Source organism: Nocardia lasii, assembly GCF_042658545.1.
GTDB classification, from domain to species: domain Bacteria; phylum Actinomycetota; class Actinomycetes; order Mycobacteriales; family Mycobacteriaceae; genus Nocardia; species Nocardia lasii.
Genome location: NZ_JBHSQN010000003.1, coordinates 1 through 56,949 on the forward strand (window position 1 = coordinate 1; position 56,949 = coordinate 56,949).

The following is a 56,949-nucleotide window of genomic DNA, read 5'->3' on the forward strand; positions in this document are numbered from 1 at the left end:
CCCGAAACCCGCTTGGGCACAGGCCAATACCCCCAATGCGCCTGCCCCACCCCACCCGACTGCCCCACTCCCACCGCCTGCGCCGAACCCGGCTGCTGTGCCGCACCCGGCTGACCCACACCGCCCGCTTGGGCACCACCCGGCTGCCCCCCACCGCCCGACTGCGCCGCACCAGGCTGCCCCACACCGCCAGGCTGTGCCGCACCCGGCTGCCCCACACCCCCTGGCTGTCCGGCGTCGACCGGCACCCCGATTCCGGTGGGCACCACATCACTCGACTGCGGTGCCCGGCCCGACTGCACGGCAGCGCTCGGCTGCACGCCGCCAGCGCTCTGCCCCGAAGCGGGGGCGGCGGGCTCATCGCCGCTCGCGCCGGGTGCCGGTGCACCAGTGGTGCCCCGCTGGACGCCGTCCCCCTGCGACGAGGCACCCTGCGGCAGAGCGGATTCCGAACCAACCGGATTCGCCCCTCCCGCGATGGCAGTCACCTTCGTGAGCGCCGCCGCGTTGGCCGCCTCCATTTCCTCCCTACCCGGCATCGACACGACATCCGTTGCGGCAGTAGCCGACACCTCGTCATCGGCACCGTCACCCCCGGCCACACCCACACTCACGGGTTGTCCCGCCCCGACCTCGACCGACGACTCGTCCGAAGATGATGCAGCAGAACCCGTCCCGGCATCATCACTCCGAGCACCGACCACCACGTCACCCGGCGAGACCGTTCCCGACCCACCGGGAGCTGCCGGAGCACCTCCCGACCCCGGAGAAACTGCAGCGGGCGCCACAGGATTCGCGGACGACCCGCCGACAACAGGCGCACCCGCGCCACCGGACGGCACCGAATTCGAGGGCGATCCGCCAACAGCGAGCGCGCCGCCGCCGAGGCCGCCGCCACCCCCGGCCCCAGGCCCAACCGCATCAGCCGGTGGCACCAGATTCGCGGGCGATCCGCCGTCAACCGGCACACCTACCGCACCAGGTGGACCCGCAGCGGTCGGCGGCACACCCCCATCTATTTGCCCCACAGCAACGCCCTGCCCCGCAGCAGCGGGCGGACCCGCCGGGGCACCACCCGGCGAAACGGCACCGGACGGCGTCGAACCCGACGGAACCGCGCCGTGCGACATCCCGGCGGCCGGCGGCACACCCGCACCGCGACCGACCGAATCGGCCTGCCCCGCAACAACACCCTGCCCCGCGGCAGCGGGTGGACCCGCCGGAGTCCGCCCTGGCGCGCCTTGCGGAACAGCACCCGGCGGACCCGCGCCGAACGGCATCCCGGCTGGCGGCGCCGCACCCGGCGAAACCGTCGCAGCAGGACCGGCGGCGGGCGGGACGGGCCCAGCCTGCGGCACAGACCCGACAGGTCGGACCGCGTTCGGCGAAGCAGCCGCAGCGGGACCGGCGGCGGGCGGCACAGGCGCAGCAGGCGGCACAGCCCCGCCGGGCTGGCGCGGTGGTTGCTGCCAATTATGTTGTGGCGCAGCCTGCATCGGAGGGGCGGGATAGCCGGGGGCCGGGGCTCCGGCGTGGGGAGCGGGTGGGTAGTAACCCGGGTTCGCGGGTGGGCGGGGTAGGACGGGGGGTGTTGTGGCGGTGAGGGCCTGGCGGGCCGCTTCGGCGAAGGCGGTGCACGAGTCGAAGCGGGCCGCGGGGTGTTTGGCCATGGCGGCGGCCAGGACGGCGTCCATGGCGGGGGGTAGGCCGGTGCGGCGTAGGGCCAGGGGTGGGGGTGGGGCGTAGAGGGTGCCGCGGATGATCTCGTTGGGGTCGACCGAGTCGAAGGGGGCGATGCCGGTGAACAACCAGTACAGCGAGCAGGCCAGCGAGTACTGGTCGGAGCGGTGGTCGAGTTCGGAGCCGGTCATCTGCTCGGGCGAGGCGTAAGCCAGGGTGGCGGTGAACATTCCCTGCTGGGTGAGGTGGGTGGAGTCGGCGCGCAGCCGGGCGATGCCGAAGTCGGTGAGGAACACCCGTTCGCCCTGTCCGCTGCTCGAGCGGGCCAGCAAGATGTTGGCGGGCTTCACATCTCGGTGCAGCACACCGCGCCCGTGCGCGTAATCCAGTGCGTCGGCGACCCCTTCGATGATCTGCACCGCACGCTCGGGCGGCAACGCCATCGGGTCGACGGTGGCCGCGTCGATGCCGTCGACGTACTGCATGCTGATCCACAGCTGCTCGCCCTCGGTCCCCCGGTCGTACACGGTGACGATGCCGGGGTGGTCGAGCCCGGCGGCGAGGTCGGCCTCGCGTTCGAACCGGGCGCGGATGCGCGAGTCGGCGAACAGGTCCGGGTTGAGCAGTTTGAGCGCGGTCAGCCGGTCCAGTCGCGGATGGCGTGCCAGGTAGACCGTGCCCATGCCGCCCTGGCCCAGCATCGCCTCGATGGTGAACCCGGCGAACACCTCACCGATGTCGTGCACTACGACCCCCTTTCGACCGTGTGACCACGCTCATTCGAATTCTCGTCGATAATCGGTGAAACTTGCCAGGAGAGAAGTTTGCACCGCCGAAGCACACACGCAATGGGTGGTGGGGAGGATTCGGTGGTGAAGTCGAAGGAAGGTGCCTGTCGCAGGCTGTTGCACCGCGTAGTGATGACAACTCTGGTGGCGGCTACCGCGCTGTCTCCCGCGTGCACCACCACCACGCCGGGGGTGAGTACGCCGACCGTGGAGGTCGACAGCGGCGAACCCTGGCATCCGGGCATCGCCATCGTGATGCCGGATTCGTTGGCCGTGGAGTTCACCCAGTTGCAGGGTAAGTTGCCCGGTCAGGTCGGGATGGCGTTGATGCCGGTCGGCGGCGGCCGGATGACGGTCTTCGGCGACTGGACCACCGGCTCGGCCTGGTCCACGATCAAGATCCCGCTGGCCGTGGCCGCGCTGCGCCACGATTCGGGCCAGTCGATCTTCGAGATGGTGCGCGCGGCGATCACCGTGTCGGACAACGACGCCGCCGAGGGGCTGTGGGAGTCCCTGGGCGACGCGCCCGAGGCCGCCGACGCGGTGCAGCAGATCCTGCTCGAGGCCGGTGACGCGGGCACCGGGAAGGGCGCCACGCGCACCGAACTCGACGACACGGCCTTCGGTGGCACGGAGTGGTCGCTGGCCAACCAGGTGCGTTTCGCCTCGCGGCTGCCGTGCCTGCCGCAGGCCGAGGTGGTCACCACGCTGATGGGCGAGATCACCGAGGAGCAGGGCTGGGGTCTCGGTCTGCTCGACGACAGCGAGTTCAAGGGCGGTTGGGGCCCCGACGACGACACCGGCATCTACACGGTGCGCCAGTTCGGCCTGATCCCGCTGGGCAGCGGCCAGCTCGCGGTAGCCATTGCCGCGCAGGCGGATTCGGGCCTGTTCGAGGACACCACCGCCCTGCTCGACAACCTGGCGCTGCTGCTGCAACGACATCTGGGGCACCTGCGCGGCGGTGTGTGTCCGGGCTGAGCGCGCCGACTCAGCCGGGAACGACCAGGCCGGATTCATACGCCAACACCACCGCCTGGGCGCGATCGCGCAGCCCGAGCTTCGAGAACACCTTGGACACATGGGTTTTCACCGTCTGCTCGGCCACGAACAACGCCGCGGCGATCTCGGTGTTGGACAACCCCTTGGCCACCAGTTCGAGCACCTCGCGTTCGCGCGGGGTCAGGGTGCCCAGCGCGGGCGTGGTGGTCGTGCGCACGCCGGCGCGCCTGCGGGTGACATCGGCGATGAGCCGTCGGGTGATGGTCGGGGCGAGCAGCGCCTCACCGTCGGCGACCACCCGCACCGCGCGCACCAGTTCCTCGGCGGGGGCGTCCTTGAGCAGGAACCCGCTCGCGCCGATGCTCAACGCCTCGTAGACGTAGTCGTCGATGTCGAAGGTGGTGAGCATGAGCACCCGCACCGGCGGATCGAAGTTCGCGGACAGGATCGCGCGGGCGGCGTCGAGCCCGTTCATCTGCGGCATCCGCACATCCATCAGCACCACGTCGGGTCGTAGCCGCTTGGCTTCGGCCACCGCCACTTTCCCGTCCGGTGCGTCGCCGACGACGCTGATATCGGTCTGGGCGCCCAGCAGGGCACCGAAACCCTGGCGCACCATCGCCTGGTCGTCGGCGATCAACACGGTTATAGCCACCCAGCCACCCTAATGGGAGCGACGCCGCGAGTACCGGCCGTACGGATTCACTAGGCGGTCGGCAGCCGCGCCGAGACCTCGAAACCGCCGGAAACGGTGGGCCCGGCGTGGAGTTCGCCGCCGACCGCGGTGACCCGCGTGCGCATCCCCTCGATCCCGTGCCCGCCGCCCGCGCCCGGCTGCGAGACCGTGGCGGTGGCCGCGTTGTGCACCGACACCGACACCGCGCCCGGGTCGACCGCCACCGCGACGTGCACCGCCGCGCCCGGAGCGTGACGCGAACAGTTCGCCATCGACTCCTGCACGACCCGGTAGATCACCAACCCGGTCGTCTCGGGCACCGTCTCCAGATCGCCGGTCATGCTCCAGTCCACCGGAACTCCCGCGCGCAGGGCCGCGGCGCACAGCGCGGCCACGTCCGCGGCGCGCGGCTGCGGGGCGTGTTCGGGGAGTTGACCGTCGCTGCGCAGGACCCCGAGCAGCCCGCGGATCTCGTTGAGCGCCGTGCGCGCGGTGTGGCCGATGGATTCGAATTCGGCCCGCGCGGCCGGGTCGAGCCCGTCGATCCGGTACGGCGCGGTCTGGGCCTGCACGACCACCATCGACATGTGGTGGGCCACCACATCGTGCAGGTCACGGGCGATGCGCGCCTTCTCCTCGAGGATCGCCCGGCGCGCGCGCTCGAGTTCGGTGACCTCCTCCTGGCGTTCGAGCTTGCGCCGCGAGGCCAGCAGGATCCGCACCAGGTACCCGAACAGCGCCAGCGCGCCGAACCCCATCGCCCACCCCCACAGCGGCCCGGAGGCCGAGCCGGGCATGGTGGTGGCGAACAGCATCGAGGTCCCCGCCCACGCGACGACCACGATCGGCACCGCGCACCGCAGCGCCACCGCGAACAGCAGCACGAACAGCACGATGATGTGCACGACCTGGAACGGCAGGTCGTTGTCCGGGGTGGGGTCCATGCCCAGGGAGAACAGCAGCGCGGCCCCGGCCGAGATCGCCCAGCCCAGCGCCGGGTTGACCCGCACGAACAGGATCGGGAACGCCGCCAGCGCCGACAGCAGCGGCGCGGCCACCGGGGACACCTCGTGGGTGACGAACAGGGTGGGCCAGGCGATGCTGTACAAAATGAGCGCCACCAGCACCGTCGCGAAGTCGAACCAGGTCTGCGCGGGTATTCGGCGCGCCGGTCGGCGCAGTGGTGCGGTCATACCTGTGAGCCTACGAATCGTCCGGTCAGTGGACCTCATACCGGCGAGCCAACTCCGACCCCCTACCCTGGTGTGATCCCGGCGCCGGTGCACCCCCCGCGCGCCCCGTGAAACCGGTCCGCAGCGGGATGCCCGCGGCGAGACCCGCTCCTTACCGTCGGAGGCCATGAACACCCCGCTTCGCCCGGTACCCGCCACCGTCGGTGCCCGTACCGCAGATTCCCTCGCCTCCGCGATCGCCCCCGGCCAGCACCGCCGCCGCAGCGGTGTCGCGCTGTGCACGGCGGGCTTGGCCATGGCCGCGGCCGTGGTGATGTCCGCGCCCGGCGCGATGGGCACCACCCCGGGCACCGAGAACGCCGTGGCCGCCGCCGCGGTGCGCGCGCTCACCGACGACGACCCCGACGCCTCCTCGCTGATTCCGCGCGACTTCGGCTACAAGTTCGGCTACGACCCGGCCGTGCAGAGCGGCATGCTGATGAATCCGAACGGCGGCTGTTCCTCGCCGGTGACCCTGCCCGCGGAGTTCGAGCCCGCGTGCAAGGCCCACGATCTGGGCTACGACGTGCTGCGCTATGCCGAGCGCGTCGACGAGCCGCTGGGCGCGTGGGCGCGCCGGTCGGTGGACGCGGCCCTGAACCGGCGCATCCACGCCGCCTGCGAGCAGCGCGGTGACGAGTTCTCCCGGGCCCGCTGCGGGGTGATGGCCGATATCGCGTTCACCGCCGTGGACGTGAACTCGCGCCGCCAGGAGTACTCGGCCCCGGTGGTGGAGAACCTGTTCGCCCAGACCGATCCGGCCGATCGCCCCAATCTGTGGCCGCTGGCGCGCACCGCGCTCGGCTTGTTCGCGGTGACGGCGGCCTCGGCGGTGATCATCGACGCGCTGCGCAAGCTGCGCCGTCGCCTCGTGTGACCACCTTGCCGAACGCTGGAACATGTTCTAGATTTCCGGCATGGCTCTAGTCATCGACGAAACGATCGAGATCGACGCACCCGCCGCGACGGTGTGGGAGGTGCTCACCGATTTCGACCGCTACGGCGAGTGGAACAGCTTCTGCTACGAGGCGTCGAGCACGCTCGAACCCGGATCGACCATCGACATGCGAGTCCTGTTGGGCGGCAACCGCCGTCCGCAGCGCGAGTGGATCCGCACCCACACCCCCGGCGTGGAGTTCAGCTACGCGATGAAGCCGCTGCCGCTGGGCGCGCTGCACAGTCTGCGCTCGCACACCGTGGTGCCGTTGGGCCCCGACCGCTGCCGCTACGAGTCCCGCTTCACCCTGGCCGGTCCGCTCAGCCCCGTGGTGGCCTTCGCGCTCGGTAAGCATCTGCGCGCGGGCTTCGCGGCGATGACGGCGGGCGTCGGCAGCCGCGCGACGGCGTAATCGGTGGCATAAACGTGCAGCCGAGGGCTCTCGGGCTCGAATTTCGGCCGTTTCGGCGATCGGCTGCACGTTTATGCCACCTCATCACCACCGTCACGGCGAAGACCCCGTCCCCGGACACATGGCGCGCCCGCGCCACCGAAAACGGGGCGTACCAGGCTCTTTCGAACCGGCACGCCCCGTCAGGAGTAACGCTCAGACGCCGGTCGGCGCGGGCAGCGGACCGCGGGCCGCCTCGTAGGCCGCGCCCACCCGGTACAGGCGGTCGTCGGCCAGTGCGGGCGCCATGATCTGCAAACCCACCGGCAGGTTGTCGTCGGCCGACAGCCCCGAGGGCACCGACATGCCGGGGTGGCCTGCCAGGTTGGTGGGCAGGGTGCACAGGTCCGACAGGTACATGGCCAGCGGGTCGTCGACCTTCTCGCCCAGCTTCCACGGCGTGAACGGGCTGGTGGGCGAGACGAGCACGTCGACCTGCTCGTAGGCGGCGTCGAAGTCGCGCGCGATCATCGTGCGGACCTTGAGGGCCTGGCCGTAGTAGGCGTCGTAGTAGCCCGCCGACAGCGCGTAGGTGCCGATCATGATGCGGCGCTTGACCTCCGGGCCGAAACCGGCCTCGCGGGTCAGCGACATCACCTGGTCGGCACTGTGGCTGCCGTCGTCGCCGACGCGCAGGCCGTAGCGCATGGCGTCGAAGCGCGCCAGGTTCGACGACACCTCCGAGGGCATCACCAGGTAGTACGAGGACAGCGCGTACTCGAAGCTCGGGCACGACACCTCGACCACCTCGGCGCCCAATTCCTTCAGCACCGCGACCGCGGCATCGAAGGAGGCCAGCACGCCGGATTGGTAGCTGTCGGAATGCAATTCGCGCACCACGCCGACCTTGACGCCGGTCAGGTCACCGTTGGCGCCCAGTCGAGCGGCCTCGACCACGGGCGCGACCGGCACGTCGCGGGAGGTGGAGTCGCGCGGGTCGTACCCGGCGATCACCTCGTGCAGCAGCGCGGTGTCGAGCACGGTGCGACCGCACGGGCCGCCCTGGTCCAGCGACGACGCGCACGCGATCAGGCCGTAGCGCGAGACGGTGCCGTAGGTGGGCTTCACGCCGACCGTGGCGGTGACCGCGGCGGGCTGCCGGATCGACCCGCCGGTGTCGGTGCCGATGGCCAGCGGCGCCTGGAACGAGGCCAGCGCCGCCGCCGAGCCGCCGCCGGAACCGCCGGGGATGCGGGTGGTGTCCCACGGGTTGCGGGTGGGGCCGTAGGCGGAGTTCTCGGTAGAGGAGCCCATCGCGAACTCGTCCATGTTGGTCTTGCCCAGGATCGGGATGCCCGCGGCGCGCAGCCGGGAGGTGACCGTCGCGTCGTAGGGCGAGCGCCAGCCCTCGAGGATCTTCGAGGCCGCGGTGGTCGGCATGTCGGTGGTGGTGAAAACGTCTTTGAGCGCCAACGGAACTCCCGCCAGCGCCGAGGCGGGGGTCTCGCCGGCGGCGAGGGCGGCGTCGACCACGGCGGCCGCGGCGAGAGCTTCGTCACCCGCCACGTGCAGGAAGGCGTTGAGCTCACCGTCGACCTTGCCGATGCGATCCAGGTGCGCCTGGGTGACCTCGGTGGAGGACACCTCGCCGCCGTGGATCTTGGCTGCCAGCTCCGCTGCCGACAGCGTGGTCAACTCGCTCATTCGCCCTCTCCCAGGATCTGCGGGACCAGGAAACGCTGTTCCTCCACGGCGGGCGCCTGGTCCAGCGCCTGCTCAGGGGTCAGGCCCGGGATCACCACATCGGGCCTGGTCACATTGGTCGTCGGGTTCGGTGACGCGGTGGCGGGGACGTCGGCGGCGACCTCGGTGATGGTCTGCACGTGGCTGAGGATCGAATCCAGCTGACCGGCGAACTGGTCGAGTTCGGCGTCGGTCAACGCCAGCCGGGACAGCCGGGCGAGGTGAGCGACCTCGTCGCGGGAGATTGCGGGCACCGCGGGACCCCTTTCGGCTTCGGTAGGGAGTAGTCGGTACAGCCTAATTGGCCGCGCTGAGTGGTTTCGACGCGCCCGTCCCGGGCGTGGAACGCACCCGCCTGGCACGAAAGGTCGCGCCCGGCACGCCGTTGGGGTCATACTTCGGGTCGAGAACCCGCGTTCGGGGGTGTAAGTATTGCTTCACCGGGTATTCGTCTCGAACAACCCCGGCCGGCAAGGAAAGGAAAAGCACGTGTCATACCTGCTCCGCGTGCAACTTCCGGATCGACCGGGAAGCCTCGGCTCCCTCGCACTCGCCCTCGGCGGGGTCGGCGCGGACATACTCTCGCTCGATGTCGTCGAACGTGGCGCCGGCTTCGCGATCGACGATCTCGTGGTCGAAGTCCCCACCGGCGCCCTGCCCGACACGCTGATCACCGCCGCGGAATCCGTGCGCGATGTGATCGTCGACTCCATCCGCCCGTACTCCGGCGTGCTCGACACCCACCGCGAGCTCGAGCTGATCGACCAGGTCGCCAGCGCTCGCGACGACCGACTCCAGGTGCTCGTCGACGGGTGCCCCCGGGTGCTGCGGTGCGGCTGGTCCACGATCATCGGTATGGGCCCGGCGGGCGCCTACCGCATCGTCGGCAGCCAGAGCGCCCCGCAGACCCAGGCCGGTTCGGCGCCGTGGATGCCGATCGACAAGCCCATGTGGCTCGACGGTGAAGCCGAGTGGGTGCCCGAGATCTGGCGCGACATGGACACCAAGCTCGCGGCCGCGCCGCTGGGCAGCACCGGCAGGGCCCTGCTGCTCGGACGACCGGGCGGACCCGATTTCCGGCCCTCGGAGGTCGCGCGGCTGGGCTATCTGGCCGGCATCGTCGCCACCGTGCTCAACTGAGCGCGCGGCGCATCACCAGCAGCGGCAGACCGTCCTCGGTGGCCCAATCCCGTTCCGGCACAGCGGCGAAGCCGAGTTTCTCGTAGAGGCGGTGCGCGTCGACCATGGTCTCCATCGTGGTCAGTGCGACCGCCGCGTAGCCGCCCGCGCGGGCCTCGTCGAGCACGGCGCGCACCAGGGCCGTGCCGACGCCGAGCCCGCGCGCCCGCTTGGCCACCGCGAGCATCCGGAACTCGAGTTCGCCCGCGCGGGCGATCTCGGCGTACGGGGTGCCCGGCGCCGCGACGGTGAGCGAGCCGACGATCTGCCCGTCGTGCACGGCGACGAGCACCTGCGCGGCGGCCGCCCGGTGCGCGGTGTCGGCGAGTTCGCGCGCGTAGTCGTCGTCGGCGGGGACGTACCCGTCACCCACGTACACCTCGACGGTCAGCGCGCCGACCTCGGCGTATTCGTCGGGGTGGGCGGGGCGGATCTGTAATTCGGTGGGCTCGTCGTCGTTGCCGTGCATCCAGGAATCCTCGCACCCGACCGACTGTGAGCTCGCCCGCACCCGCGCTCACCCCGGCTCACGAACCGAGGTAGGGCCGCCGACCCGGGTGGTCGGGGGACCAGTTGTCGGGGTTGCGTGGGGTGTAGGCGATGGTGAGCTGGTCGCCGATGGCGGGCCAGTGGGCGGCGTCCCAGGCGAAGCGGCGGTAGACGACCTTGCCGGTGACCGTGGGGCCGGTGAGGGTGCCGGTGATCGTCACGTAGTGCTCGCCGGTCATCTCCGGTAACGGGCTGACACCGGTCACGTAGAGGAGCCCCTGTTCGAGATCGCTCCCCGGTCCGCGGCCACGCCGGGCGAAGTAGGCACCGAGCGTCACCGCCAGAATCGTCACCATCGTGAGCGCCATCATCACTTCGAGCATGCGCCCATGCTAGGCGGCGACCGCTACCACGGAGACAGCTCGCTGACACCCTGCTCGCGCCGCACCTGCCAGACCGCGGTGCGCCTGCGCTGCGACCGCCCGTTGCCGCGATCGATCAGCGCGCGGTCGGCGGTGGTGTAGATCAGTTGCGCGCCACGGGCATTGGTCTCCGGGTTCTGGAACAGCTGCACCAGGCGGTCGGTCTCCTCCACCGGCAGGCCGGCGCCGAGGTCGTCGACCGCGAGCACCTGGCCGGTGTCGAGGGCGTCGAGCATGGCGGGCAGCACCCGCAACAGCGACCGGGTGGCGGTGGATTCGTCGGACAGTTCGAACGGCACATCGACACCCTCGTGCACCAGGCTCAGCCCGACCCCGCGCCGGTCGACCATGCGCCGGTAGAGCGCGTCGCGGGCCGCGCGCAGGGTGCTCAGTTCCCGTTCGGCCAGAATCGGATCGACCGCGCCGTGGTCGAGTTGTCCGGCGAGACCGCCGATTTCGGCGTCGAGGTCGCGCAGGTAGTCGGCGTACATCGGATCATGTTCGGCGACAAGCAGATCCTCGATCCCCAGGTCGGCGGTGCGCAGCAGCATGAGCAGCCGGGCCGCGTTGTCGGGTGAGCGCGAGATGTGGCTGCCGAGGTCGTGGGCGAGGGTGTCGGTGCCCACCTGCCCCTGCTGCACCACGAGATTGGCCGCGAACCACCGGTACGCGGGCACCAGGGCCTCGGCGTAGAGCTGTCCGGCGGCGCTGAGCAGCAACGCGTTCGGTCGCAGCAGCGGGATCAGCGCGGCCACCCCGTAGCGGGCTGCCTCGAACATGGGCCCGATCTTGACCTCGTCGCCGAGGCGCTCGAACACGATCCGTTTGCGCGACCGGGGATGGGTGTGCAGCCATTCGGCGGTCACGTCGGCGTTGTCGAGGCGGAAGCCGTAGGTGTAGGGCACGCCCTCGGCCACGAAACCGGCCACGAACTCGGTGGGCTCGTCGGCGAATCCGAGGTGCGGTCGCCGCACCGGACCGGCGTAGGGATCCCACCCGCTCACCGAGTTCAGCACCGCGTCACGCATCTGCCCGAGCGCGTCGATCAGGCTGGTCTTGCCCGCCGCGGCCACCCCGTGCACGGCGGTGACGGGCACGGCCAGCGGCCCGCCCGCCCCTTTCGTGAGCCGCAACTGCTGCGCCTGGGCCAGCGATCCGTGATTGGTCACCTGAAAACTGCGCAGCAAGGGCTGGTCCCGCCTCTCCGAGATTTAGGGCCAGACTAAGGGACCCGGATTCGTCTCGACGCGGCAGGCGGTCGAGCGGCGACCCGGGTCGAGTCCGACGAGGTCTCCCGCCGACCGGGCGCGTTCGAGCGCGACGCACTAAGGTGCAGGGCACCGCGGCTGGTCGGTCGCGGAAAACGTTCGGCGACAGGATTGGGTGCGCGTGATGGCGGTTCGGGTAATGGTTCGCGGAGTTGTCGTCGCGGCGGTGACGGCGGGAGCGCTGGTGCCCGCCGCACTGGTGAGTGCGCCCAGCGCGCTGGCCGATCCGTGCCCGAGCGGCACCGCGCGGGTCTTCCTCGGCAACTCGACCAACTCGTGTCAGGGTGGCGGCGCGGTGTCCTACACCGACGCCCCGGTCTCGAAGGTCTGCTCGATGTCGAGCACCGATGTGGTCGTCGAGATCCGCACCAACATCAAGAAGCGCCCCCTGCGCACCCAGGAACTGAGCAACGGCCAGTGCGCCACCTTCGACATGAAGACCCAGATCGGCAACACGGTCACCGTCACCCCGCGCTGAGGTCCTGCGCCGTGCGCCCGTCCCCGCGCGTGGCGCCCCGCACCAACTCACCCGGCCCAGTCGAGCCTATCGACACTTCCGACGACCGTTACCGCACGTCGCGGGCTCATTCCGCCTCGACGGCGACCCCAGGTGGGAACAATGGTCTGCCGCCGAACTGTCCACCGCGCGCAATAGCCGTCCGGTGAACACCTAGTCGACGGTGATCGACTCCGGGTCCTCGGCGAAGGCGCGGGCCGCGTCGGTGGTGAGCGACAGGGCGGTGCGGGCCCAGGGCAGCGGTGTGCCGGACAGGCCGCAGGCGGGGGTGGCGAGGATGTGGGTGCGCAGGGTGGTGCGGGGGAAGCCGAGGCGGTCGACGAGGCGGACGGCGGGTTCGGCGACGGTGTGCCAGGTGATGGGCGCGGCCGGGGGCTGGGTGGGGGTCAGGCCGAGGGCGAGTTTCTTTCCGGCGTCGAGGATTTCGCCGAGGGCGTCGAGGTCGGCGGTGGTGATCGTCGCGGCGTCGAAGGACAGGGCGGCGGCCGCCGTGCGACCCATGGTGACCAGCGGCGGGCGAGAAGCGCAGGAGTGCAACAGAACCGGCGAGGACTGGGCGGTGATGACCGTGTCGAGGATGTGCAGCGCGTCGGGTTCGGGCAGGGCGCGCACGGTGTTGAGGATGCTCGGACCCTGCAGCGATCCCTCGAGGACGGTGGTGAGGCGCGGTTCGTCGAGTTGGATGACCACCTCGGCGCCGAGGCGCTTGCGGATCTCGGCGGCATGCCGGGCCAGACCCTCGGCGAGGGATTCCGAAAGATCGCGCACCGCACCGGAATCGGTGAGGATGCGATGCCCACCGGGCAGTTCGACCTCGGCGGCGAGCGTGAGCGGACCCGCGGACTGGATCTTCACCACCCGACCGGAGCCCAGCAAACCGGCTGTCTCCCACGCTTCTTCGATGGCGTCGAGGTCGGCGTGCAGCAGATCACGAGCACGACGCGAGACGCCGGTGGGGCGAGCGGCGAGGCGATAACCGCGGGTCGTGGCGTCGAACCGCAGATCGATCAGCAGCGCCGACACCCGACCGATCATGTCGGCGCCGATGCCGCGTTCGGGCAGTTCCACCAGGTGCGGAAGCGCGGGCAGTTCGCCGATGATCGTCGCGGCGGCCTCGCGCGGGTCGGTGCCGGGCCACGAACCCAGCCCGGTGGCGACCCCGCCCGCGAGCAGGTCGACCGGCTCGGAGGTTTCCTGCGGGTTCTCGCTGTGCCAGAGTGTCACGCGCTCAACACCTTTCGTGTCATCAGGCGTCAACCATCACCGACCGGTGCGGGCATTACGCTGCACGGACCGCCGAACATGCGGGCCGAGCGTCATCTTGCCCCTCCCGCCGCGCGGCGCGCACACCGGCTCAGGCCGAGGCGTCGGTGGCGCGCGCCCCCACCTCGGCCCGGTCGGTGCCGTTGATGGTGCCGCTGCCGACCACGGTGTCGCCACCGTCGGCATCGGGCAGATACAGCACGATGGCCTGCCCCTTGGCGACGCCGGTGAGCGGCTCACGCAACCGCGCCACGAACCCCTCGCCGTCGGGCTCGACCACGGCGGGCGCGGTGCCGCCGTGCGCGCGCACCTGCACCACGCACTCGATCGGCGCGCTCGGTCGCACCCCGGAGGTCCAGATCGCGCGATCGGCGGTCACCACGTCGACCTGTAGATCCTCCACCGACCCGACCTTGACCGTGCCGGACTCGGGATCGATCCCGGTCACGTAGCGCGGCTTGCCGTCGGCGGCGGTGTGGCTCAGGCCGAGGCCCTTGCGCTGGCCCACGGTGAATCCGTGCACGCCCTCGTGCTCGCCGAGCACGGTGCCGTCGGAATCGACCAGCGCGCCCGGTCGGATGCCGATCTTGGCGCCGAGGAACGCGCGGGTGTCGCCGGAGGGGATGAAGCAGATGTCGTGGCTGTCGGGTTTGTTGGCCACGGCCAGCCCCCGCTCGGCCGCCTCCTCGCGGATGCGCGGCTTGGGGGTGTCACCGACCGGGAACATCGCGCGCGCGAGCTGCTCGGCGGTGAGCACCGCGAGCACGTAGGACTGGTCCTTGTCGGCGTCGACCGCCCGACGCAGCACGCCGTCGGCGAGGCGCGCGTAGTGGCCGGTGACCACGGCGTCGAAGCCCAGCGCGGCGGCGCGATCGGCCAGGGCGGAGAACTTGATCTTCTCGTTGCAGCGCAGACACGGGTTCGGCGTCTCCCCCGCGGCGTAGGCCGCGACGAAATCGTCGATCACGTCCTCCTTGAACCGATCGGCGAAATCCCAGACGTAGAACGGGATTCCGAGCACATCGGCGGCCCGACGCGCGTCGCCGGCGTCCTCCTTGGAGCAGCAACCACGCGACCCGGTGCGCAACGTGCCCGGGTTGGCCGACAGGGCCAGGTGCACCCCGACCACCTCGTGACCGGCGTCCACGGCCCGCGCCGCGGCCACCGCCGAATCGACACCACCACTCATCGCGGCGAGAACTCTCATCTGGCACCTCCTCTAGCGCCGGCCAGACCCGCGGCCCTGGCCCGATCGATGACCTGCGGCAGCACGGTCAACAGTGTTTCGATATCGGCCTCGGTCGAGCTGTGACCGAGGGTGAAGCGCAGCGAACTGCGCGCCTGCCACGGCTGCACGCCCATGGCGATCAGCACGTGACTGGGCGAGGCGACCCCGGCGTTGCAGGCCGACCCCGTGGAGCATTCGATGCCCGCGGCGTCGAGCAGCATCAGCAGCGAGTCGCCCTCGCAGCCGGGGAACGTGAAGTGGGCATTGCCCGGCAGCCGGTGCTCGGACCCGTTGAGCACCGAGTCGGGCGCCACGGCCCGCACACCGGCGATCAACGTGTCCCGCAATTGCGCCAGGTCGGCCGAGCGCGCCGACAGCGCACCGACCGCGTCGCGCAGCGCGGCCGCCAACCCGATCGCCGCGGCCACATCGGAGGTCCCCGAGCGCAGATCGCGTTCGTGCCCGCCGCCGTGCACCAGCGGCACACACGGCACCTGTCGACCCAGCAGCAGCACGCCGATCCCGTGCGGCCCGCCCACCTTGTGTCCGGCGACGCTGAGCGCCGACAGCCCACTCGCGGCGAAGTCGATCGGGATCTGGGTCACCGCCTGGATGGCGTCGCTGTGCATGGGGATGTCGAATTCCTGTGCGACAGCGGCCAATTCGGTGATCGGCTCGATGGTGCCGACCTCGTTGTTGGCCCACATCACGCTGACCAGCGCCACTTCGTCGCGGTGCGCGGCGAGCTCGGCGCGCAACACCTGCGGCGAGACCACCCCGTCGGCGTCGACCGGCAGCCAGCTCACCCGCGCGCCCTCGTGCTTCTCCAGCCACTCGACCGCGTCGAGCACCGCGTGATGTTCGACGGCGCTGGTGACGATCCTGGTGCGTCGCGGATCCGCCGCGCGCCGCCCCCAGAAGATCCCCTTGATGGCGAGATTGTCGCTCTCGGTCCCCCCGGAAGTGAAGATCACTTCCGACGGTCGCGCCCCCAGATCCGCCGCGATCGACTCGCGCGCCTCCTCCAGCGACCGCCGGGCCGCGCGCCCCGACCCGTGCAGCGACGACGCGTTCCCGACCGCCCCCAGCGCAGCCGTCATCGCCTCGACGGCGGCGGGCAACATCGGAGTGGTCGCCGCGTGATCGAGGTAGACCGTCTTGGGCGCACCACCCGAATTAGCCGACTTCATGACCATCAAAGGATAGCCGCCGCCGGTGAGTGATTATTCCCGCCCTGCGCGGCGTCGTCGGCGCGCGCCCGCCGTTGGTCCCGAGCACACCCCAGCCGACGGGAATTGGTGCGGTAACGGGTTGTGAAATTCGTCGCCCGCCGGGGATTCACGGGCGCTCACCTCGGCGTGAAATGATTCCGTTATCTGTTTCGGCAAGTGATAGCGGGAGTGACTGTGGAGTTGATCGGTGTAATCGGTGGCGGCACGATGGGTGCGGGCATCGCGGAGGTGTGCGCGAAGGCGGGCAGTTCGGTGCTCGTGCTCGAGACCAAGCAGGAGTTCGCCGAGGCCGCGCAGCAGCGCATCGCCACCTCGATCGGTCGCGGTGTGGCGCGCGGCAAGATCAGCCAGGAAGACGCCGACGCCGCCATCGCGCGGGTGCGGGTGACCCTCGACATCGACGAGTTCGCCGATCGCGACCTGGTGATCGAGGCCGCCCCGGAGATCGAGTCGCTCAAGTACGAGATCTTCGGCAAGCTGGACAAGATCGTCAAGCCCGAGGGCATCCTGGCCACCAACACCTCCTCGATCCCGGTGATCAAGGTCGCCGGTGCCACCGAGCGTCCCGAGCGGGTCGTCGGCGTGCACTTCTTCAACCCGGTGCCGGTGATGCCGCTGGTCGAGATCATCTCGACGCTGGTCACCGCCCCCGAGGCCGCCGCGGCGGTCACCGATTACGCCAAGAACACCCTGGGCAAGATGACCGTGCAGGCCGGTGACCGGTCCGGGTTCATCGTCAACGCGCTGCTCATCCCGTACCTGTGTTCGGCGGTGCGGATGCTCGAGTCGGGTTACGCCACCGCCGAGGACATCGACGCGGCTATGAAGGGCGGCTGCGGCTACCCGATGGGCCCGCTGACGCTGCTCGACACCGTCGGCCTCGACATCGGCCTGGCGGCGGCGGAGTCGCTCTACGGCGAGTTCGCCGAGCCGCACTACGCCCCGCCCGCGCTGCTGCGCCGGATGGTCGAAGCGGGTCGCCTCGGCCGCAAGTCGGGTCGCGGGTTCTACGACTACTCGAAGTAGTCCGCACGATCGAACAAGCCCCTCGGGAGCACGTGCTCCCGGGGGGCTTTTCTCATGCCGGGGTCAGTTTCTCCGAGTCGGGCCGGGGGAAGAAGCCGATGTCGATGTAGTGCTCGAAGTATCGGCGCAGCACCACCTCGTCGACGGCGGGGAACACCAGCGGGATTCCCCGGAACGGCGCCTCCACCGGTGCGGATTCGACCCCGGTGAGCACCGTCGCCGGGGTGGCCGCGCCGACCGCCGCGGCGTAGTTGCCGCTCAGGGCCGAGGCGCGCGCCAGGATCGGATCCGCGTCGTCGCGTTCGGCGGCGGTGGTCAGGGCGGTGCCGAATTCCAGCGGGTCGATGAAGTCGAAACGGTAACCGCGACGGCAGATCTCGGCGTGCACCGCGTGCAGCGACACTTCCACACCGGAGGCGCGGTAGATGTTGCCGATCGATTCCGGCCGCCGCGACTGGGCGATGATGCCCGCCGCCACGTGGTCCACCGGTGCCATCTCGACGCCGATCGCGCGCACGTCGACCGCGACGCCGAGCACCAGCATGGCGCGCAACATCGTCCACCAGGCGTCCTCGGCGGGCGCGACGCCGGTGCGCGAGTCGCCGGTGATCAGACCGGGCCGGTAGATCGCGATCGGGATCCCGCGCTCGATCCCGGCGTGCACCAGCTGCTCGGCGACCCATTTGGTCATGGCGTAGCCGAGCATGCCGCCGGGGATGCCGCTGTCCTGCGGGATGCCCGCCAGCACCGACAGCGTCGACACGTAGTGGATCGGGGTGAGCCGGGTGGTGGTGGCCAGGCGCAGCACCTCGGTGGTGCCGCCGACATTGGCGTCGCGCATCCGGGCGTAGGGCTCGAGATGGTTGATCAGCGCGCCGTTGTGGTAGATCGCGTCCATCTCCGCGGCCAGCGCGGCGTAGCGCGTGGGCTCGATGCCGAGGCGCGGCTGGGACAGATCGCCCGGGACGCCGACGATCCGGTGCAGGTGCGGGGTCAGGTCGATCTGGTGGCCGGCGGCGGTGCGCAGGACACGGTCCACCGCGCCCGCGTCGTCGGTGGCGCGGACCAGGCAGTGGATGACCGCGTCGGTCTGCTCGAGCAGTTCGCGCAGCAGGAAACCGCCAAGGAAACCGGTCGCGCCGGTGAGCAGGATGGTGGCCGGTTCGCCGGCGCCACGCGGCGCACACCCGCTGGTGTCGACGGTGGGGTCGAGGAACCGGTCGACGGCCGGGTCGGGACCCGAGGCCGAGGCGGCGGTCTCGTCGCGCAGGGCCAGTGCGAGGTCGCTGACCAGCGGGTAGCTGAACAGCAACCGCAGCGGCACCTCGATCTCGAGTTCGGCCACCAGCGCGGCGCGCACCCGGATCGCCGAGAGCGAGGTGCCGCCGAGCACGAAGAAGTCGTCCCCGCGACCGACCCGGTCGAGCCCGAGCACCCGGGCGAACGTGTCGGCGACCACCTGCTCGTCGGCGGTGGTGGGGGCTTCGTACGCGCGTGCCGCCGCGGCGGGCGCGGGCAGCGCCTTGCGGTCGAGCTTGCCGGTGGCGCCGAGCGGGAATTCGTCGAGGACCAGCAGGCGCTGCGGAATCATGTACGGCGGCAACAGGGTTCGGATGGTCGCGGCCACGTCCGCGGTGTCGACCGTGTGGTCGGCGGTCGGGGTGACATAGCCGACGAGCTGTTCGTGGTGCACGGTCACCGCCGCGCCGGCGACCGCCGGGTGCGCCCGCAGCGCGGCCTCGATCTCGCCGGGCTCGATGCGCAGCCCGTGCAGTTTGAGCTGCACATCGGTGCGACCCAGGTAGGTGAGTTCCCCGGTGGCGAGCCTGCGCACGAGGTCGCCGGTGCGGTACATGCGCTCGCCGACCGGCCCGTAGGGGTCGGCGACGAAGCGTTCGGTGGTCTTGTCGGGGCTGCCGAGGTAGCCGCGCGCCAACTGCGCACCGGCCAGGTACAGCTCACCGGGCGTCCCGACCGGCACCGGCCGCAACCGGTGATCCAGCACGTAGGCGCGAGAGTTCCAGTGCGGCAGGCCGATCGAGACGATGCCGTCGCCGACCTCGGTCACATCGGCGGCGGTGATCGACACCGTCGCCTCGGTGGGCCCGTACATGTTGTGCAGTCGGCCCGCCGTGGCGGTGGTGAACCGGGCGATGGTGGCATTGGGCAGGGCCTCGCCGCCGCACCACACCGCGCGGATCGAGCGCAGGGTGCCCGACGGGGCCGCCTCGAGCAACATCTGCAATACCGAGGGCACGATGGTGGTGCCGGTGACCCGGTGCCTGCCGATCACCTCGGCCAGGTAGGCCGGGTCGGTGAGACCCTCCGAGGCCGCGACGATCATGTGCGCCCCGGCGCGCAGCGGGGCGGCGAAGCCGATCATCGACGCGTCGAAGGTGAACGGAATCGATTGCAGGACAACATCGGTCGGCTCGATCGCGTACTCGCCGACCATGAACGCCGCCTGGTTCACGATCGCCGAATGCGGCACGCCGACACCCTTGGGTTTGCCGGTGGAGCCCGACGTGAAGATCACATACGCCAGATCCGCCCCGCGCAACGGCGCGCGCCGGTCGGCATCGAGGACGGGTCGATCCGAGAACACCGACAGCACACCGGATTCGGCGAGCACGTCGATCGCGATGACCGGCAACGCGACGCCCTCGACCGCGTCGCCCACCGTGGTCAACACACACACCGGTTGGGCCACGGCCAGGATGTCGGCGCGCCGCTCGGCCGGGGAGCCCGGGTCGATCGGCACGTACGCGCCACCGGCGGCGAACACCGCGTACATGGCCACGACGAGGTCGATCGACGGCCGGATCCCGACCGCCACGGTGGTGCCGGGACCGACACCGGCGGCGATCAACAGCCGCGCCAGTCGATTGACCCGGCTCGCCAATTCGCCGTAGGTCACCGATGATTCGGCGAAGGTGACAGCGGGGGCTTCGGGTCGGCGCGCGGCCTGCGCGTGGAATTCGTCGAGCAGGGTGGGGTCGGCGATGGCACGCGGTGCACCGGCGGGTTCGCGGCGCTCGGCCTCGACCAGTAGCGGTAGATCACCGACCGGACGCGACGGCGCCGCGACGGCCGCCGCGAGCAGCCCGGCCAACCGCAACCCGAGGCGCGCCATCGTGGCCTCGTCGAACAGGTCGGCGGCATAACGCCACGAGCACCGCAGCCCGGCGGGCCCGGCGGCATCGGAGGACGGGACGACCGTGAGTTGCAGGTCCACGGTCGCGGCCTGCTCACCCAGATCGACCGCCGACACCACCAGGTCGGGCAGATCCAGTCGCGACTGCGCCAGGTTCTGGAACGACAGCGCCACCTGGTACAGCGGGTGGTGCGCCTGGGTGCGCGGCGGATCCAGTTCCGCGACAAGGCGTTCGAAGGGCACGTCGGCGTTGGCGAAGGCGGCCAGGTCGTCGTGGCGGACCCGGTCCAGCAGGTCGGTGAAGGTCTCGCCCGCGTCGATGCGGGTGCGCAGCACGACGGTGTTGACGAACATGCCGACCAGGTCGTCGAGTTCGGGCTCACCACGTCCGGCCACCGGCGCGCCGATGGTCACGTCGTCGGTGCCGGCGATGCGGGCCAGCAGCACCGACAGCGCGGTCCGCACCACCATGAACAGCGACGCGTTGTGTTCGCGCGCAAGGGCTTCCAGTCCACGATGCAGGTCGGCGTCGAGGGCGAAGTCGTGGCTGGCGCCCCGGCTGGTCGCCACGGGCGGACGCGGCCGGTCGGTGGGCAGTTCCAACAGGGTCGGCGCGCCGGCGAGCGCGGTGCGCCAGTAGCCGAGCTGGTGAGCCAGCAGCGAGTCGGGATCGTCGGCGGCGCCGAGGGATTCCTGCTGCCACAGCGTGTAGTCGGCGTACTGCACCGGCAGCGGCGCCCAGTCCGGCACCCCGCCGTGCGACCGAGAAGCGTAGGCCGTCACCAGGTCTCGGGTGAGCGGGCCGAGCGAGAAACCGTCGGTGGCGATGTGGTGCACGACCACGACCAGCACGTGCTCGGCGGTGTCGAGCTGGAACAGCCCGGCGCGCACGGGAACTCGCGCGCACACGTCGAACCCGCCGACGGTCAGTCGCGCCAGTTCACCCGCGAGCGCGTCCTCGGTGGTCGCGGTGACGGTCAGATGCAGTCCGGCCTGCTCGACCGGCAGCACCCGCTGATACCCCTGGCCGTCGTGCTCCGGGTAGACCGTGCGCAGCACTTCGTGCCGTTCGAGCACGTCATCGAGGGCGGCGGTCAGCGCGGCGGTGTCGAGCGGTCCGGTCAGCCGCAGCGCGACCGGAATGTTGTAGGCGCTGGAATCGGGGTCGAGGCGCGCCATGAACCACATGCGCTGCTGGGCCAACGACAGCGGCACCCGCTCGCCACGCTCGCGCGGAACCAGCGGAATGCGCACGGCCGCATCGACAATCACCGCGTCGAGGGCGGCGGCCAGTTCCGCGACGGTGCTCGCCTCGAACACCGTCCGCGCGGGCACCCGCACCCCGGCCGCCGCGCCGAGTCGGCCGACGAGCTGGGTCGCGAGCAGCGAGTTGCCGCCCAGAACGAAGAAATCGTCGTCGCGCCCGACCTGGTCGGCGCCCAGTAGCTCGGCGAAGGCCGCCGCGATCGTCTCCTCGGTGGCGGTCTGCGGCGCCTCGAACGCCCGAGCCACCAGTTCGGGTTCGGGCAGCGCCTTGTGATCGAGCTTGCCGACCGGGGTCAGCGGCAGCCGTTCGATCGCCACGATCGCGGCGGGCACCGCGTGCTGGGGCAGCCGTGAACCGGCCAGCCGCAGCAGCGCGGCCTGGTCGATGTCGGCGCCCGACTCGGGCACCACATAGGCCACCAGGGCGTCAACTCCGCTGGGCAGCGTGCGCAACACGGTGGTCGCCGAGCGCACGCTCGGGTCGCTGGTCAGCACGGCGTCGATCTCGCCGAGTTCGATGCGGAATCCGCGCAGTTTCACCTGGGCGTCGGTGCGACCGAGGAAGATCAACCGGCCGGTGCCGTCGGTGCCGGGCTCCCATTTCACCAGGTCACCGGTGCGGTAGAGGCGGGCGCCGGTGCTCGGGTCAGCGACGAAGCGGGTCGCGGTGAGGCCGGGGTTGCCGTGGTAGCCGCGCGCCAGGCCGGACCCGGCCAGATACAGCTCGCCGGGCACCCGGTCGGGCACGCGATGCAGTCGGGAGTCCAGGATCAGCGCGCGCATGCCGGGGATCGGCGCGCCGATGCTGATCGGTTCGTCCGGTCGCAACGTGTCGCTGATCGAGGCCGCGATGGTGATCTCGGTCGGGCCGTAGAGGTTGAAGAACGTGCGCTGCGGGGTGGTCCAGCGCGCGACGAGTTCGGGCGGGCACGCTTCGCCGCCGACGAGAACCGTTTCCAGATCGGGCAGGCCGGTCGGGTCGAGCCCGGCGAGCGCGGTGGGGGTGATGAAGGCGTGGGTCACCCGTTCGGCGCGCAGCAGGTCGGTGAGTTCCTCGCCGCCGTAGATATCGGGCGCGGCGATCACCATGGTGGCGCCCGCGCCGATGGCCAGCAGCAGTTCGAGCACGCTGGCGTCGAAACTGGGCGAGGAGAAGTGCAGGGTGCGCGCGGCTCCGGTGATGCCGAAGCGCCGAATCATCTCCTCGCACAACGCGGCCAGCCCGGTATGGGTGACGGCGACGCCCTTGGGCACACCGGTCGAACCGGAGGTGTAGATGAGGTAGGCGACGTCCTCGCCGAACAGTCGGCGCGGGCGATCGGCGGCGGTCACCGGATCCGCCGGTGCGGCAGCGAGTTCCGTGGCCAGCTCGGCGGAATCGAGGGTGAGCCAGGGCAATCCGGTGTCGAGGCGTTCGGCGTCGACACGGTAGGCGATGCCGAGTTCGGCGCCGGAGTCGACGAGCATGTGGGTCAGGCGCTCGGCGGGGTAGCGCGGATCGACCGGCACGAACGCCGCCCCCGTCTTGATCACCGCCCACAGCGCGACCATGGCCTCGGCCGAGCGGGTCAGCGCGAGCACCACGCGCGCGCCGGGACCGATGCCGCGATCGATCAGGACCCTGGCCAGCCGCGAGGACCGCTGGTCGAGTTCGGCGTAGGTGAGTTCGGTGGCGCCGAAGCGCAGGGCCAGAGCTCGCGGGTCACGCTCGACGGCGCCCATCAGCAGGCGCGGCAGGACCGCCGACGGCGACACCGACGACGCGGATCCGCGTCGGACCGGGCGTGCCGGACGACGGCGAACGCCAGGAGCTTGCTCTGTCACCGTTATCGGTTCCCTTCACCACGGATCACCCACGCGATCGCACCGCCGCCGATCGCTCAACTTTTCGCCTACTCAGGGAGTATCGGAGAAATCTTGCGGAACGGTACCGCAAATATCCCACCGATTGCGGTCTACCTGAAATCGAGAGGTTTTACCTCGGACGATGGGGGTATAGGCAACCGGCCAGTATGTTGCGCAGCTCATATACGCACCACCTATGTAGCCCCGCTCACACAGGTTGACCGGGACGTTTTCAGATTCGCGACCCTGGGTGCACCCATCCCGAAAAAGACGAACCGGACACCGCACACGCGGCATCCGGTCCGTCCCGAACCTGTTCCCACCGTGGTTACCGGACGGTAGCTCCCGCCGGTCGACGCACCGGCGCCTGCTCCCCCACCGACGGATCCTGCACGCGGGTATTGCCCGCCTCGATCCACCCGATATCGGCCACCCCGTGCCGGGAACGGTCGGCGCCACGCACCGCAGTTTCACAGCGCCGCGCCAGATCCCGCCGATCCAGGCCGGGATGTTCGCGCGGTTCCAGCACGATCTCGGCGATCACGCCCCGACTGCGCAGCACCCGCTTCGCGGACTCGGCGAACGTGTCCGTGCCGACGAAACCCGGTACGGTGCACGGCATTCCGTCGCGATCGAGGTAACGAAGACGCACCGGCTGGACCGCCGTGGCGGTGTCGATCGCGGCCTGGAACAGGGCGGGCCGCAGCGAGCCGTAGGCCCGACCGCACCAGGTGGTGCCCTCGGGGAACACCACGATCCGATTACCGGCGCCCAACCGCTGCGCCACCTGCCCGACCACACCCGGCAGCTCACGCAACCGCGCCCGCTCGATCGGGATCACCCGGGTCATCCGGGCGAGCTTGCCCAGCAGCGGCCACTCGACCATGTCGGCGCGCGCCACGAAACTGACCGGCTGCACGGCCGCCAGCGCCACCACGTCCGCCCAGCCGATGTGACCGGCCACGATCATCACCGGGGTGCCGGTATCGGCGAAACCCTCCGCCGACCGCTGCTCGGGCACCCGGTTGTCGATGACCCGCAACCGCATTCCCAAGCAGCGCAACGCCGTTCGGGCATAGCGCCGCTGCACCTGCTCGCGGCGCGCCTTCGGGGTGAGCACGGTGACCACCGGGAAGCTGAGCACCAGCCCGGCGATCCCGGCCAGCCGGGCCACCATGACGGTGGGCCCGACCTCGTCGGTGGGTTCGATGCACCCCGGCCCACAGGGGCTCGACGGCATCCACGAGTGGGTGGCGGTGGCGGGCGGCGCGTCGAACACCATGGGTTTACTTCCCGTCGAAATTGGCGGCCGCGCTCTGCAGCCGCTCCAGGTACCGGGTATTGATGGTTTCCATGCCCAACAGGGCGACGAAATCGGCGACGGCGAAGTCGGGATCGTGGGCGGGTTCGCCGCAGATCTCGGCGCCGAGGCGCAGGTAGCCGCGCAGCAGCGGCGGCATCTTCGGGCGACGCGGCGGGGTCAGCTCGTCGAGGGTGAGCCCGTCGACGACGACCGGGTTGTACGGCAGCACACGGCGTTCGGGGTCACAGGCGTGCCGCCCGAGCAGCTGATCGCGCACCCCGCGCACGTTCACCCCGGCCGGATCCTGCGGGGTGTCGCGCATCGGCACCGACACGCACCCCATCACCCAGTCGTAGCCGGTGAGCTGGATGTAGTGCAGGATGCCCGCCCACATGAGGGTGAGCACCGAACCGTTGCGATGATCGGGCACCACGCACGCCCGGCCCATCTCCACGATCCGGTTCCCGGTGGGGTCCAGGCGGCTGAGGTCGAATTCGGTGGCGGTGTAGTACCCGCCCGCCGCGGCGACCCTGTCCGGCGGCAGCATGCGGTAGCAGCCGACGAACTGGCCGGAGAACTCGTCGCGCACGAGCAGGTGGTCACAGTGCTCGTCGAAACGGTCGGCGTCGAGGCCCGCACTGTTCTCGGGCAGCTGGAAACCGGGCTCGGCGGCGAAAACCTGATAGCGCAGGCGCTGCGCGGCCTCGCGGTGCTCGGCGTCGGACGCGACGACCAAGGAGTACCGCGACTTCCCCACCCCGGAGTCCGGCGCCGGGGCGGTCAACACGGACGAAATGTTCATACCGCTGATGAAGCCAGGCCGAGCTGGCATCGGGGCGACGCGTCAGTGTCGGGCTCGTGCCGGTTCGGTGAACGAGACGGAGGTCACACCGGACGTTCACCGAAAGGCCGCCCATCGTTCGCCCACCTGCGGGTTTCTGGCCGAAAACGCGAACGACCCGCCACGGTGGGCGGGTCGTTCGACGGTATTCGGGGTCGGGTCAGACCCGCACGCGCTCGCGGCGTTCGGCCTCGCGCTGGGCGTGGCGACCCGGGCCGTCGCTCTCGAACTTCGAGTCGCTGACCGCCTTCTCGACCACGGGCTCGGCCTCGAACGCGGGACGCGGCGTCGACTCGCCCACCTCGTCGAATCCGGGACGCGCGGTGCCGATGAACGCCACCAGCCACCCCGCGACCGCCGCGAACCGGTTGCGGAACCCGACCAGGTACATCAGGTGCACCGCCAGCCACATCGCCCACGCGATGGTGCCCTTGAACGTGACGCGCTCGTTGAGCTTGACCACCGCGCTGAACCGGCTGATCACCGCCATGCTGCCCTTGTCCCAGTAGACGAACGGCGTGCCCGCGTCGATCTTGCGGCGGATGATGTCGGCGGCGTGGCGACCCTCCTGCATGGCCACCGGCGACTGGCCGGGGTAGCCGTTGAGCGAGGTCATGTCGCCGATGGCGAAGATGTCGGCGTGCCCACCGACGGTCAGGTCGGGGTTGATCAGCAGCCGGCCCGCGCGGTCGGTCTCGGCGCCGGTGGCCTCGGCCAGCAGCGTCGCGAACCCGCCTGCCTGCACACCGGCCGACCACACCACGGTCTCGGCGGCGATCCGGCGCTCCAGGCCGTCCTTGTCCTTGACCGTCACCTTGCCCCCGTCGATATCGGTGACGAAGGTGCCCAGCAGCACCTCCACACCGCTGTCGGTGAGCGAGGTCTTCGCGTACTCCGAGAGCCCACCACCGAACGGCGGCAGCACCGCGCCCGCACCCTCGACCAGGGTCACCGAGACCTTCTGGTGGAAGTGCCGCCTGGCCAGCTCCGAGATCTGCCCGGCCACCTCGACGCCGGTCGCGCCCGCGCCGACCACCACGAAGCTGAGCAGCCGCTGCCGGGTCGCCTCGTCGGCGGTCTCGGCCTCGGCGAACACCCGGGCGATCTGATCGCGCAGGCGCTCGGCGTCGTCGATGGTCTTGAGCGAGAAGGTCTTCTCGGCGAAATCGTCGCGGCCGAAGTAGCTCTGGCTGGCGCCGGTGGCGGCGATCAGCGAGGCGTAGGCGATCTGGCGGGGGCCCTCGGCGGTCTCGTAGGTGAGCACCGCGGCCTCGGCGTCGATCCCGACGACCTTGCCGAGGCGCACGTCGATCTCGGGGTGGCGGCGCAGTACGTTCTTGATCGGCGGCGCGATCTCCTCGGGCGCGAGCACGCCGGTCGCCACCTGGTACAGCAGCGGCTGGAACAGGTGCTCGGGCGTGGCCGAGATCAGTACGACACCGACTCGTGACTTGGCCAGTTGCTTGGCGGCGGCCAGGCCACCGAAGCCCGAACCGACGATGACGACATCTGTGTGTTCCATGATCACTCGCTCCAAGATCGCGTTCCAGATCGGCTGTAAGTCCTTTCCTATGAGTAAACGCGATGCGGAACGCAGATGTTTCCACTGCCTGGGCGCATACTGGAGATGACTCTTATCTTGATCACTAATCAATGGGAGGTACCTGGTGGAACTTCGACAGTTGGCCTACTTCGTGGCGGTCTGCGAGGAGCTCAGTTTCAGCCGCGCCGCCAACCGCTGCTTCATCTCACAGTCCGCGATCAGCCATCAGATCGCGAGACTCGAACGTGACCTCGGCGCGCAACTGTTCGAACGCACCACCCGCGCGGTCGTACCCACCGACGCCACCCTGCGCCTGCTCCCGCTCGCCAAGCAGATGCTGAGCCTGGAGTCGGCCATCCGCGCGGCCGTGCGCACCACCGGCCCGCGCATCCGACTCGCCGCCAACATGTCCTTCGCGGCCCCGTCGCTGTCGGCCATCGCCACCGCGCGCGCCGCCCACCCCGACGCCGAGATCGAATACGTGATCAAGCCGTTCCGCCAGCGGATCACCGCCGTGGCCGACGGCGACTGCGACCTGGCCCTGATCCGCGGCAGCGTCGACCAGCCCGGTCTCGCCGTCGAACAACTCTGGGTCGAAGACCTCGTGATCGCCATCTCGAGCAGCCACCCCCTGGCCGAACGCGGCGCCGTCACCCTCGCCGACCTCGCCCCCTACCCCCTGCTCCTCCCTCCCGAACAAGAACAGGTCCTGCTCCACACCCTCATTCGCACCGCCTTCGCCGACCTCCCCACCGGCCCCACCTTCGGCCCACCCATCCCCCCCGACCACACCGCCACCATGGAACTGCTCAACCGCCCCGAATCCTGGACGATCCTCTACGAGGGCCCCACCAAGGGCCTACTCACCCTCGACCTCACCGACCACCGCCTCCGCATCCCCGTCTCCGCCGTCCTGCGCGAAGACGCCCGCGAGAACCCGATCATGCAGACCCTCCTGGACGCACTGCACCACTGATCGCACACACTGTGGCGCCGGTCACGGGTGGTACCCTATATTGCATGATCAAGACGACCGTGTACCTCACCGAGGAAATCGAGGTCCGGCTCGACGCCGAAGCCGCCGCGACCGGGGTGAGCAAGGCGGAACTCATTCGACGGGGGATCGCCATGCTGCTCGATGCCTCCGATCGACCGAAGCTCGACGGCCCGTTGCCGATCTTCGACAGCGGTCGATCACGCAGTGCCGAGGAAATGAACGACGCCGTGTACGACCACATCAAGACCAGGTCGTCACGCCGGTGATCGTTGTCAGCGATACCTCAGCGTTGTTCGCCGCCTTCGATAGAAGCCAGGCAGAGCATGGGCCGTCGCTGCGGGTCATGGAGACGGAGACTTTGCTGATCTCGCCGCTGGTCCTCACCGAACTCGACCGCCTGGTACATCGAGATCTCGGCTTCGACGCCGCGATGCAGGTCACCGACGCACTGATGAGGCGTCTGCTCGACGGCAGGTACAAACTCGAGGAGCTCAAACCCGTCGACCTCGACGCGGCACAAACAGTTCGAGCGAAATACGAAGGTCTGCGACTCGACCTGGCCGATGCGGTAGGAGTCGCGCTCGCGGACAAATATCGCACCAACAGCATTTTCACGCTCGACCAGCGTGACTTCCGTGCGATCGAACCTTTGACGCCGGGCATGAATGCCTTCCGCATACTGCCCGCCGACCTTTGACAACTCCCGCCCCGCTACGCCACTGAGCGCGGGCCGGATCATCGGCGGTTCGCGCGCAATGCCTTGCGGTAGCGGACCCAGCGGCCGGTCGAGGCGGTGCACGCGCACACGATGACAGCGATTGTCAGCGCGGCGCCGATCGGTACGAGGGCGGCCGCCACGTAGACCTTCTCAGCCAGGGCTGCCACGGTCGCGCCGATGGCGTACAGCACGACGGGAACGGCCACGATCACCGTCATCACGCGGCCCGAGGTGCGGCCCCGCAGCATCAGCGTTCCGGCGGCGAGTGCGAGAAGGCCACCGCAGCCGAGGATCGCGATGCCGATGGCGTTTCCGTCCGTGTTCTGCCCCGCCGCGCTCGCCTGATCAGTCAGGTAGATCGCGAAAACCGTCATCGCCAGTGCGAGGCCACCGATCAGCAGCGCACCGATACCGGCGATCGTCGCGGTCACCCGCGAGGGCGGGCGTCCGGGCTGGTACCCCGCGAACGGTGCGGGCGCGAATCTCGGATCCGCCACCGCCACCCCGAAACCCGGCCGCGCAGCCGCATACGCCGACTCCGGCCGGTGCACCGCGTTCGGATGCGGGAACTGCCCACCGGACTCGAAGCGCGGCCGGGCGGGATGGACCCGGGCGTGCTCGCCGGAGCCGACCGGTGGTCGCTGGGGGTCCGCCCAGGGTTGCCACACGGTCGGAGTCGCGAGGTGTCTGCCTGCCAACACCTCTCGCACCGCCTCGGTGAATTCCGTTGCGCTGCTGAATCTCTCATCGCGTCGCTTGGCCATCGCGCGGGCGATGACGCTGTCGATCGCGGGTGGGAGATCCGATCTGATCGCACTGAGACGCGGGACCGGTTGCGACAGATGGGCCGCGACGACCTGGCCGGGATTGGTGGCGGTGAAGGGCGGATGGCCCGCGTACATCGCGAAAAGGGTGCAGGCGAGGGAGTATTGGTCGCTGCGGTGGTCGACGACCTCACCGGAGAGCTGTTCGGGCGAGGCGTAGGCCAGGGTGGCGGTGAAGGTGCCGGTGGCGGTGAGCTGGGTGGCGGCGGTGGTCACCCGGGCGATGCCGAAATCGGTGAGTACCGAGCGCTGTTCGAGTCCGCGATCGGCGTCGGCGATCAGAATGTTGCCCGGTTTGACGTCGCGGTGCAGCACACCGTGCCGGTTGGCGTAATCCAACGCCGCCGCCGTCTCCCCGATCAACCGCGCCGTGACCCCCGGTTCGTGCGCCCGCGCATCCCAGTCGGCCGCGTCCGACCCCCGGATGTACTGCATCGCGATCCACAGATACCCGTCGTCACTACCCCGATCGAACACCCCCACGATCCCCGGATGATCCAGCTGCGCAACAACATCGGCCTCCCGCTCGAACCGACGCTGCAGTTCGGGATCACCGGAGAACTCGCGACCGAGCAACTTCAACGCGACACTGCGCGGCAGCCGGGGATGCTCGGCCAGATACACCGTCCCCATCCCACCCCGCCCGAGCACCCGCTCTACCCGATACCCAGCGAACCTCGCCCCCGTTTCCAACACAACGTGCACGCTACCCGCCCGGCCGCCCGGCGACCCAGAGCGCTCACTAGGCCGGACAGTACGCCGAGCCGACATCAGCGCCGACCTCGCACAGCAGCCACCGCAGCACGAAATTCGACCCGGGGTCGGCGGAGCCGAGTTCGGTCGATCCCGAGTCCGCGATGGGACCGATCGGGGTACACGGATAGGCGCTGGAACCGGTCAGATTGCATGCCAACAGGTGTCCCATGAACGTCGCGAGCATCACCCCGGCCTGCACCGCGTCGACGACCGCGCTTCCGGTATCGGAGCTGCCGCTCCGCGCGGGCTCCGCCGACGCGACACCGCCCGCACCACCGATCATTGCCGCGACGAGCATCCCCGCCACCACCGATTTCCGCATTCGACCCTCACTTCCACCGGCACGACGCACCGTCGCGCCCAGTGTGAAACACATTCACCTCACAGTGCGGGAAATGGGTGCCCCGAAAAGCAGGGGCACCGCGACGATCAACGAACGGGGTCACGCGAACGGCAGGTCCGCCAGAGCGTAGGCGACTGCGGTGTGCAGGGCGAGCATGGTGGGGTCGTCGTCCTCGATCGCCCAGGTCACCTCCTCGACGGCGCGGATGAGGGCCCATGCTCGGGCCCGGTCGGGGTCCACGGCGAGCGCCGTCGCGGTCGTGGCGACGACGGTGGCGGCGTGCTCGCGGGTGGGCGTGGACTGGACCTGGATCATCACCAGGAATCCGGCGTCGAAGGCGGCCTCGCCGAGGCAGGGCTTTGGGTCGATGAGCAACCACGGTTCCCGTTCGGCGGCAAGGATATTGCCGAGGTGGGTGTCGCGATTGACGATGAGCAACGGGCCCTCCGGCGTCGCCAGTTCGGCACACCGGCGGTTCACCACCTCACGCAGGGGAGCCGAAAGCACTTCGGCCAGAAGCGAATTCGGGTCGTCGAGCCGTGCGCGTAATCCCGCGACCAGATCGGTGGCGAGCGGCAGCGGCGGGTACCCCGGGGGCACCGTCGTCATCGGCCGACGCAACCGCCGATAGAGCGCACACGCGAGCGCCACCTTCTCAACATTCTCCGGGCGCCCCTCCGAACTCGGAAACCCCGGCTGGGCAAGCAATTCGGCCCCCGGCACCCACTCGAGCAACAGCGCCCCACTGTCCCGATCGAAGTCGAGCAACCGCACCGCCCCGTCCCCACCGTAGGCATACAGCGCCGTCGCCTCCGCAACGTTCTCCCCGTCGACCATCGGCACCTTCAACACCACACCCTCCCCGTCACCCCGAAACGCCAACGCGACATACGCATGCGTCCCACCCCGGAACGGCGGCGAAAAATCCCGCAACCCCCACCGCGCCGCCAACCCTGCGACAATCCCCGGCAACTCCCCGATCCACCGCTCCCCCGCCGCCCCGAACACGGCCCGCACAGTCACCTCGACCTCGACCGGCAACACCACCGGAAACCGTCCCAACGACATCACCCCACCCTGCCTACCCCAGCCCGCCCGGTCAACGTGCGCCCGAACCGGCCGTTCAGCTCACCCAGCCGGAATCCGGTCGACAGTCCGGTGCCCCGGCTGAAGAATTTCGGCAGGACCAATGGACCCCACGCCGAATTCCCCGACGGCTACGAAGTCTCTTCGCCGCCACCTGGGCGGGGGTGTTCGACGGCGAGAGCACTTCGCCGACCAGCACCGTGTCGGCGGCTCGCACATCGGCCCCCGGCGGCAGGCAGCGGTGCACGAGGAAGTCCGGGGTGACGAAGTCGGATTTTCCTGTGTGGCCGAAGAAGACGTTCGTCTCGAGGTTCGCCCGCCAGCACCGTTGGGAGTGCGTGGAAGTGTCGTCTCGGGCGCACCGATCGATCTCATTGGTCAGTCGGCGCGTCGCTGTCTGATGCTCACCCGGCCCCGTCGCACACGACACGCCCATCCCACAACTCGATCTGATCGGCGATCTCCTCGGGAAGCTGCTCCAATTCCTCCCACGTCATGAATTCGGGCAGGTCAGGCCGCTCAACACCGGGCAGGAACATAGCGCCATGATAGGCCCGACGAACACCGACGGCCCGCGAAGCCTGGTGCTTGGGCAGCACCAGGTTTCGCGGGCCGAGGTCAGCTCGAGCGGGTGGTGATCAGCCCTTGTGGGCCTTGACCGCTTCGGTCAGCTGGGGGGCGACGTTGAACAGGTCGCCCACGATGCCGTAGTCGGCGATCTCGAAGATGGGAGCTTCCTCGTCCTTGTTGACAGCGACGATGGTCTTCGAGGTCTGCATGCCGGCGCGGTGCTGGATGGCGCCGGAGATGCCGAGGGCGATGTAGAGCTGGGGGGAGACGGTCTTGCCGGTCTGGCCCACCTGGAACTGGCCCGGGTAGTAGCCGGAGTCGACCGCGGCGCGCGAGGCACCGACGGCGCCACCGAGCGAGTCGGCCAGCGCCTCGACGACCGCGAAGTTGTCGGCGGAACCGACACCGCGACCACCGGAGACGACGACGCCCGCCTCGGTCAGTTCGGGACGGTCGCCACCGACGATCGGCTCACGCGAGACGACCTTGACGACGCCGTCTTCCTGCGCCGGCACCTCGACGGCGACCAGCTCACCGGCACCGGCCTGCGGCGCGGCTTCGATGGAACCGGGGCGCACCGAGATCACCGGCAGGTCGCCGGTGGCCTTGGCGTCGACGGTGAACGCGCCACCGAAGATGGAGTGGGTGGCCGAGCCGTCGGCGTTGACGCCGATGACGTCGACGAGCAGACCGGAGCCGATGCGCGCGGCGAGGCGGCCCGACACCTCCTTGCCCTCGGCGGTGGCGGCGACCAGCACGGCGGCGGGGGCGGCGGACTCGGCCAGGCCGGCGAGCACGTCGACCTTCGGGGTGACCAGGTAGCCCTCGATGTCGTCGGACTCGGCGACATAGATCTTCTCGGCGCCTGCGGCGGCCAGCGCGGCGGCCAGCTTGTCGGCGGTGCCTGCCGGGCCGGTGACGACGGCGGCGGGCTCGCCCAGGGTGCGGGCGGCGGTGAGCAGTTCGGTGGTGACCTTCTTGACCGCACCGTCGGCGTGCTCGACGAGCACAAGTACTTCAGCCATTGTTCTTTCTCCTTGGAAGTCTCGGACGGCGCCGGATCAGATGATCTTCTGACCGATGAGGTAGGACGCGATCTGGTTGCCGCCCTCGCCCTCGTCCGCGATCTTCTCGCCCGCGGTGCGAGCCGGCTTGGGGGTGGCGGCGGTGACCTGGGTGCCCGCGTTGGCGACACCGACGGTCTCCGGGTCGACGCCCAGGTCGGCCAGGGTGAAGACCAGGACTTCCTTCTTCTTCGCGGCCATGATGCCCTTGAAGGAGGGGAAGCGGGGCTCGTTGATCTTCTCGGAGACCGAGACGATCGCGGGCAGGGACGCCTCGAGCTTGAAGACACCCTCGTCGGTCTCGCGCTCGCCGGTGATCTTGTCGCCGTCGACGGTGAGCTTGCGCAGGTGGGTCAGCTGCGGGATGCCGATGTACTCGGCGATGATCGCGGGCACGGCACCGGCGCGACCGTCGGTGGCCTCGTTACCGGCGATGACCAGCTCGACGCCCTCGACCTGGCCGAGCGCGGCGGCGAGCACGTAGGCGGTCTGCACGGCGTCGGAGCCGTGGATCGCCGGATCGTTGATGTGGATGGCCTTGTCGGCGCCCATGGACAGCGCCTTGCGGATGGCCTCGGTGGCGCGGTCGGGACCGGCGGCCAGCACGGTGACCTCGCCGCCCTGAGCCTCCTTGATCAGCAGCGCTTCCTCGACGGCGCGCTCGTTGATCTCGTCGAGCACGGCGTCGGCGGCTTCGCGATCGAGGGTGTAGTCACCATCGGACAGCTTGCGCTCGGACCAGGTATCGGGGACCTGCTTGATGAGTACGACGATGTTCGGCATCGGTCTTCGCCGACCTCCTTCTGGGGACACGTATGTGGTGGGGCCGCACGAGCTGCGCCGTACGTCCGGGTGAGATTTGTAGCTCAGTTCGGAAGACTACCCTACGCTAAGTTACTCGTGGGTAACCTACTTGCGCAAGAGGTCCCTGGGTCCCGCCCGAACCGGCGGTACCAGTAACCTCGGAGCAATGAGCGAGGCTGTGATCCCTGCCGCACCGGTGGCCGCCCCACATGAACCACTGCCGTTGACCGGCGAGCGGACCGTGCCCGGCATCGCCGAGGAGAACTACTGGTTCCGGCGCCACGAGATCGCCTACGCCCGACTGCTGGACCGCTGCACCGACAAGGACGTGCTCGAGGCCGGTTCGGGCGAGGGCTACGGCGCCGACATGATCGCCGGCGTCGCCCGGCGTGTCACCGGCGTGGACTACGACGACGGCGCCGTCGCGCACGTGCGCGCCCGCTATCCCCGCGTGGAGATGATCCAGGGCAACCTCGCCGCGCTGCCGCTGGCCGACGAATCCGTCGACATCGTGGTGAATTTCCAAGTGATCGAACACCTTTGGGACCAGGGTCAGTTCCTGCGCGAATGCCTGCGCGTGCTGCGCCCCGGCGGACAGCTGCTGATCAGCACCCCGAACCGGATCACCTTCTCCCCCGGTCGCGACACCCCGCTCAACCCCTTCCACACCCGCGAACTCAATGCCGCCGAACTGACCGAACTGCTGGTCGAGGCCGGTTTCACCGTCTCGGAGATGCTGGGCGTGCATCACGGCGCGAGCCTGCAAGCCTTGGACGCCAAGCACGGTGGGTCGTTCATCGACGCGCAGATCGAGCGCGCGCTGGCCGGACAGCCGTGGCCCGCCGAGCTGACCGCCGATGTCGCGGCCGTGACCATCGACGATTTCGAGCTGCGCGCCGGCGAGATCGACGCGAGCCTCGACCTGGTCGCGATCGCCGACAAGGCACCGCGTTGACCGATTCGCGCTCCGCCGTGCCGGGCCAGTTCACCCTGGTCCTGCACTCCCACCTGCCCTGGCTGGCCCATCACGGGCGCTGGCCGGTCGGCGAGGAATGGCTCTACCAGTCCTGGGCGGCCTCGTATCTGCCGCTGGTCGAGGTGCTGAAAACCCTTGCGGCCGAAGGGCGTTCGCATCTGCTGAGCCTGGGCATCACGCCCGTGCTGGCCGCGCAGCTCGACGATCCGCACTGCCTGGCGGGCATGCACCACTGGCTGGGCAACTGGCAGTTGCGCGCCGACGAGGCGTCGATGGCGGGCAATGTCGCGCTCGGCCGTCACGAACATCGGCTCGCCGCGACGGCCCTGACCGAATTCGAGCGGGACTGGCGCCACGGCGGTTCGCCGGTGTGGCGTTCGCTGATCGACGCCGACGCGATCGAACTGCTCGGCGGCCCGCTGGCCCACCCCTTCCAGCCGCTGCTCGACGCGCGCCTGCGCCAGTTCCAGCTCACCGAGGGCCTGGCCGACGCGCGCCAACGCTGGGGCTCGACCCCCACCGGCATCTGGGCCCCCGAATGCGGTTACACCCCCGGCATGGAGCGCAACTACGCCGCCGCCGGGATCACCCACTTCATGGTCGACGGTCCGTCCCTGCGCGGCGACACCTCCCTGGGCAGGCCGGTGCGCGAGTCCGACGTGCTCGCCTTCGGCCGCGACCTGGCCGTGAGCTACCGGGTCTGGTCGCCCAAACAGGGCTATCCGGGCCAGAGCGCCTACCGCGATTTCCACCATTACGACCACGCGACCGGCCTCAAGCCCGCGCGGGTGACCGGCAAAACCGTCGCCGGACCTGACAAGGCCCCTTACGATCCCGCACTGGCCGCCGAGCAGGTGACCCGCGACGTCGCCGACTTCGTCGAGACCGTGCGCGCCCGGCTCCTCGAGGAGTCCGCGCGCATCGGTCGACCCGCGCTCGTGGTGGCCGCCTTCGACACCGAACTGTTCGGCCACTGGTGGCACGAGGGCCCGCAGTGGCTCGAGCAGGTCCTGCGCGCGCTGCCCGAGGCGGGCGTCACCGTCGGCACCCTCGCCGATGCCCGCGCGGGCGGGTTCGTGGGCGAACCCGTGCAGCTCAACGACTCCTCGTGGGGTTCGGGCAAGGACTGGCGGGTGTGGGCGGGCGACCAGGTCGCCGACCTCGTCGAGCTCAACGCCGAGGTCGTGCAACTGGCCCTGGACACCCTCGACAAGGTCCGCCGCGACGACGCGCTGCGCGACCCGGTCGCCGACCAGTTGCTGCGTGAGGCGATTCTCACGGTGTCCAGCGACTGGGCGTTCATGGTCAGCAAGGACTCCGCCGCCGGTTACGCCCGCGATCGGGCCCACCAACACGCCCACGCCGTGCGCGAGCTCGCGGAGGCGATCGGCGCCGGACAGTTCGCCAAAGCGCGACGTCTCGCGGCAGGATGGAACACGGCCGACGGATTCTTCCCCGGGCTGGACGCGCGGCGGTTGCCGACCGCTGTCCCGGCGGCCGCCCCGTAAAGGATTCGCATGAAGATTTTGATGGTGTCGTGGGAGTACCCGCCGGTCGTGGTCGGCGGGCTGGGTCGCCATGTCCATCACCTGGCCGTGGAGCTGGCCGCGGCCGGGCACGAGGTCGTGGTGCTGGCGCGGCGGCCGACGGGCACCGATTCGGTCACCCATCCCACGCACTCCTACATCGCCGACGGCGTGCTCGTCGTCGCGGTGGCCGAGGATCCGCCGTGCTTCGACTTCGGCGAGGACATGCTCGCCTGGACCCTGGCGATGGGGCACGCCATGGTCCGCGCCGGGGTGGCACTGGGCAAGCCCGGCGTCGGTGAGGGCTGGACGCCGGATGTGGTGCACGCGCACGACTGGCTCGTCGCGCACCCCTCGATCATGCTCGCCGAGTTCTACGACGTGCCGCTGGTCTCGACCATCCACGCCACCGAGGCCGGACGCCACAGCGGGTGGGTGTCGGGTCGGGTCAACAAGCAGGTCCACTCGGTGGAGTGGTGGCTGACCAACGAGTCCGACCAGATCATCACCTGCTCGACGTCGATGCAGGACGAGGTCGAACGGCTCTACGGACCCGAACTGGCCCCGATCACGGTGATCCGCAACGGCATCGACGTCGCCTCCTGGACGTTCCGCGCCCGCGCCCCCCGCTCGGGCCCGCCGCGACTGCTCTACGTGGGCAGGCTCGAATACGAGAAGGGCGTGCAGGACGCGATCGCCGCGCTGCCCCGCATCCGCCGCGCCCACCCCGGCACCACGCTGACCGTCGCCGGGATCGGCACCCAGTTCGAGTGGCTGCGCGAACGCGCCCGCGTGCACCGGGTCGCGCGCGCGGTGAACTTCGTCGGCAGCCTCGGCCACGACGAACTGCTCGGCTGGCTGCACGGCGCCGACGCCATCGTGCTGCCGAGTCGCTACGAACCCTTCGGCATCGTCGCGCTCGAGGCCGCCGCCGCCGGTGTGCCACTGATCGCTTCCACCGCAGGCGGTTTGGGCGAGGCGGTGATCGACGGCGTCACCGGCGCCTCCTTCGAACCCGCCGATATCGACGGCCTCGTCGACGCCGCCCGCGCCGTCCTCGACGACCCCGCCACCGCCCAGGACCGCGCCTACACCGCCCGCGAACGGCTCACCGCCGACTTCGCCTGGGACGTGGTGGCCGCCGAGACCGCCCAGATCTACACCGTCGCCAAGCGTCGTGTGCGCACCGGTCTCGGTCGTCCGGTCATCGACGAGCGTCCCCTGCCCGAACGCGATCCGAAGTAGCGCCGACCCAGCCGGTCCGCTGGGGGTAGATTCAGCGGGTGCCCGGTCCTGAACCCGATCCCGTCGTCGTCGGACTAGCGGCGGCGTTGCGCGAGCAACTCGACGACTACGTCGACGAACTGGCCACCCACACCCAGGAACAGATCGCCCTCTACCGGGCCGTGCCGCGCGAGGTCCTCGCCGCGACCCTGCGCAAGAACAGTCTGCGCACCCTGGATCGGCTCCAATTCGATGTGCCGCTCGATCTTTCGGCCGCCCTGCAATCCGCGCGCGAGCGCGCCGCGATGGGAATCCCGCTGCCGGAGCTGCTGCGGGCCTATCACCTGGGGTTCTCCCTGCTGTGGCAACGGCTGGTCGACCTCGCGCGGGCGGCGGGTCATCGCGAGACCGAGGCCCTGCTCAGTGCCGCCGCGGATCTGTGGAAGATCAACGACGAGATGAGCACGGCCGTCACCGATGCCTATCGCGACGAGATGGCGACTCGGATGGTGGCCGAGGATCGACGCCGCTCCGCGCTGGTCGCGGCCCTGCTCGATGGCGCCGCGGGCGATCAGCAGACGGCCTGGGAGATCGCGCAGACCCTCGGCCTGCCGTTCGAGGGCAGTTTCCTCGTCGTCGCGGCGGAGGCCAAGCCCATCGTCGACAAGCCCGGTGTCCACCTCGAGGATCTACTGCGCAGGCGGGGCACCGCGTCGGCCTGGCGCTCACAACCCGACCGCGAGGTCGGCATCATCTACCGGGGCCACCGGCAGTCGGTCGGCGAGATCCTGGCGGTGGTCGCCGGCGCGACCACCGCGCGGGTCGGGGTGAGCCCCGAGTTCGAGCGGCTCGACAAGACGCCACGGGCGGCCCGCTTCGCCCGGACGGCGCTCGAGACGATGCCGTCGGGGTCGGTGGGGATGAACCAGGTCACCGATACCGCGATCAGTGATCTGGTGGTCGGCAACCTCGACTCGACCCGGCTGTTCGTGTGGCGGGTCCTCGGCAAGATCCTGGTCCTGCCCGACAGCGAACGCAGCACCCATCTCGCCACCGCGAACGCCTGGCTGGACGCGGACGGTTCGGCCTCGGTGGCGGCGAACGCGCTGTACTGCCACGAGAACACCGTGCGCTATCGCATCCGCAAGCTCGAGGAGCAGCTCGGCATCTCGTTGAGCAATCCGACCCGGCTGGCCGAGATCGTGGCCGCGTTGCAGGCGATCAACGCGTTTCCCAGTCTGGCGATCTCGCCGGAGTGAGTTCAGGGCCGTCCTGACCGTTTTCGATGTCCGTTTTGTCCGTTATTGTTGAACGCACAACACCGGGGCCGATTTCGTGTTTCCCAATACAACAGGTCCGCCGCGCACCGCCCATAGGATTTTTGGGGCAGGCAAAACCCCGATATATGAATCCCAGCGGAGGCCTTCGACATGAACCAGCCATGGTCGATTCTCGCTCGCGGCCGCGCGGGTGGTCATCATGATCCACGCGCCGCGGCCACCCGGTTCGTCATCGAGCGGGTGGAGTCCACCGGCGCGGCGACCCAGGACGATTTCGACATCGACATGATCGTCGAGACCGCGCGTCAGCAGATCGACGACTGGAACATCCAGGCGATGCCCTCGGCCGACTTCTGGCGGATCGCCGCGATCTGCATCAAGGGCTGATCAGCGCCGGAGCAGGCGAAGACCCAGCGTCATCGTGGCGCCGAAGACGGCGTGACTGGTCGCCTCCCAGCAGACCGCGGACAGCGGCATCCGCCACAACGGCGGTTGGACGCCGAGCAGGGGCAGCAGCGAGGCGTGGGTGAGGCCGTAGAGCGCCAGGCCCGCGGGGATGCCCGCGCCGCGGTTCAAGCCCGGGTGACGCTGCGTGGCGAGCCCGTAGGCCGCCCCCAACACCATGCCGAAGCCGTAGTGGATGCCGTGTTGGATCGCGATCTTCTGGTGGGTGTCGAGGGTGGTGCCGAAGCCGGTCTCGGCGATCTTCTCCGCGATCACCGCGGGCGGCATGTTCTCCGGGTGGCCGCTCGGGTCCGCGCCGACCAGGTCCTTCTGGGCGGGCGTCGGCGGAAATCGGCTCTCGAAGAACCGCTGGAGCGGCGGTTCGCTCGCCGCTTTCACCGCCGAGGCGACCAGCGAGACGACCGCGCCCTGCACCGCCGGACGGACCAGCGAACCTCCGCGTGTGGCCATACGTCACGCTACTGCGGCGCGGTTCATCCCGGACGGGTGACGCGCGGGGCTCGGTTCGCCTCTAGGGTCTGGACCACTGCCGTCGATGCGAGGAGAGCCGATGCCGCTACAGCCGATTGCCGATCTGCCCGTCGCGACCATCGGGTTCCGGGCCAGCGGGACGGTGACCGCCGAGGACTACACCAGCGTGCTCGACCCGGCGATCCGCAAGGCCGTCGAGCACGAACAGCCGATCAACCTGGTGTACGTGCTCGGCGCCGACTTCGACGGGTACTCGTTGCGGGCGATGGCCGAGGATCTGGAGTTGGTGCGGGTGCCGAGGGACATGTGGGGGCGGATCGCGCTGGTCACCGACCATCGGGCCCTGGGCGAGGCCGTGCACCTGATGCGGTTCCTGATACCGGCCGAGGTGCGGGTCTTCCCCCTGGACGCGGAGGACGACGCGCTCGCCTGGGTCCAGTGACTCAGGCGGGCTGGAGCCCACCGGCGTGGTAGCGGGTGGCGGCGTTCCAGAGGAAGAAGCTGTCGATGCCCGCGTCCCTGGTGGCGTCGATCTGGGCGCGCAGTTCGGCGTCGCCGTAGGTGACGCCCAGGCTGAAGTCCTGTAGCCACGGCGCGACCTCGGCCCCGGTGCCCGCGGTGGCGGCGGTGAAGTCGCGCAGTGAGCGCAACACGATGTCGTAGGGCTGACGGTTCGGGTCGGCCACGCCGTACTCGCCCGGACCCCAGTGCGACGGGTAGATCATCGGGGCGACGAAGTCGACGCTGCGGGCCATGAGCGGGATGTCCTGGGCGATCTCGTCGGGGCGGGTGGAGGCGATGCCGTAGACCGCGGCGCTCACATGGGCACCGGCCGCGTGCACGGGGTAGCGGCTCTGGGCGAGGAACGCGGCGATGGCGTTGCCGGGGGTGGTGGTGAGGCCGGGGAAGTTCATGCTGGTCAGGCTGCCGTCCGGGCGGCGGACGTAGTCGTACATGACGCCGTCGAAGCCGAGCTGCGCGGCTTCGACCGCGAGATCGATATTGTATTGCCGCACAGCGGGTTCGGCGAAGTTGGTGAAGGCGATCGCGCCGTAGTGGCTGGAATAGGGGCGCCCGGACGGGCTCCGGACGACCCAGTCGGGGCGACCGTGGTGCCAGGCCCAGTCGGCGAGGGTGGGGTCACGGAAGGCGACGATGCGGCCGACCACCTGCAATCCCATGTCGTGCAACTGCCCGAGGGCGGCGCGAGCATCGTAAATCGTTGTGGCCGCGCCGGATTCGCGGGCGAGAGGGACCTGCGAGTCGTAGCCGACGACGCCGTCCTCGTCCTTGATGTCGAGCTGCACGGTGTCGATGCGGCCCTCCCGGGCCAGGTCGAGGATCGATTCGCGCAGACCCTCGTGCGACCAGGCGAGAGCGGTGACGTGCACGGCGCGCATTCGCGGCAGCGCGATCGCGGTGACGGCGATGCTGCTGGCCCGATTGCCCGCCGCGTCCACCGCGACGACCTCGAAGGCCGGAGCCCACGGCACCGTCAGCTCGAACGCGCCGTCCGCGGCCGGTACGACCTCCTGCGATCCGATGGCGATCCGCACGGCGTCGACGGCCGTCCCGCGCACCACGACCGAATCACGGTAGGAGCCAACCGGATTCACCGGCGCCACCTGCAAGGTCGGTGGCGTGGTGTCGGCGACCGGGTGGGTCGCGGACCGATTGAGGGTGAACCCCGCCACCAGCAGTAGCGCGAACAGGGCACCGAGGGCGGTGAACGCCACCCGTCGCCCACCCGACCGGAGTCGCACAACCAACGCCCACACCAACTTCCACTACGTCGTCCCGCCCACTATGGCGCAGCGACCGCGACGGCTGTCCGACTTTCGACAAGATCGACTCGAACCCGTTGCCGCGCCGTACCATCGGCCTGATGATCGGCGGCGCGAACACGATGGTCCGACTCTGCACGGGACTCGCGCTCGCCGCGATCCTCACCGCCTGCGCCACCGAGACCGCACCGATCGCGGCCACGCAACCGGCACCCGCCCCCACCACGACCGCGCCCCCGAATCCGGCCGAGATCGGCGCCAACGAACTGGGTTTCGTGCCGGTGCTGATGTATCACCAGATCACCGCGAACCCGGTCGGCGAATACGACCAGACGCCCGCCGAATTCCGCGACGAACTCGAACGGCTCTACCACGAGGGCTACCGACCGGTCACCGCCGCGCAGTACATCGCCGGCGCGATCGACCTGCCCGCGGGCACGCATCCCGTGGTCCTCACCTTCGACGACTCCACCGCGAGCCAGCTCCGCTTCACCGAGACCGGTGCGGTCGCGCCCGACTGCGCGGCGGGCATCCTCGCCGAATTCGGGTCCCGCTACCCCGATTTCGGGCCCGTGGCCACCTTCTACGTCAACAACGAGCCCTTCGGCGACCCGCGCGCCCTGCCGTGGCTGGCTGCCCACGGTCACGAAATCGGCTCGCACACAGCCGATCACGCCAACCTGGCGAGCTTGGATCCCGAGGGTGTGCAGCGCCAACTGGTCCAGAACATCCGCGCGGTGACCGCAGCGGTGCCCGGAATCACGGTGCGCACCATGGCATTACCGCTGGGCATCTACCCCCGCGATCACGCCATGGCCGCCGCCGGACACTGGGACGGCACCTCCTACGCCTTCGACGCCGTCATGCTCGTCGGTGCCGACCCCGCCCCGTCACCGTTCGGCGCCGTAGACCCCGGCGGCATCCCCCGCATCCGATCAGGTCTCGGCGAGGTCCCCTTCGACTCGGCCCACTGGCTCGACTGGCTCGCCGCCAACCCCGACCAGCGCTACACCGCCGACGGCGACCCGACCCGAATCTCGTTCCCCCAACACCTCGCCACCGAACTCGCGCCCCGCTTCGCCGATCGGGCCAGCACTTACTAGCCCGGAGCGGAGAGATCGCCGAGGCGGGTCATGACGACTTCGCCATCGCCGCCGATCGAAGTGCCCGCGCCGGGCCGACACCTAATGGTCCGACGCGACGCCGAAGGTCTCACCGAGGCCGGCCACGACGACTTCGCCTTCGGGGCCGATCGAGGTAGCCGTGTTCCGGCCGCCGCCTACCGGTCCGGGGTGAAGGCGAAGATCTCGCCGAGGCGGGTTGCGACGACGACTTCGCCTTCGGGGCCGATCGAGGTGCCGGTGGTGGTGCCGGTGGCCTCGGGCAGGGGGTCGGAGTCGACGGTTTTGCCGGTGGCGGTGTCGAAGGTGATCAGGTTCAGGCCCGCGCCGATCGCGGCGACGGTGTAGCCGACCTCGCCCGCGGCCTGGGCGGGGGTGCCGCGAAGGGCGAGATCCTTGCGCTCCCAGGCGATTTCGACCGTGTCGCCCTTGTCGCGCAGGGCGCTCAGGTAGCCCTCGTCACCGGCGGGGATGATCAACTCGCCCGCGACGGAGATGCCGCCGGTGGGCGTCCAGTTCAACGGCTGGACCCAGCGGGTGGTGCCGTCGGCGGTGTCCAGGGCGATCAGGCGCTTGCTGTTGTCGCCGATGTAGACGGTGTCGCCGTCGGCGGACAGGGCGGGGCTGGTGGCGCTGCCGCCGGTGAGGATCTCCGCGCTCCATAGCTGGGTCACGGTGCCGTCGGCGTAGCGCATCGCGCGCAGGGCCGCGGCGGGCTTGCCCGGCTCCCACACGGTCACGAAGAACCGGCCGGTCGAGGGGTCGACGGCGCTGGTGTTGGCGACGGCGCAGCGGGGGCCGCCGGTGCGGCAGTCGTCGAGGCCGTCACCGGAGGCGGGGCGGGTGAGGCCGGGGTACTTCAGGAAGTCGGGCTCGCCGAGCAGTTGCAGGGTCGACACCACGCGCGCGCCGGTCTGGCGGCTGAGCACGTCGACCTGGCCGGACTGGGTCACGGTGAGCACATTGCCGTCGCCGGTGAACTGGATCGCCACCGGCACGCCCGCCACGGGAGTGCGCCAGCGCGGCTGACCGAGGTAGTTGAACGAGTTCACCGCGCCGTCGTCGCCGACGTAGACGTTGCTCACTCCGTCGAGCACGGTCGGCGCCTCGATCGTCGAGGGGCCCAGCGGGTTGCAGAAGCGTTTGCGGCCGGTGCGCATCTGGAAGGAGAAGATCGCGCAGTTGCCGGTGCTCGTGGTGACGAACATCTGGCCCTCGGCGCCGATCGTCAACGGTTGGGCGATCGGGCCGCCCACCGGACGCGACCAGCTCAACGACATCGCCTCCGCGCCCGTCACGGGGCTGGTGCCGGCGTTGGTGGCGTCGTGATGCGGTGCGGGCCAACCCTTTCCGGCGCCGACGGTGATGTCGTCCACGTCGGTGCCGCACCCGGCCAGCGCCACCACTCCGGCGGCAGCGAGTGAGGCGACGACGCGAGTTCGGGTTCGCACCTGCTGATCTCCCTGTTTCCTCGGGGTATGGCTCGGTAAGTGTGCCCTGCGAAAGTACTCTGTGTACCCGATGACCGAATCGCCGGGGCCGACCCGACGATCACCGTCCGCGGCCGAGGGAGAGTAGTTCGTGACGAGCATGTGGGGCGCGCCGCTGAGCGCGCGCTGGCGCGGAGCGCGCCGCCGCGATCCGCAGCAGGCCCGGTTCCTGACCAGGGACTCGCTGCGCTGGGTGCTCGCCAACCGCGCCTACACCCCCTGGTACCTGGTGCGTTACTACCGTCTCGCCAAGTTCCGGCTGGCCAATCCGCATATCGTGCTGCGCGGCATGGTCTTCCTCGGCCGCAATGTGGAGATCCACGCGACGCCGGAGTTCGCGCGCATGGAGATCGGCCGCTGGGTGCACATCGGCGACGGCAACGCCCTGCGCTGCCACGAGGGTTCGCTGCGCATCGGCGACAAGGTCGTGTTCGGCAAGGACAACGTGGTCAACACCTACCTCGACATCGAGATCGGCGAATCCACCCTGGTCGCCGACTGGTGCTACATCTGCGACTTCGACCACCGCATGGACGACATCACCATGCCGATCAAGGACCAGGGCATCGTGAAGAGCCCCGTGCGCATCGGCCCCGACACCTGGATCGCCGCCAAGGTCACCGTCCTGCGCGACACCCGCGTCGGCCGCGGCTGCGTCCTGGGCGCCCACGCGGTGGTCCGCGGCGACGTCCCCGACTACAGCATCGCCGTCGGCGCCCCCGCCAAGGTCGTCAAGAACCGCAAGGTCGCCTGGGACTCCGCCGCCGACCAACGCGCCGCCTACGCCGCCGCCCTCGCCGACATCGAACGCAAGAAACAGGCGGCGTCCCAGCCATAACCGGAACCCGCTGTCACCGTCACGACCCGTGTCGGTGGCAGTGGGTACGGTCACAGGCATGACCAGCTATGCGGCTCTGCTGCGGGGGATCGCGCCGTCCAATCCGCAGATGACCAACGACAAGTTGCGCGGGGTGTTCTCCGGACTCGGGTTCACCGATGTGGGGTCGGTGGTGGCCAGTGGCAATATCGTGTTCTCGGCACCCGAGACAGATGTTCCCGCGCTGGAGGACCGGATCCAGCAGGCGCTCAACGCCGAGCTCGGCATTCCCGGCGGCACCATCATCCGTTCGCGCGAAGAGCTCCGAGCCCTGGTCGACGCCGACCCCTTCCCCGGCCTGACCCACGGCCGAGGCACCTACCTCATCGCGACCTTCTTCAAAGCCACCGAGGCCCCCACCGAGATCCCCGACTTCGACGACCCCCTGGCCCGAGTCGTCGGCATCGACCGCGACGCCCGCGCCGTCCTGGCCATCGTCGACAACTCGACAGGCAAAACCCCCGACTTCATGGCCTGGCTGGAAAAGCAATACGGCAAAGACATCACCACCCGCACCTGGCTCACCATCCAACGCATCCTCAAGAAAATGGGCTGAGCCGACCTGGTCGGTTGGTCAGCACGCTCTGGTGGCGCGAATAGCCGGGCGAGGCGGACAGGAGAGCGTGGTGATCACTTGTCCAGGTCGGCGAACGCGAGTCCGCGCGCGGCCAGTTCCTCGCCGAGGATGCGGATCGACTTGGGGCCTACGCCGTGGATGGCGAGGAGGTGTTTCGCGGTGACCGTCGTGAGGTGGGCGTAGGTGGTGTAGCCGTGGGCCGCCAGCTCGCGGGTGGCTACTTTGCCGATTCCGTGGGGGAATTCTGACGCGTCCGTCATCGTGGGCACCTTTCGTCTGCGACCGGTCTTCAGACTAAGCGCGGGGACCGTCAGCGGGTGGGGGCGACCGCTCGGCACAGGAACACGACCCCGGCGCGGCCGATCCGGGTGAGCACGAGGGTGTACGGGGTCGAGCCGCGCAGCTTGAGCTTCTTGCGTAGCGCGTCGGGGTCCACGTCCACGCCACGCACGAGGATCTCCAACGCCCCGCAGTCGCGGCGGGCCAGTTCCTGGCGCAGGGTCTTCTCGCGGAGTTCGAAGCGATCTTCGATGCGGAAACCACGCATGCCGACAGGCACGGTGTCGCCGGTGAGGTAGGCGATGCGCGGATCCAGTTGCCACAGGCCATGTTTCGCGGCGTAGTGGCGCACCAGGCCCGCGCGGACGACCGCGCCGTCGGGGTCGATGATCCAGTCGCCGGGCGGAAGGTCGGGGATGTCGTCGGGGGCGGCGTCGGTGAGAGTCGTTGTGCCGCCACGGGAATCGAGGACGGTGGCACGGCGGGTGATGCCGTCCTCGGTGAGACCGGGCGACCAGAGGCAGGCTTCGCGGACGGCACCGTCGAGGGAGACGATCTCGACCTCTCCGTCCCACCCCAACTGGTCGAAATCCAGTCCGGGAGCGGACTTCACGGCGATATCGCGACCCGCGTAGGCGGCCAGCAGATCCGGCAGCGGGGGTTGGAGTTTCGCCGGGTCGTAGGTGCGGCGACCGTCGGCGCGCCGGGCGGGGTCGGCGATGATCACGGTGTCGCGGGTGGTGGGGGTGAGTGCATCCGCCTTGGCCAGCACGATGTTCTGCCCGGCGACGGACAGCCGTGCGCCGATATCGCCGTCGAGTTCCACCGGATGCCGCGCGGCCACGCTGAGATTGTGTGCCCCCATGGCGAGCCGCACATCATCGAGATCGCTACCGATGACAGCCGGACAGACCTCGACCAACTCCGCCAGCTCGGCGCCGATCGAACAGGTCACGTCGTGCACCGCGCGCCCGGCCAACCGGGCGGCCCGGTGGCGGGCGACCAGCGCGGGCGTCGCCTGTTGCAGGGCGTCGTCGGTGAACAACCACTCGGCGGCGCCGGGCAACTTCACCGCGGCCTTGCGCCGCAACCGCACGGTCTCGATCAGCGCGGCCGTGCGATCACCGTGCGCGCGACGCACCTGCTCGATATCGCGCAGGTGCGTCGCGGGCGTCAGCTCCAGCCGGTCGACCTCGGCCAGCGCGGCGCGACCGGCCGCACCGGCGAGGTAGGCGACGTCGTCGCGGCCGAAGCGGTAGCCCACCTACTTCTGCGCCGCGCCCGGCTTCACGCCGGTGATCATCGCGTTGTAGAAGAACTCGCGCGGCACGACCTTGCGCAGCACGTTCTCGTCGAGCCAGCTCAGGCCGAGCCAGGCGCGGTACTGGGCCATGCGGTAGCCGACGGTCAGCTTCTCCTCGGGGACCGCGGCCTCGAAGGTGCGCACCGGCCAGCCCCACAGGGCGGCGGCGAGTTCCTCGGTGGTGGCCTTCACGTCCACGGCGCCGGCCGACTTCGCCATCTTCTCGAGATCGTCGGGGTCGAAGGTGTGCAGGTCGACGACGGCCTCGAGGGCGGCGGCGCGCGAGGACTCGTCGAGTTCGGTCTGCGGACGACGCCAGCCCGACAGGAACGGCAGCTTGGTGACCTCGGTGGTCACCTTCCAGGTGGCCTGGCCGAGGCGGCGGGCGTAGATGTTGCCGATGGTGGTCGGCTCACCGGCGAACACGAATCGTCCGCCTGGCTTGAGCACGCGCAGGCACTCCTTGAGCGCCAGCTCCACGTCGGGGATGTGGTGCAGCACGGCGTGGCCGCAGACCAGATCGAAGGTGTCGTCGTCGTAGGGAATGGTCTCGGCGTCGGCGACGCGACCGTCGACGTCCAGGCCCAGGTGTTCGGCGTTGCGCAGCGCGACCTTGACCATGCCGGGCGAGAGGTCGGTGACCGACCCGGACTCGGCGATCCCGCCCTGCATCAGGTTGAGCAGGAAGAAGCCCGTGCCGCAGCCGAGCTCGAGCGCGCGCTCGTACGGCAGCGGGGCGGGTCCGACGGCCAGGTCGAACCGGCCGCGGGCATACGCGATACAGCGCTCGTCGTAGGAGATCGACCATTTGTCGTCGTAGGTCTCGGCCTCCCAGTCGTGATAGAGAACCTGGGCGAGCTTGGTGTCCTTGAGCGCTGCTTCGACCTGTGCCTGCGTGGCGTGCGGGTTCGGCGCCGGATCGTCGGGATGAACCGTCATACAGGCAAGCCTAACCGGCGGGCCCGCGACATCGGCGGGGACTCCCGACGTGACGATTCCGACATCCGGTACACGGCACCGGCCACATGGGTCGAAAGTGGTCAGAGCGGTACCCACGTCCGCGCGAGATCGCTACGAACATCGCATATCCGACGATTGTCCGAGCGACGTGGTTGTGGTCACCGCCCCGTGAAGGTCGCGGCGTCGGGTCCCTCGGCGGCGTAGGTGCGGGTGCCGGTGCGAGCGTCGTCGGTGTCGAACAGGGCCGACCACTCGGTGACGGCGGTGGAGTGCCCGTGCGGTCCGGATTCGAATACGGCCTTGGCGGCGGCGAGGGCGCGCGGCGCGGCGGTGACGAACTGGGCGGCCCACACGCGCGCGGCGGTGAGCACGTCGTCGGGGGCGACGACCTCGTCGACCAGGCCGAGCTCGAGCGCCTCCTCGGCGGCGACGAAACGGCCGGTGTAGACGAGGTCCTTGGCCCGGCTCGCGCCGATCAGCAGCGACAGCCTGCGAATGCCGGAGAGCGGGATGAGGCCTGCCTTGATCTGGGGCAGGCCGAGCTTGACGTTGTCGCCGACGATCCGCCGGTCGGCGCCCAGCGCCAGTTCCAGGCCAGCGCCGAGGCAGTAGCCGGTGATCGCGGCGACCGTCGGCTGGGGCACCCGGGTGAGGCAGCCGAGGGCGGCCTGGAGGTCGGCGGCCATCGCGGCGGCCTGCTCGGCGTCGAGCTCGGCCAGTTCGCGCATCTCGTCGCCCGCGCTGAACACCCGCTCGTCGCCGTAGACGATCAGCGCCGAGACTCCGGGATGCTCGGCCACCGTGGCCGCCGCGGCCGCCACCTCGCGAGCCAGCTGGGCGTCGACGAGGTTCAGCGGCGGGCGGTCGACGCGCAGCAGCGCCACGCCACGGGTGGTCGGCTCGGCGGGCAGCTCGAGGGTCACGAATTCGGCCATGGCAGTCAACCTACCGGCCGCCGAGCGCGCCCAACTCGGGCAGCTCGGCGAAATACCGTTCGTTGTCCGGGAAGTCGGACAGCGGTCGCCCGTCCGTCCCCGGCGCGTACCTCGGCATGATCGGCGTGATCGCGCGCTCGGCGGCCAGCACGGCGGCGGTGTCGGCGAACCCGCACAGGGCGTCGAGCTGCGACCAGGTCGGTGGCATCAGCACGTGCTCGCCACCGCGCCAGCTCACCAGGGCGTCGGCGGGGGCCTGCCAGCTGACCTGGGCCGCCTCGGAGGTGGCCCCGTCGGCGTCCTGCCCCTGCGGCAGCACCGCGACGAAGAAGCGGGTGTCGTAGCGGCGGGGTTCGGCCTCGGGGGTGATCCAGTTCGACCACGGGCGCAGCAGATCGGCCCGCAACACGAGACCCTCGGCGGCCAGGAAGTCGGCGAGGGACAGTTCGCGCCGCTCGAGCTTGCCCCGCGCCTGGCGATACCGCGCGGAATCCTCGACCACGGTGTCGGCGGTGGGCCCCGCCAGCAGCACACCGCACTCCTCGAACGTCTCGCGCACGGCGGCGGCCACCAGCGCCTGGGCGGTGGCCTCGTCGGTCGCGAACCGCCGCGCCCACCAGGCGGGTTCGGGTCCGGCCCAGGCGATGTCGGCGGTGAGGTCGGCCGGGTCGACGCCGCCGCCGGGAAACACCGTCATCCCGGCCGCGAACGCCATCCCGGTGACCCGACGCTGCAGGAACACCTCGATGCCCGCCGCACCGTCACGCACCAGCATCACCGTCGACGCGTCGCGCGCGCGAACCCCGGACTCGCTCATACCGTTCCTCTCCACCGGCCGACATCGCGTCGGCCCACCCGCACCCTAACGCCCGCTCGGTCGCCGACGAACCGGGTTCGGCCCAAACCTGATCGGACCCCGGGTGAGCCTCGCGGCGTGAGCTCACCCCCGGCGGCGATGCCCACCCGAGCGCCGCGCCCGCCGCGCGAACCACCGTCCGTCCACCCGGTCCAACGCGATCGACTGGCTGAACGCGGTGCTCAGATTCTCGGCGGTGAGCACATCGTCGAGCAGCCCCTGCCCTACCACTTCGCCCTCCTTGAGCAACAGCGCGTGGGTGAAGCCCGGCGGGATCTCCTCGACGTGGTGGGTCACCAGGACCATCGCGGGCGCGTCCGGGTCGGCGGCGAGATCACCGAGGCGTTCGACCAGTTCCTCGCGCCCACCCAGGTCGAGTCCGGCGGCGGGTTCGTCGAGCAGCAGCAGTTCCGGGTCGGTCATCAGCGCCCGCGCGATCAGCACCCGCTTGCGTTCGCCCTCGGACAGGGTGCCGTAGGTGCGCTCGGAGAGATGTTCGGCGCCAAGGGTTTCGAGCATGTCCACGGCGCGTTCGGTATCGATGTCCTCGTAGCGTTCACGCCAGCGCCCGAGCACCGCGTACCCGGCCGAGACCACCAGGTCGCTGACCTTCTCGTCGACCGGGATGCGGCTGGCCACCGCCGCCGAGGACAGGCCGATGCGTGGTTTGAGTTCGTTGATGTCGACGCGACCGAGCGTCTCCCCCAACAGATTCGCGTGACCGGAGGTCGGATGTAGTTCGGCGGCGGCCATTCTCAGCAGCGAGGTCTTGCCCGCGCCGTTCGGGCCGAGCACCACCCAGCGTTCGTCGAGTTCGACTTGCCAGGAGACGGGGCCGACCAGGGTTCGGCCCGAGCGACGGATGGTCACATCGGTGAAGTCGATGAGCAGATCGGGATCGGGTTGCGACACGCGCTCCATCTTCGCCCACGCGGGGCCTCAGTGGAACGACCGGCCCGTGTGGGATTCGCTGAGGCCGCGCCGCGCCGCCTCGTCCGGGCCATGGTGCTCGCCGCGCAACATTCGCGCGGCGAGCAGGGATACCGGGACCGAGAGCACGACCCAGACGATCAAGATCACCACAATCGTTGTCATCATCGCGGAACCTCCCAGTGCCTCGTCGCGCTCGGCTGTCGGTTACGTATACCCCCAGCGCCCGGAAATACACCGACATATCGCGGCGAGTCCGCCCAACCGCAACCGAACCGTCGAATTCCCGCGCGCGTGTCGCGATATTCAGGCGTGCGCGGGCACCGCGATCACCGTCATCGAACCGGGCGCGACCTCGGTGAAACCGGCGTCGCGCACCGCCACCGCCCGCCCGGCGCGCACCCGCTCGACCAGACTCGCCCACTGTCGCTCGTCGGCATCGCGCACCGAGCACCCGAATCCGCGCGCGGCCCAGTCGATCACCGCGTCCAACGGCAGCGCGCCGGCCAGCAGCATGCTCGCGTGCCCGACCTGCGCGGCCGCCTTGCCCACCGACATCGACAGGGCGGCGTTCACCCACAGCACGGGCAGCGTGGGGTCCGCGGGCCCCGGCTCGTCGTGCTCGAGCTCGGTCCCGCCGATCTGCAACTTCCTGATGCGCTGGTCGATCGCGCCGACCGGTCCGGGCACGAACGCGCGCGCCTGCGCCCCGTCGACCTCGACGGTCACCCCGTCGACCGCGCCCGCGGCCACCCACTGCGCACCGCGCGCCCGGCGCGCCACCTTCCTGATCCTGGCGCGTTTCCACGCCAGATACCGGGGCTCCCACTCCCCGCCCGGCGCCGAACGCGGGTCCATGCACACCGCGACCGCCGCCGACGCCGCCGCGGCCAGCAGCGCGCTGCGGGCGGGCGGGTCGAGTTTGGGGATGTGCAGCACCATCTGCATGGCCTGCACCATCGCCGGATCGTCGGGATCGCCCGCGCTGCCGTAGCCGCGCGCCAATTCCGCGTGCAGCGCGGCGAAGTCGGCCGCCTCGTCGCGAACTACCGTCCCGATCGCTGTCTCGGTGTCCACGCTGTCGCACCCATTGCCCATGACACACACCCGTTCGATCGGCGAACACTCCACCGACAAGGGTAGCGATCCGGGCGGGCGCGGGCGCGCGAACGGGTTCGGATCAGCGACCGAGCAGCGGCACCCGGCGCACCCCGCCGTCGCGGGCGTCGGCGGCCTCGACCTCGTCGCGGGTGACGCCGAGGATGAACAGCACCGCGTCCAGGTACGGGTGCGACAGGGCGGTATCGGCCACCTCGCGCAGCGCCGGCTTGGCGTTGAAGGCCACGCCGAGTCCGGCCGCGTTGAGCATGTCGATGTCGTTGGCACCGTCACCGACGGCGACGGTCTGCTCCATGGGCACACCGGCCTCGGCCGCGAACTTGCGCAGCGCGGTCGCCTTGAACGCGCGGTCGACGATCTCGCCGACCACCCGTCCGGTGAGCTTGCCGTCGACGATCTCGAGGGTGTTGGCCTGCACGAAATCGAGTTCGAGTTCGTGCGCGAGCGGCTCGATCACCTGGCGGAAACCGCCGGAGACCACGCCGCAGCGGAAGCCGAGCCTGCGCAGGGTGCGGATGGTGGTGCGCGCGCCCGGGGTGAGTTCGATGCGCTCGGCGACCTCGTCGATCACCGACTCGTCGAGCCCCTCGAGCGTGGCTACCCGCTGACGCAGCGATTCGGCGAAGTCGATCTCGCCGCGCATGGCCGCCTCGGTGACCTCGCGGACCTGCTCCTCGACCCCGGCGTGCGCGGCCAGCATCTCGATCACCTCGCCGGTGATCAGCGTGGAGTCCACGTCGAACACGATGAGCCGCTTGGCCCGTCGGGCCAGCCCCGCGCGTTCGACCGCGATGTCGACCTGTTCGGTGACGGCCACCTCGGCCAGGGCGGTGCGCAGGCGCGCGTCGCCCTCCTCGGTGGTGTCGGTCGCGGTGACCATCAGTTCCATGCCGGTCACCGGGTAGTCGGCGATACCGCGGATGGAGTCGATATTGGCGCCGCCGGTGGCCAATTCGCGCGTCACCGCGCTGAACGCGCGCGCGGTGACGGGCGCGCCGAGCACGACGACGGCGTGCGTGGAGATCGGCGGCTTGCCGATCTGCGCGTCGACGGAGACGTCGACCTGCATGCCGACGGTGTTCATCGCCTCTTCGAGGTCGTCCTGCAGGGCCTCGGGATCGTTGGGGCACGAGACCAACACGCCGAGGGTGAGCCTGCCCCTGATGACCACCTGCTCCACGTCCAACAGGCTCACCTGATGCCGCGACAGCGCCGCCAGCAGCACGGACGTGACGCCGGGTCGGTCGGGGCCGGTGACGGTCACGAGAACTGTGGTGTCGGCCAAGTCGATCTGCTCCGTTCGATTACCCACAAAAAGAGTGTGCACCCGCTGGTCGCCCCAGCAGGTGCACACCCTGGTCTTACGGTGTTTCTACTTCTTCGCGAGCGCGTCCTCGGACGTGTGCGCGTTGTGCTTGCTCGAACCCCAACCCACGTGCGCCTCGGTCTTCATGCGCTCGATCATGTGCGGGTAGTGCAGCTCGAAGGCCGGACGCTCGGACCGGATGCGCGGCAGCTCGTAGAAGTTGTGGCGCGGCGGCGGGCAGGACGTGGCCCACTCGAGGGAGTTGCCGTAGCCCCACGGATCGTCCACGGTGACGACCTCGCCGTAACGGTAGCTCTTGAACGTGTTCCACACGAACGGGAGCATCGACGAACCGAGGATGAACGCGCCGATCGTGGAGATCGTGTTCAGCAGGGTGAAGCCGTCGCTGGGCAGGTAGTCGGCGTAGCGACGCGGCATGCCCTCGGCGCCCAGCCAGTGCTGGACCAGGAAGGTGGTGTGGAAGCCGATGAAGGTGGTCCAGTAGTGCCACTTGCCCAGACGCTCGTCCATCATGCGACCGGTGATCTTCGGGAACCAGAAGTAGATACCGGCGAAGGTGGCGAACACGATGGTGCCGAAGAGCACGTAGTGGAAGTGCGCGACCACGAAGTACGAGTCGGTGACGTGGAAGTCCAGCGGCGGCGAGGCCAGGATGACGCCCGACAGACCACCGAAGAGGAAGGTCACCAGGAAGCCGATCGACCACAGCATCGGTGTCTCGAAGGTCAACTGCCCCTTCCACATGGTGCCGATCCAGTTGAAGAACTTCACACCGGTCGGGACCGCGATGAGGAAGGTCATGAAGGAGAAGTACGGCAGCAGCACCGCGCCGGTGGCGTACATGTGGTGCGCCCACACCGCGATCGACAGCGCCGCGATACCGAGCGTCGCGTAGACCAGGGTGGTGTAACCGAAGATCGGCTTACGGCTGAAGACCGGGAAGATCTCCGAGACGATGCCGAAGAACGGCAGCGCGATGATGTAGACCTCGGGGTGGCCGAAGAACCAGAACAGGTGCTGGTAGAGCAGGATGCCGCCGGTGGCCGGGTCGTAGATGTGACCACCCAGGTGGCGGTCGTAGGCCAGACCGAACAGCGCCGCGGTGAGCAGCGGGAACGCCAGCAGCACCAGCACCGAGGTGACCGCGATGTTCCAGGTGAAGATCGGCATGCGGAACATGGTCATGCCGGGTGCGCGCAGGCAGACCACGGTGGTGAGCATGTTGACGCCACCGAGGATGGTGCCCAGGCCGGACACGGCCAGACCCAGGATCCACAGGTCGGTGCCGACGCCCGGGGAGTGCAGGATGTCGGTGAGCGGCACGTACGCCGTCCAGCCGAAGTCCGCCGCGCCGCCGGGGGTCACGAAGCCCGCGGTCGCCATGGTGCCGCCGAACAGGTACAGCCAGTAGCTGAACGCGTTCAGTCGCGGGAAGGCGACGTCGGGGGCGCCGATCTGCAGCGGCAGGATGATGTTGGCGAAGCCGAACACGATCGCCGTCGCGTAGAACAGCAGCATGATCGTGCCGTGCATGGTGAACAGCTGGTTGAACTGTTCGGGCGAAAGGAACTGCAGGCCCGGACGGGCCAGTTCGGCGCGCATGAGCAGCGCCATGAGTCCGCCGACCAGGAAGAAGCTGATCGCCGTCACCAAGTACATGGTGCCGAGGACCTTGGGGTCGGTGGTGGTGACCGCCTTGTAGAGGAACGAGCCCTTCGGACCGGTCCGGGCCGGATACGGTCGAGTCGCTTCCAACTGAGGGACTGGCCTGGGCTCTACCGCAGTCACTGATCCTCCTGAAGATGCCTGTACGTCACTCGCAGAGCCGACCGCGCCTCGGTGGAGGACAGCAGCAGACATGCGTTGGAGTGAATCGTAAACCGTGCTGCCGCAGCATTCCGCGCGGGTCCTACTCTGTGTCGTATTCGGCGCGCCGTAGACGCCGCGGCGGACGCGATCCGGATCCTTCCGCGCAGGTCGGGTGGGTGCAAGGGTTGGCGGCGATGACTTTTCGGCTCTCGGCGCGTCATCATCGATACCGGCGCGGACCGTGCCAGCGTCACATCGCGCCACCCCTTCGGCCGAGGAGAGTCATGACGTTTGCCCCGAAAGTCGGCGACCCCACGTGGGTCGACCTCTACACCACCGATCTCGACCGCGCGATCGCCTTCTACGGCGAGCTGTTCGGCTGGACCGCCGAGCGCGGCGGCGAGGAGTTCGGTGGGTACACGATTCTGCGCGAGAACGGTCACGCGGTCGCGGGTGCGATGGCGCGGCACGACGACCCCGGCGACCCCTATCCCGATCGCTGGACCGTCTACCTGAACTCCCCCGACGCCCTGGCCACGACCGCGAAGGCGAGCGCGGCGGGCGGCAATGTGATCGTCGAACCGATGGCGGTCGCCGATCTGGGCACGATGGCGGTGCTCGCCGACGTGGGCGGCATCGGGGTCGGGGTCTGGCAGCCCGACACCTTCGCCGGGTTCGAGTCGGTCGGCATCGTGGCCGAGGGCGTGTGGACCGATCATGTCGGCGTGCCCGCCTGGTTCGAGCTGATGACCCGCGCCTACGACGAGTCGCTGGTCTTCTACCGGGAGGTGTTCGGCTGGCGCGACACCCTCACCATCGCCGACACCCCCGATTTCCGCTACACCACCCTGCACACCGCCCCGCCGATGGGCGGCGGCGTCCTCGACGCCAACGGTCATCTCGCCGAGGGCGTGCCCGGCTCGTGGACGGTGTACTTCGGCGCCGACGACGTGGACGAGACCGTCGCGCGGGCGGCGACGCTGGGCGCCGGGGTGTCCTTCGAGCCGATGGACACCCCCTACGGTCGCCTCGCGGGCCTGATCGACCCGACCGGCGCCCATTTCAGCATCGGCGGCAACGCGCCGTGACCGGCCCCTCGACGGCGGCACACGAACTCGCCGCCGTCGGGGTTCAGCCACCTTGGGGTGGGAAACGCTCCCCCTGGGAGGAGCCCCACCAACGCTGGGGTTGCTGTCGGATCCCCGCGCCGAGGGCGAGATTGGAGGTGTAGCACAAAACACCGCCGACGCCCCGAAGGGGAACACGATGAGCACCCTGGTCACCGCTCCCGCCGACAACGTCATCCCGCTGCGTGGCCGCACCGCCGCGGGCACCCTCGCCGACGCCGATCTGGACCGCTGGGCCAATCGCCTGGCTCGCCTGCTGCTCGGGCGCGGTGCGCAGGCAGGCGACCCGATCGCCCTCGCCGTGGACCCCCGGATCGAGGCCGTCG

General features: G+C 69.9%; 54 protein-coding genes (1 of these 54 only partly in view). 20 read left to right on the forward strand and 34 right to left on the reverse strand.

The window, feature by feature from the left end:
• The coding region (locus tag ACFP3H_RS07810) for a serine/threonine-protein kinase (protein ID WP_378601686.1) at positions 1-2,426 on the reverse strand (2,426 nt) is incomplete at its 3' end.
• A 174-nt stretch (positions 2,427-2,600) separates the two neighbouring features.
• Between ACFP3H_RS07810 and ACFP3H_RS07815 the strand changes: the two genes are divergently transcribed.
• Complete coding sequence (locus ACFP3H_RS07815; protein WP_378601689.1) at positions 2,601-3,449, forward strand: serine hydrolase; 849 nt, start codon at positions 2,601-2,603, stop codon at positions 3,447-3,449.
• Between the two features lie 10 nt (positions 3,450-3,459).
• Here ACFP3H_RS07815 and ACFP3H_RS07820 read toward each other — a convergent pair whose 3' ends face one another.
• Positions 3,460-4,125 (reverse strand): response regulator, encoded by a 666-nt coding sequence (locus ACFP3H_RS07820; RefSeq protein WP_378601692.1) that lies wholly within the window; start codon positions 4,123-4,125, stop codon positions 3,460-3,462.
• 50 nt (positions 4,126-4,175) lie between these two features.
• On the reverse strand, positions 4,176-5,339 hold the full coding sequence (locus ACFP3H_RS07825; RefSeq protein WP_378601695.1) for a sensor histidine kinase: 1,164 nt from the start codon (positions 5,337-5,339) through the stop codon (positions 4,176-4,178).
• Between the two features lie 166 nt (positions 5,340-5,505).
• On the opposite strand from ACFP3H_RS07825, the gene ACFP3H_RS07830 reads away from it, so the two are divergent.
• The gene (locus ACFP3H_RS07830; RefSeq protein WP_378601698.1) at positions 5,506-6,255 is read left to right on the forward strand and encodes a hypothetical protein; all 750 of its coding nucleotides are present in this window, start codon (positions 5,506-5,508) and stop codon (positions 6,253-6,255) included.
• A gap of 40 nt (positions 6,256-6,295) precedes the next feature.
• A complete protein-coding gene (locus ACFP3H_RS07835; protein WP_378601701.1) occupies positions 6,296-6,727 on the forward strand; it encodes an SRPBCC family protein in 432 nt (143 codons plus the stop codon).
• A gap of 195 nt (positions 6,728-6,922) precedes the next feature.
• Here the strand turns inward: ACFP3H_RS07835 and gatA are convergent, their stop codons facing one another.
• Positions 6,923-8,410: an Asp-tRNA(Asn)/Glu-tRNA(Gln) amidotransferase subunit GatA gene (gatA, locus tag ACFP3H_RS07840; RefSeq protein WP_378601704.1), complete on the reverse strand. Its 1,488-nt coding sequence runs from the start codon at positions 8,408-8,410 to the stop codon at positions 6,923-6,925.
• A complete protein-coding gene (gatC, locus tag ACFP3H_RS07845; protein WP_266291832.1) occupies positions 8,407-8,703 on the reverse strand; it encodes an Asp-tRNA(Asn)/Glu-tRNA(Gln) amidotransferase subunit GatC in 297 nt (98 codons plus the stop codon). Before gatC ends, gatA begins: the two co-directional genes overlap by 4 nt.
• A gap of 235 nt (positions 8,704-8,938) precedes the next feature.
• On the opposite strand from gatC, the gene ACFP3H_RS07850 reads away from it, so the two are divergent.
• Positions 8,939-9,589: an ACT domain-containing protein gene (locus ACFP3H_RS07850; protein ID WP_378601707.1), complete on the forward strand. Its 651-nt coding sequence runs from the start codon at positions 8,939-8,941 to the stop codon at positions 9,587-9,589.
• Here the strand turns inward: ACFP3H_RS07850 and ACFP3H_RS07855 are convergent.
• From ACFP3H_RS07855 to ACFP3H_RS07865, 3 genes are read right to left on the reverse strand one after another with little or no spacing between them, the layout of a single operon-like run.
• Positions 9,582-10,097 (reverse strand): GNAT family N-acetyltransferase, encoded by a 516-nt coding sequence (locus ACFP3H_RS07855; RefSeq protein ID WP_378601710.1) that lies wholly within the window; start codon positions 10,095-10,097, stop codon positions 9,582-9,584. The genes ACFP3H_RS07850 and ACFP3H_RS07855 overlap by 8 nt on opposite strands.
• 58 nt (positions 10,098-10,155) lie before the next feature.
• Positions 10,156-10,500, reverse strand: coding sequence for a hypothetical protein (locus ACFP3H_RS07860; RefSeq protein ID WP_378601713.1), 345 nt, complete (start codon positions 10,498-10,500; stop codon positions 10,156-10,158).
• Between the two features lie 23 nt (positions 10,501-10,523).
• Positions 10,524-11,726: an AAA family ATPase gene (locus ACFP3H_RS07865; RefSeq protein ID WP_378601715.1), complete on the reverse strand. Its 1,203-nt coding sequence runs from the start codon at positions 11,724-11,726 to the stop codon at positions 10,524-10,526.
• Positions 11,727-11,931: 205 nt separating this feature from the next.
• Between ACFP3H_RS07865 and ACFP3H_RS07870 the strand changes: the two genes are divergently transcribed.
• Positions 11,932-12,285, forward strand: a complete 354-nt coding sequence (locus ACFP3H_RS07870; protein ID WP_378601718.1) for a hypothetical protein — start codon at positions 11,932-11,934, stop codon at positions 12,283-12,285.
• Positions 12,286-12,477: 192 nt separating this feature from the next.
• Here the strand turns inward: ACFP3H_RS07870 and ACFP3H_RS07875 are convergent, their stop codons facing one another.
• From ACFP3H_RS07875 to ACFP3H_RS07885, 3 genes are all read right to left on the reverse strand, one after another.
• Positions 12,478-13,548, reverse strand: a complete 1,071-nt coding sequence (locus ACFP3H_RS07875; protein ID WP_378601721.1) for a uroporphyrinogen decarboxylase/cobalamine-independent methonine synthase family protein — start codon at positions 13,546-13,548, stop codon at positions 12,478-12,480.
• Positions 13,549-13,678: 130 nt separating this feature from the next.
• The gene (gene mnmA / locus ACFP3H_RS07880; RefSeq protein WP_378601724.1) at positions 13,679-14,794 is read right to left on the reverse strand and encodes a tRNA 2-thiouridine(34) synthase MnmA; all 1,116 of its coding nucleotides are present in this window, start codon (positions 14,792-14,794) and stop codon (positions 13,679-13,681) included.
• Positions 14,791-16,005, reverse strand: a complete 1,215-nt coding sequence (locus tag ACFP3H_RS07885) for a cysteine desulfurase family protein (protein ID WP_378601727.1) — start codon at positions 16,003-16,005, stop codon at positions 14,791-14,793. The genes mnmA and ACFP3H_RS07885 overlap by 4 nt, the downstream gene beginning before the upstream one ends.
• 216 nt (positions 16,006-16,221) lie before the next feature.
• On the opposite strand from ACFP3H_RS07885, the gene ACFP3H_RS07890 reads away from it, so the two are divergent.
• Positions 16,222-17,073, forward strand: a complete 852-nt coding sequence (locus ACFP3H_RS07890; RefSeq protein ID WP_378601730.1) for a 3-hydroxybutyryl-CoA dehydrogenase — start codon at positions 16,222-16,224, stop codon at positions 17,071-17,073.
• A 52-nt stretch (positions 17,074-17,125) separates the two neighbouring features.
• Here the strand turns inward: ACFP3H_RS07890 and ACFP3H_RS07895 are convergent, their stop codons facing one another.
• The 4 genes from ACFP3H_RS07895 to ACFP3H_RS07910 form a co-directional block, all read right to left on the reverse strand.
• On the reverse strand, positions 17,126-23,248 hold the full coding sequence (locus ACFP3H_RS07895) for a non-ribosomal peptide synthetase (RefSeq protein ID WP_378601733.1): 6,123 nt from the start codon (positions 23,246-23,248) through the stop codon (positions 17,126-17,128).
• A gap of 418 nt (positions 23,249-23,666) precedes the next feature.
• Positions 23,667-24,620, reverse strand: a complete 954-nt coding sequence (locus ACFP3H_RS07900) for a lysophospholipid acyltransferase family protein (RefSeq protein ID WP_378601736.1) — start codon at positions 24,618-24,620, stop codon at positions 23,667-23,669.
• A 4-nt stretch (positions 24,621-24,624) separates the two neighbouring features.
• Positions 24,625-25,443: a GNAT family N-acetyltransferase gene (locus ACFP3H_RS07905; protein WP_378601738.1), complete on the reverse strand. Its 819-nt coding sequence runs from the start codon at positions 25,441-25,443 to the stop codon at positions 24,625-24,627.
• A 199-nt stretch (positions 25,444-25,642) separates the two neighbouring features.
• Positions 25,643-27,004, reverse strand: a complete 1,362-nt coding sequence (locus ACFP3H_RS07910) for an NAD(P)/FAD-dependent oxidoreductase (protein WP_378601741.1) — start codon at positions 27,002-27,004, stop codon at positions 25,643-25,645.
• A 145-nt stretch (positions 27,005-27,149) separates the two neighbouring features.
• Here ACFP3H_RS07910 and ACFP3H_RS07915 point away from each other — a divergent pair, with 145 nt between their 5' ends.
• Genes ACFP3H_RS07915 through ACFP3H_RS07925 form a run of 3 tightly spaced genes read left to right on the forward strand, consistent with a single transcriptional unit; the run spans position 27,150 to position 28,719 of the window.
• On the forward strand, positions 27,150-28,001 hold the full coding sequence (locus ACFP3H_RS07915) for a LysR family transcriptional regulator (protein WP_378601744.1): 852 nt from the start codon (positions 27,150-27,152) through the stop codon (positions 27,999-28,001).
• Positions 28,002-28,045: 44 nt separating this feature from the next.
• Entirely contained in the window at positions 28,046-28,288 is a 243-nt protein-coding gene (locus ACFP3H_RS07920; RefSeq protein WP_378601747.1) for a ribbon-helix-helix protein, CopG family, read from the forward strand.
• Positions 28,285-28,719 (forward strand): type II toxin-antitoxin system VapC family toxin, encoded by a 435-nt coding sequence (locus ACFP3H_RS07925; protein WP_378601750.1) that lies wholly within the window; start codon positions 28,285-28,287, stop codon positions 28,717-28,719. The genes ACFP3H_RS07920 and ACFP3H_RS07925 overlap by 4 nt, the downstream gene beginning before the upstream one ends.
• 38 nt (positions 28,720-28,757) lie before the next feature.
• On the opposite strand, the gene ACFP3H_RS07930 is transcribed toward ACFP3H_RS07925, so the two are convergent.
• The 6 genes from ACFP3H_RS07930 to ACFP3H_RS07955 form a co-directional block, all read right to left on the reverse strand.
• Positions 28,758-30,269, reverse strand: a complete 1,512-nt coding sequence (locus ACFP3H_RS07930) for a serine/threonine-protein kinase (protein WP_465263752.1) — start codon at positions 30,267-30,269, stop codon at positions 28,758-28,760.
• Positions 30,270-30,306: 37 nt separating this feature from the next.
• Positions 30,307-30,642 (reverse strand): hypothetical protein, encoded by a 336-nt coding sequence (locus tag ACFP3H_RS07935; protein ID WP_378601755.1) that lies wholly within the window; start codon positions 30,640-30,642, stop codon positions 30,307-30,309.
• A 120-nt stretch (positions 30,643-30,762) separates the two neighbouring features.
• A complete protein-coding gene (locus ACFP3H_RS07940; protein WP_378601758.1) occupies positions 30,763-31,731 on the reverse strand; it encodes an aminoglycoside phosphotransferase family protein in 969 nt (322 codons plus the stop codon).
• Between the two features lie 422 nt (positions 31,732-32,153).
• Positions 32,154-32,288, reverse strand: a complete 135-nt coding sequence (locus ACFP3H_RS07945) for a hypothetical protein (protein ID WP_378601761.1) — start codon at positions 32,286-32,288, stop codon at positions 32,154-32,156.
• Between the two features lie 99 nt (positions 32,289-32,387).
• Positions 32,388-33,344, reverse strand: a complete 957-nt coding sequence (locus ACFP3H_RS07950; RefSeq protein WP_378601764.1) for an electron transfer flavoprotein subunit alpha/FixB family protein — start codon at positions 33,342-33,344, stop codon at positions 32,388-32,390.
• Positions 33,345-33,380: 36 nt separating this feature from the next.
• The gene (locus tag ACFP3H_RS07955) at positions 33,381-34,166 is read right to left on the reverse strand and encodes an electron transfer flavoprotein subunit beta/FixA family protein (protein WP_378601767.1); all 786 of its coding nucleotides are present in this window, start codon (positions 34,164-34,166) and stop codon (positions 33,381-33,383) included.
• 187 nt (positions 34,167-34,353) lie between these two features.
• On the opposite strand from ACFP3H_RS07955, the gene ACFP3H_RS07960 reads away from it, so the two are divergent.
• From ACFP3H_RS07960 to ACFP3H_RS07980, 5 genes are all read left to right on the forward strand, one after another.
• A complete protein-coding gene (locus ACFP3H_RS07960; protein WP_378601770.1) occupies positions 34,354-35,142 on the forward strand; it encodes a methyltransferase domain-containing protein in 789 nt (262 codons plus the stop codon).
• On the forward strand, positions 35,139-36,671 hold the full coding sequence (locus ACFP3H_RS07965; protein ID WP_378601773.1) for a 1,4-alpha-glucan branching protein domain-containing protein: 1,533 nt from the start codon (positions 35,139-35,141) through the stop codon (positions 36,669-36,671). Before ACFP3H_RS07960 ends, ACFP3H_RS07965 begins: the two co-directional genes overlap by 4 nt.
• 9 nt (positions 36,672-36,680) lie before the next feature.
• Complete coding sequence (locus ACFP3H_RS07970) at positions 36,681-37,934, forward strand: glycosyltransferase family 4 protein (RefSeq protein ID WP_378601776.1); 1,254 nt, start codon at positions 36,681-36,683, stop codon at positions 37,932-37,934.
• Positions 37,935-37,972: 38 nt separating this feature from the next.
• Positions 37,973-39,172 (forward strand): PucR family transcriptional regulator, encoded by a 1,200-nt coding sequence (locus ACFP3H_RS07975; RefSeq protein WP_378601779.1) that lies wholly within the window; start codon positions 37,973-37,975, stop codon positions 39,170-39,172.
• A 171-nt stretch (positions 39,173-39,343) separates the two neighbouring features.
• On the forward strand, positions 39,344-39,580 hold the full coding sequence (locus ACFP3H_RS07980) for a hypothetical protein (protein WP_378601782.1): 237 nt from the start codon (positions 39,344-39,346) through the stop codon (positions 39,578-39,580).
• On the opposite strand, the gene ACFP3H_RS07985 is transcribed toward ACFP3H_RS07980, so the two are convergent.
• The gene (locus ACFP3H_RS07985) at positions 39,581-40,108 is read right to left on the reverse strand and encodes a DUF1440 domain-containing protein (protein ID WP_378601785.1); all 528 of its coding nucleotides are present in this window, start codon (positions 40,106-40,108) and stop codon (positions 39,581-39,583) included.
• Between the two features lie 100 nt (positions 40,109-40,208).
• On the opposite strand from ACFP3H_RS07985, the gene ACFP3H_RS07990 reads away from it, so the two are divergent.
• A complete protein-coding gene (locus tag ACFP3H_RS07990) occupies positions 40,209-40,571 on the forward strand; it encodes a SpoIIAA family protein (RefSeq protein WP_378601788.1) in 363 nt (120 codons plus the stop codon).
• Between the two features lies 1 nt (position 40,572).
• Here ACFP3H_RS07990 and ACFP3H_RS07995 read toward each other — a convergent pair whose 3' ends face one another.
• Positions 40,573-41,865, reverse strand: coding sequence for a putative glycoside hydrolase (locus tag ACFP3H_RS07995; RefSeq protein ID WP_378601791.1), 1,293 nt, complete (start codon positions 41,863-41,865; stop codon positions 40,573-40,575).
• A 149-nt stretch (positions 41,866-42,014) separates the two neighbouring features.
• Here ACFP3H_RS07995 and ACFP3H_RS08000 point away from each other — a divergent pair, with 149 nt between their 5' ends.
• Positions 42,015-43,016, forward strand: a complete 1,002-nt coding sequence (locus ACFP3H_RS08000) for a polysaccharide deacetylase family protein (RefSeq protein ID WP_378601795.1) — start codon at positions 42,015-42,017, stop codon at positions 43,014-43,016.
• A gap of 176 nt (positions 43,017-43,192) precedes the next feature.
• Here the strand turns inward: ACFP3H_RS08000 and ACFP3H_RS08005 are convergent, their stop codons facing one another.
• Positions 43,193-44,485, reverse strand: a complete 1,293-nt coding sequence (locus tag ACFP3H_RS08005; RefSeq protein ID WP_378601798.1) for an outer membrane protein assembly factor BamB family protein — start codon at positions 44,483-44,485, stop codon at positions 43,193-43,195.
• A gap of 139 nt (positions 44,486-44,624) precedes the next feature.
• On the opposite strand from ACFP3H_RS08005, the gene ACFP3H_RS08010 reads away from it, so the two are divergent.
• The gene (locus ACFP3H_RS08010; protein ID WP_378602611.1) at positions 44,625-45,362 is read left to right on the forward strand and encodes an acyltransferase; all 738 of its coding nucleotides are present in this window, start codon (positions 44,625-44,627) and stop codon (positions 45,360-45,362) included.
• A 58-nt stretch (positions 45,363-45,420) separates the two neighbouring features.
• Complete coding sequence (locus ACFP3H_RS08015) at positions 45,421-45,957, forward strand: DUF1697 domain-containing protein (protein ID WP_378601801.1); 537 nt, start codon at positions 45,421-45,423, stop codon at positions 45,955-45,957.
• A 74-nt stretch (positions 45,958-46,031) separates the two neighbouring features.
• Here ACFP3H_RS08015 and ACFP3H_RS08020 read toward each other — a convergent pair whose 3' ends face one another.
• The 10 genes from ACFP3H_RS08020 to ctaD form a co-directional block, all read right to left on the reverse strand.
• On the reverse strand, positions 46,032-46,238 hold the full coding sequence (locus tag ACFP3H_RS08020; RefSeq protein ID WP_378601804.1) for a helix-hairpin-helix domain-containing protein: 207 nt from the start codon (positions 46,236-46,238) through the stop codon (positions 46,032-46,034).
• Positions 46,239-46,288: 50 nt separating this feature from the next.
• Positions 46,289-47,521 carry a THUMP-like domain-containing protein gene (locus ACFP3H_RS08025; RefSeq protein WP_378601807.1) on the reverse strand — a complete coding sequence of 411 codons (1,233 nt, stop codon included), beginning with the start codon at positions 47,519-47,521 and terminating at the stop codon, positions 46,289-46,291.
• Complete coding sequence (locus ACFP3H_RS08030) at positions 47,522-48,499, reverse strand: class I SAM-dependent methyltransferase (RefSeq protein ID WP_378601809.1); 978 nt, start codon at positions 48,497-48,499, stop codon at positions 47,522-47,524.
• A 179-nt stretch (positions 48,500-48,678) separates the two neighbouring features.
• Positions 48,679-49,455, reverse strand: coding sequence for an enoyl-CoA hydratase-related protein (locus tag ACFP3H_RS08035; RefSeq protein WP_378601812.1), 777 nt, complete (start codon positions 49,453-49,455; stop codon positions 48,679-48,681).
• A gap of 10 nt (positions 49,456-49,465) precedes the next feature.
• The gene (locus ACFP3H_RS08040) at positions 49,466-50,272 is read right to left on the reverse strand and encodes an NUDIX hydrolase (RefSeq protein ID WP_378601815.1); all 807 of its coding nucleotides are present in this window, start codon (positions 50,270-50,272) and stop codon (positions 49,466-49,468) included.
• Positions 50,273-50,395: 123 nt separating this feature from the next.
• Entirely contained in the window at positions 50,396-51,232 is an 837-nt protein-coding gene (locus ACFP3H_RS08045; protein WP_378601818.1) for an ABC transporter ATP-binding protein, read from the reverse strand.
• An 18-nt stretch (positions 51,233-51,250) separates the two neighbouring features.
• Positions 51,251-51,409, reverse strand: a complete 159-nt coding sequence (locus ACFP3H_RS08050; protein ID WP_378601821.1) for a hypothetical protein — start codon at positions 51,407-51,409, stop codon at positions 51,251-51,253.
• A gap of 138 nt (positions 51,410-51,547) precedes the next feature.
• Complete coding sequence (locus ACFP3H_RS08055; protein ID WP_378601824.1) at positions 51,548-52,339, reverse strand: aminoacyl-tRNA hydrolase; 792 nt, start codon at positions 52,337-52,339, stop codon at positions 51,548-51,550.
• A gap of 82 nt (positions 52,340-52,421) precedes the next feature.
• Entirely contained in the window at positions 52,422-53,651 is a 1,230-nt protein-coding gene (gene serB / locus ACFP3H_RS08060) for a phosphoserine phosphatase SerB (protein ID WP_378602614.1), read from the reverse strand.
• 81 nt (positions 53,652-53,732) lie between these two features.
• Complete coding sequence (gene ctaD, locus ACFP3H_RS08065) at positions 53,733-55,475, reverse strand: aa3-type cytochrome oxidase subunit I (protein WP_378601827.1); 1,743 nt, start codon at positions 55,473-55,475, stop codon at positions 53,733-53,735.
• 305 nt (positions 55,476-55,780) lie between these two features.
• Between ctaD and ACFP3H_RS08070 the strand changes: the two genes are divergently transcribed.
• Together ACFP3H_RS08070 and ACFP3H_RS08075 are read left to right on the forward strand one after the other, a co-directional pair.
• Positions 55,781-56,584, forward strand: a complete 804-nt coding sequence (locus ACFP3H_RS08070; protein ID WP_378601830.1) for a VOC family protein — start codon at positions 55,781-55,783, stop codon at positions 56,582-56,584.
• A 178-nt stretch (positions 56,585-56,762) separates the two neighbouring features.
• Positions 56,763-56,949: the 5' portion of an AMP-binding protein gene (locus ACFP3H_RS08075; protein ID WP_378601833.1), read on the forward strand. 218 nt of this gene lie beyond the right edge of the window; 187 of the gene's 405 nt are visible here — the first part of the coding sequence; it begins with the start codon at positions 56,763-56,765; the stop codon falls past the right edge of the window.

Coding starts and splice junctions, on each gene's coding strand:
- ACFP3H_RS07815 (WP_378601689.1), top strand. CDS start 2,601: ATGACAACTCTGGTGGCGGCTACCGCGCTGTCTCCCGCGTGCACCACC.
- ACFP3H_RS07825 (WP_378601695.1), bottom strand. CDS start 5,339: ATGACCGCACCACTGCGCCGACCGGCGCGCCGAATACCCGCGCAGACC.
- ACFP3H_RS07830 (WP_378601698.1), top strand. CDS start 5,506: ATGAACACCCCGCTTCGCCCGGTACCCGCCACCGTCGGTGCCCGTACC.
- ACFP3H_RS07835 (WP_378601701.1), top strand. CDS start 6,296: ATGGCTCTAGTCATCGACGAAACGATCGAGATCGACGCACCCGCCGCG.
- gatA (WP_378601704.1), bottom strand. CDS start 8,410: ATGAGCGAGTTGACCACGCTGTCGGCAGCGGAGCTGGCAGCCAAGATC.
- ACFP3H_RS07855 (WP_378601710.1), bottom strand. CDS start 10,097: ATGCACGGCAACGACGACGAGCCCACCGAATTACAGATCCGCCCCGCC.
- ACFP3H_RS07860 (WP_378601713.1), bottom strand. CDS start 10,500: ATGCTCGAAGTGATGATGGCGCTCACGATGGTGACGATTCTGGCGGTG.
- ACFP3H_RS07870 (WP_378601718.1), top strand. CDS start 11,932: ATGGCGGTTCGGGTAATGGTTCGCGGAGTTGTCGTCGCGGCGGTGACG.
- mnmA (WP_378601724.1), bottom strand. CDS start 14,794: ATGAGAGTTCTCGCCGCGATGAGTGGTGGTGTCGATTCGGCGGTGGCC.
- ACFP3H_RS07885 (WP_378601727.1), bottom strand. CDS start 16,005: ATGAAGTCGGCTAATTCGGGTGGTGCGCCCAAGACGGTCTACCTCGAT.
- ACFP3H_RS07900 (WP_378601736.1), bottom strand. CDS start 24,620: ATGGTGTTCGACGCGCCGCCCGCCACCGCCACCCACTCGTGGATGCCG.
- ACFP3H_RS07905 (WP_378601738.1), bottom strand. CDS start 25,443: ATGAACATTTCGTCCGTGTTGACCGCCCCGGCGCCGGACTCCGGGGTG.
- ACFP3H_RS07910 (WP_378601741.1), bottom strand. CDS start 27,004: ATGGAACACACAGATGTCGTCATCGTCGGTTCGGGCTTCGGTGGCCTG.
- ACFP3H_RS07920 (WP_378601747.1), top strand. CDS start 28,046: ATGATCAAGACGACCGTGTACCTCACCGAGGAAATCGAGGTCCGGCTC.
- ACFP3H_RS07935 (WP_378601755.1), bottom strand. CDS start 30,642: ATGCGGAAATCGGTGGTGGCGGGGATGCTCGTCGCGGCAATGATCGGT.
- ACFP3H_RS07940 (WP_378601758.1), bottom strand. CDS start 31,731: ATGTCGTTGGGACGGTTTCCGGTGGTGTTGCCGGTCGAGGTCGAGGTG.
- ACFP3H_RS07945 (WP_378601761.1), bottom strand. CDS start 32,288: ATGTTCCTGCCCGGTGTTGAGCGGCCTGACCTGCCCGAATTCATGACG.
- ACFP3H_RS07950 (WP_378601764.1), bottom strand. CDS start 33,344: ATGGCTGAAGTACTTGTGCTCGTCGAGCACGCCGACGGTGCGGTCAAG.
- ACFP3H_RS07955 (WP_378601767.1), bottom strand. CDS start 34,166: ATGCCGAACATCGTCGTACTCATCAAGCAGGTCCCCGATACCTGGTCC.
- ACFP3H_RS07960 (WP_378601770.1), top strand. CDS start 34,354: ATGAGCGAGGCTGTGATCCCTGCCGCACCGGTGGCCGCCCCACATGAA.
- ACFP3H_RS07970 (WP_378601776.1), top strand. CDS start 36,681: ATGAAGATTTTGATGGTGTCGTGGGAGTACCCGCCGGTCGTGGTCGGC.
- ACFP3H_RS07980 (WP_378601782.1), top strand. CDS start 39,344: ATGAACCAGCCATGGTCGATTCTCGCTCGCGGCCGCGCGGGTGGTCAT.
- ACFP3H_RS07985 (WP_378601785.1), bottom strand. CDS start 40,108: ATGGCCACACGCGGAGGTTCGCTGGTCCGTCCGGCGGTGCAGGGCGCG.
- ACFP3H_RS07990 (WP_378601788.1), top strand. CDS start 40,209: ATGCCGCTACAGCCGATTGCCGATCTGCCCGTCGCGACCATCGGGTTC.
- ACFP3H_RS08000 (WP_378601795.1), top strand. CDS start 42,015: ATGATCGGCGGCGCGAACACGATGGTCCGACTCTGCACGGGACTCGCG.
- ACFP3H_RS08010 (WP_378602611.1), top strand. CDS start 44,625: ATGTGGGGCGCGCCGCTGAGCGCGCGCTGGCGCGGAGCGCGCCGCCGC.
- ACFP3H_RS08015 (WP_378601801.1), top strand. CDS start 45,421: ATGACCAGCTATGCGGCTCTGCTGCGGGGGATCGCGCCGTCCAATCCG.
- ACFP3H_RS08020 (WP_378601804.1), bottom strand. CDS start 46,238: ATGACGGACGCGTCAGAATTCCCCCACGGAATCGGCAAAGTAGCCACC.
- ACFP3H_RS08030 (WP_378601809.1), bottom strand. CDS start 48,499: ATGACGGTTCATCCCGACGATCCGGCGCCGAACCCGCACGCCACGCAG.
- ACFP3H_RS08035 (WP_378601812.1), bottom strand. CDS start 49,455: ATGGCCGAATTCGTGACCCTCGAGCTGCCCGCCGAGCCGACCACCCGT.
- ACFP3H_RS08040 (WP_378601815.1), bottom strand. CDS start 50,272: ATGAGCGAGTCCGGGGTTCGCGCGCGCGACGCGTCGACGGTGATGCTG.
- ACFP3H_RS08045 (WP_378601818.1), bottom strand. CDS start 51,232: ATGGAGCGCGTGTCGCAACCCGATCCCGATCTGCTCATCGACTTCACC.
- ACFP3H_RS08050 (WP_378601821.1), bottom strand. CDS start 51,409: ATGATGACAACGATTGTGGTGATCTTGATCGTCTGGGTCGTGCTCTCG.
- ACFP3H_RS08055 (WP_378601824.1), bottom strand. CDS start 52,339: ATGGGCAATGGGTGCGACAGCGTGGACACCGAGACAGCGATCGGGACG.
- ACFP3H_RS08070 (WP_378601830.1), top strand. CDS start 55,781: ATGACGTTTGCCCCGAAAGTCGGCGACCCCACGTGGGTCGACCTCTAC.